This window comes from Rubneribacter sp. (assembly GCF_965361815.1).
In genome coordinates, this window is record NZ_CBDTNW010000064.1 from 1 (window position 1) to 57,319 (window position 57,319).

Consider the following 57,319-nt stretch of genomic DNA (forward strand, 5'->3'; position numbering starts at 1 on the left):
CGCGCACGCGTTGCCGAGGACGTAGAGGATCCAAAGGACGCTGTCCCACGCGGGGCGGGCGGCCATGGTGTAGCTGTGGGCCATGACGGCCACCAGGACGGCGCACACGGCGACCGACGCCCAGCACAGCCACTTCGGGACGGTGGCGCCGTCGTCGCTTCGGCGCATCACTATCAGGTACGCGACGGCCACCACGGCCAGGACCACGACGGCGATCAGCTCCTGCGTGATGCCGGAGGTCAGGTGCCCGAAGCCGTTGAAGATGCGCTCCCAGTGCTCCAGGTGGGAGAACACCGCGATGCCGCCCGCGGCCAGAAGCACAGCACTTGCCACCCACGCCGGCGTCTGCGACTTCTTGGCATGCCCGCCGGCAGCCAGCAGCGCCTGCGTCCCGAACAGCCCCGCGCTCCACGCAACCAGCGTGGTGAACAAGATCAAAGGCCATTGCAGCTCCATGTCACTCCCCTCCCTGCCAGGCGCTCTTGCGCAGGATGTAGCGGAACGCCGGGTTGTTGCCCACGTTCGGCAGCGCGTGCACCTGCGACTCGTCGAACTCCTCGCAGAACTCCCCGAGCGTGGCGCGCGTGGCGCACATCTCGTCGTAGGAAAGCCCCACGAACACGTTCGGGCTGGGCTCGTCGTAAGAAACGAACGATTCGATGCCTTGGTCGAGGTCGCCGAACCAGCGCGCATGCCCGCCGCAGTTGATGACGCACTGCGGCAGCTCGCCCTGTGCGACGCGCTGCTCGCACAGCGTGCATTTCTCCACCACGCGTTCGGTCTCGTTCAAATAGCGCACCCCGTAGGGGCAGGCCATGGCGCAGAACTGGCACCCTATGCACTTGGACTTGTCGATCTGCACGGTCCCGTCCTCCAGCTTGTGGGACGCGCCCGTGGGACACACGGCCACGCACTCGGGCTTCTCGCAGTGCTGGCAGCCCACCGGCAAAAAGTACATCTCCACGTCGGGAGACACGGCTCCTTCGTACTTGGGATTGGGTCCCACGCGCATGACCTTGTTCCAATAGTTGCCGATAGGCACGTCGTTGACCATCTTGCACGCGGTCATGCACGCCATGCAGCCCACGCAGCGCTCGAGGTCGGTGACAATCGCGTATTGCGTCATGATGCGAAAACCTCCCACTTCTTGGAATCGGCCTGGATGTCGGCGAACTCCTCCGCACGCGACGGATCGGCCTTGATCTTGTCGATGCCGGCCTTCCACGCCTTCAGGCGCGGGTCGGACGCGTCGTGGATGATCTCGGTGCCGTCGGTTCCGCACGGCACCGGGTTGCCGAACGGCGAGTTCTCCGGCGTGGCCTTGTACACCTTCACCGCGTAGGCGCGCAGCTGGGACGAGCCGTTGAGGTAGTCCTGCGCGTGCGGATCGCAGATGCAGTTGATGCTGCACAGGTCGAAACCCTTCGTGGCGGTGTTGAGCTCGGGAAACCACCAGGAGTGCTCGCAGTTGATCACGCCGGGCTTCACACCATGGAACAACTCGGCCACCTGGCGTATCTTGCCGTGCGGGCTCTCAATCCAGATCCAGTCGCCCTGCTTGATGCCCAGACGCTCGGCGTCGTGAGGGTTGATCTCGGTGCGGGGCGCGGGCCAGATCTCGCGGCACCACGGCAGCTGCCGATGCTCGTTGTGGAAGTACACGGGAATGCGCCGCCCGGTGGTCATGTTGAAGGGGTACTCCTCGAACCGCTCCGGCGTGCTCACCGGCGAGATCGGCGGCTCTTGGTACGCCGGCAACGCCGTGAACCCGTGCGTCTCCTCCGGCACGACGCTCTCCATGATGGTGGACCAGAACTCGGCCTTCATCGTGGGCAGCCCGAACCCGGGAACGCCCTCGGCCTTGCCAGCCGTCTGCGCGCTGCGCCCGTTGCGCAGATACCCCATGAGGAAGCGCCGGTAGGTGCCCCACTCCTCGGGATACACCTCCTTGGCGCACCACCAGCCGTGCTCCTGGAAGGCGTCGTAGAACTCGGCCCACGTCTCCACCTTCTTGCCGTTGTAGGTGAGGTTCGTCTTCTTCACGTTAGCGTCCAGCATCACGGTGGCGTCGCGGTCCCACGGATCTCCCGTCGCCGGATCGTAGGCGGGCACGCCCTTGGCCTTGTACACGCCGCACTGCACGTCGTTGTCGAACTTCACGTCGCCGATGGGCTCGATGCAGTTGCAGTTCGCCCCAAGCCCGCCGTGCGCGCCCTGCGCGCCGCGCAGCCAACCGGGAATCTCAAGCCAGTGCATGACCGGCATGAGGATGTCGGCCGGACGGCTGCCGGGCGTGTGCCACAGGTCGTAGACGAAGTAGAAGTCCAAGCCGCTGATGGCCTCGAACGCGTCGGTGGCGTTGCTCTGGTTCATGAAGTCGCCGGCCGCGCACCAACCCGCCTTGATGGGGTACGGCTTGCCCGTGCGCATGGCGTCGTTCGCACAGCGCGCGTCGGTCCACACGTCCCACCATTTGGTGAGCGGAAACTCGTCCACGCCCAAAAGCTTGGCGCGCGTGTCCAGCGTGGACGCCTCCATGGTGGTCATCGACGCCTTGTAGGGGTTCTTCGCGTTCTTGTCCGAGTACAGGGGAAACGACGAATTCCAGCTGTGACGCGTGTAGGCGCGGTTGCCGCCGGGGATGTCGTAGTTGCCCGTCATGAAGAACAGCAGGTAAATAGCGCGGAACGTCTGCGTGGAATTGCCTGTCTGCTCGGGCGCCAGCTGCGCGTTCAGGCCGCCGTTGCCCACGCGCGAGTCGATGCGCGTGGCCCACGCCAGGCACGCCTCCTCGATAAGCCCGGCGTCCACATCGCACACCTCGGCCGTCTTGTCCAAGGTCCATTCGGACACGCACGTGTCCCAGTAGGTCTGCCACACGGTCTTGCATTTCACCGTGCGCCCGTCTTTGAGCGTGACGTCGAAGCCTTCGTCGCACCACAGCGCCGGATCGGCGTAGGCCGAAAGGTCGGGGTAGTCGGGCACCCAGCCGCCGCGCTCGAACTCCCATCCGGTCTCGGGGATGTCGAAATGCTCCTGGCGCTCCCACATGCCGCCGTGCTCGGCGTTGTCCTCGTCGGCGTCGAAGTACGTGAGCGCGTTCGTAGCGTTGTCCCATACCATGAAGTGCCGCGGGTTGCCGCCCTCCACCAGATCGGACTCTTTGAGCAGGCACGTCTTCACGCGCAGGCCGTCGGTGACGTTGCCCTTGACGCCCGTCCAACCGCTCGGCTCCACGTCCTCGCACACCAAAAACGGCGCGTTGCTCCAGTACTTCACCAGGTAGTCGTCGTAAAGCTCCCGATCCATCACAATGTTCGTCCAGCCCAAGGCAAGCGCCTGGTCGGTGCCGGGACGCAGCGGAATGTGGTAGTCGGCCGAGTGGCCGCAGTTGCTCACGCGCGGGTCGATGCTGATGAAGCACTCGGCACGCTGCGCGGCCTCGTTCGCCGTACGGCAGCTGTCATCGTAGTTCGACTGCGTCTGATCGGTGCCCCACTGCACGTACACCTTCGGATAGTCGCCCACCGTCATCCAGTATGCGCCGTTCTCTATGGTGAGCGCGCCCACCATGCGGCGCGGGCCCTTGCAGATCTGCACGGCGGAATGGCCGTTGCAGCAGTGGTACAGGTCGCGGATGGCAAGGCCGCTCGCCCACATGCGGCTGGTGCCGCCGTAGTTCACCAGTCCCAGGTCGCTGTACTTGTCAACCGTCTCGTCAAGCTTCTGCACGATGGTCTGGAACGCCTCGTCCCAGCCGATACGCACCCAGCCCGGATCGTCCTCGCCCTTGGGGTTCGTGCGCTTCATGGGGTAGCGCAGGCGGTCGGGGTGGTACGCCGCTTGTATGGATGCCTGCGATTTCGTGCAGCAGTTGCCGTTGGAGTGCCAGGCGCTGTCGTCGCCTTCTATCTTCACGGCGCGGCCGTTCTCCACGGTCACCCACACGCCGCACTCCATCTTGCCGCAACCGCGGCACGCCGTGCGGATGCGCTTGACCTCGCCGCCTGCGGGCGGCGCGTCCGTTTCCGCCAGCGCCCGGGGCGCCACCTGCGCGGAAAGCGCGGCCGCCGCGCACGCCGCGCCCGTCAGCTTGACGAAGGCGCGCCGCGACATGTTGATGCGTGTGCCCATCCTGCTCCTCTCCTTCTCTCGTCAAAACGCTCCCGAAGCGGCTGCGCCATCGGGGCGCGATCCCCGCCGCAGCCGACTGCTCCGAGCCGACGTTTTGGAAGGTACGGACGAAGCGGGTGGAGAATCAACGACCGCTGCGGATGAAACCCGTCATACCGCGCATGGTGGTACGAATTTCATCCTCGGATGCGCCTGCGCCGACCCCGCACGTGCGTCGGCGAAGCGCGGCAGCCTCTATAATGGAAAACGTCAGCCGCAGGGGAAAGGGGTCCTGACCATGCTTTTCGCATCGACTGGAACGCAAGGGGAACGGAGCACGCCCGCGGTGGCCGAGCAGCTCAAGCTCATACCGGGCGCCGCGCCGGGAGCCGTGGGGCTGGCGCTGTGCTTGTGCTCGCTGGAAGCGCATCGGTTCCCCGTGGTGCAGCAGGTTTCAAGCGAGTCGTCCACCCTGTCGACCACCGTCGCCGTGCTCGCGCTTGTCGCCCTGGCGCTCTACTACCGGTTCGCACGCACGAAGGTGCTGCGCAAGCCCTCCGTGGTGACAGCCGTGGCCACGGCGGGAACGCTGTGCCTGTACGCCTACTACGCGCTCGGCGGGACGGAAGGCGACGCCCCCTTCGCGGCGAAAGCGACGCTCGGCCTGTTCTCGGCCATCAGCGCGACCATCGCCGCCGCTTGGGTGGAGAACCTGTACGGCAAAAGCCCCATCGCCGCCGCCTGCCTGTTCATCGCGGCGCTGCCGCTTGTGTTCTGCCTCCAGTCCCTTGTGGGGCTCCTCACCCCCTCGGTGGCGAAGGGAACCTCGGCGCTGTTCCCGTTCATGTCGGCCGTGTTCCTCATGCTGTTCCGCAAATCCGACCGGTTCTCGCTGCCCCTCTCCGGCCGGTCGGCAAGCGACCTCTTGGAGCGCTCGGGCAAAACGCCCGCCCAAACGCGCAAGGCCCTCATGATCGTGGGCGTGGCCGTGTTCTGCTTCGGCGTGTTCTTCTCCAAGATGCACGCCGGGTGGCTTCCATCCCAAACCAGCTGGGGGGCCACAAGCATCCAGATAGCCTCCGCATCGGGGGCGCTCGTTGCGGGAGGCATTCTGGCGCTGGTCGATCCGCTGCCGGGCAAGCGCAACGGCGTGCTTGTCTGCGAAAGCCTCATCCTCGTGTTCGTGCTCCTCTCCATCTACCTGTCCACGTTCACGACGGGATCGTTTGCCATCCTGTACCTCGTGCCACTCAACACGTCGCAGAAGGTCATGCTCTACCTGCTGTTCTACGCCTGCTTGGCCGCGCCTCGCGTGAGCGCCCGCATGACCGCCTTCTGCCTGTTGTTCGCAAGCTTCCGCGCCGGGTACCCGCTGTTCCACGCCGTAACCGACGCCGCCGAGCCCCTGTACGGAACGGTGGTGGAGGACCTGCTGTTCATTGTGGCGCTAGCTGTGGCCGTGGGGCTTCTGGTGCTGGTCATGGCCGTGCCGTCGCTCCTTCCCGTCCAGCATGCCGCCTCCCCCGAAGAGGAGCGCCCCGAAAACGCGCAGGACGACCCCGTCCCTTACAAGGAAATCGCCTTCTACTTCCTATTCGGGCAGAAGTACGGCCTCACGCAGCGCGAGGTGGAGGTGCTGCCGCTTCTGGCTGCCGGACGCAACGCCAAAGCAGTGGCCGACGAGCTGTACGTGACCCAGGCCACGGCGAAAACCCACTTGCGCAACATCTACGCCAAGCTGGACGTGCACACGCAGAAGGACCTGGTGGAGCTGGTGGACCGCGAACGACGCTCGCTGCTTGAGCAACTGCCCAGTTGGTACGTGAAGCGATGAGCCGCGCGGGCGGGGGCCGCATGGGGCGGAGCTGCACGGGATCCGGCCGGCGTAGGCCACGCCGATGGCGGTCCAGCGGAAGGCCCTATGCTGGACCGCCGTTGACACGGCCCTCGCCGGAGGCGGCTCGGCGGGAGCCGCACGCAGGTTGGTCACAAACCGCGCCCTGTGGCACGCGCGGGGCTGGTTTTCCGCCCTCCGCTCCCTCCGCGTCCGGAGAAACACCAGGTCGCGGAAATCGCGCGGCCCGCCGGCGCGCCGGATTGGCCCTCCGGAGTGCCACAGCGCGCCGTTTGTGACCAGCTTGCGGAAGCGCCCCTGTTAAACCGGGATCAACAGAGGCCGGGCCGGCCCGTCGGGCAAAGCCCCGGCCGATCGGGAGGGAGCAGCCCGGCCGGGCGGGAGGGGGCGCCCAATCGGACGGGAAAGGGCGACCCCCGGCTGAACGGGAGGAGCGGCCCCTTCGCCGCGCGAAACGGCATGCGGCGCTTGCCGGGCGAAAGAGCCTCCCGTCCGGCGAGCGCCGCACACGGAAGAGATGCGCAGCATGCGGACGAGCGGGCAGACGGCGCCGCAGGGCGCGCTATCATGGGAGGCGGCAGGAAGTAACGCGAGAGGGGGACCCGCCATGCAGCCGCAGCGTCCGCACCAACCAACCCGCATGCCCACGCGCCGCGTCGCGCCAGGCGGCAAGGCGAACCCCAAGGCCCTCCTCGCGCTCGCAGGCATCGTGGCCGTTGCGGTGGCGGTTGGAGCGGTCGCCTCCGCGCTCCGGGCGCCGGCCGAATCAGCATCGAACGCCGCCGACGGGGCGGCCCCCTCCCCCGCGTCCGACGCCGCCCCCAACACCCCGGCCGAAGGCGGCGAGCAGCGCGTCACCTTCGTTGCCGTGGGCGACAACCTGCCCGACGCCGTCCTGGGCGCCTACGCGGACGCCTGCGCCGGCGAAACGGGCGACGGCCAGTACGACTACCGCCCGCTCTACGCCCATGTGAAACCCTACATCGAGGCGGCCGATCTGGCCTACGTGAAGCAGGAGACGCATCTGGGAGGCGACGACATCGGCCCGCGCGGGTGGCCGTCGTTCAACACGACCGACGCCATGGCCGACGCGGTGGTGGACGCCGGGTTCGACCTGGTGGCATCCGCCTCGAACCACTCCTACGACTGGGGCACCTACGGCGCGGTGGAGCATTCGCGCTCCGTGTGGAACGCCCAGCCCGTCGCCTTCGTCGGCACGGCCTCAAGCCAGGAGGAGGCCGACGCCATCCCCGTGGTCGAGCGCAACGACATCACGTTCGCCCTGCTGGACTACACCTACGGCGTGAACGGATTCGACCGCTCGGACCTGCCGGCCTACGCCGTGAGCTTCATCGACGAGGAGCGCATCCGCGCAGACGTCGCCCGCGCGCAGGAGGCGGCCGATGTGGTGCTGGTGGCCATGCATTGGGGCACCGAGAACCAAACCGAACCCGACTCAGACCAGCTTGCCTACGCCCAGCTGCTTTCCGATTTGGGCGTGGATGTGGTGCTGGGGTCGCACCCGCACGTCATAGGGCCGCTCGCCTGGGTGGAGGGCGCGTCCGGCAACCGAACGCTCGTGGCCTACTCGCTGGGCAACTTCCTGAGCAACCACGACGCGCCCGCGCCCCTCAACGAGCTTGAGGGCATGCTGTCGTGCACGTTCGTGAAGGACGCAAACGGCGTGCGCGTGGAGGATGCGGCCTGGACGCCTTTGGTCAACCACTGCGAGGAGGGCGCCTGGGGCGTGTACGCGCTCGGCGATTACACGCCCGATCTGGCCGCGCGCCACGCATGGCTCGGCGGCCTGGACGATCCTATCGCCTGGCTCGACGACACCAGCCGCACGGTGGTCAACAGCCTGGGCGGCGACTTCCCCGTGGTCGGCACGCCAACATAGCGCGCGACGGCCCGCTGCGAAGGGACGCCGACGCTCCGACCACCCGACGGATGGCAAAGGTCGCTCCAGAGACGCGAAGCGCGCGGACGCCTTCGCAACGAAGCGCCCCGAAAGCGCAAAGCACGATCGAGAAGCTTCCGGACCTCGCCGTCCGGAGAATCGCCGAAGAACGCGCGCGTCAGCCGTCGCGCACGCGCGCGGTTTGCTAGACTGAACCGACACGCATTCCAGGGAATTCCGAGAGAAGGACGCACATCATGCAGATCACGCCGGCGGAGATTGCCGAAACGCTCGCGATGGTGAGCAAGCAGCACCTCGACATCCGCACCATCACGCTGGGCCTTAACCTGCGCGGCTGCACGGACGCCGACATCGACGCCATGGCGCGCAAGGTATACGACCGCATGACGAGCGCCGCCGAGCGCCTCGTGCCCACGGCCGAGCAGCTGGAGCGCGAGTTCGGCATTCCCATTGTGAACAAGCGCATCTCCATCACGCCCGTGGCCGAGCTGTGCGCCGCCACCGACGCGGCGGACCTCACGCCCGTGGCCCAGGCCATGGACCGCGCGGGCAAGGAGGTGGGCGTCGACTTCGTGGGCGGTTTCAGCGCGCTTGTGCACAAGGGGGCGTCCGCAGCCGACATCAAGCTCATGGACTCCATCCCGCACGCGCTTTCCGTCACCGACAACGTGTGCTCGTCGGTGAACGTGGGCTCCACGCGCGCCGGCATCAACATGGACGCCGTGCTCAAGATGGCCGGCATCGTGAAAGCGACCGCCGAGGCAACGGCCGACCGCCAGTGCATCGGCGCGGGCAAGCTGGTGGTGTTCTGCAACGCCGTGGAGGACAATCCCTTCATGGCCGGCGCGTTCCACGGTTCGGGCGAGGCCGACGCCGTCGTCAACGTAGGCGTGTCGGGTCCTGGCGTGGTGCGTGCCGTGCTGGCCGACCTGCCCAAAGACGCCGACCTCACAAGCGTGGCCGAGGCCATCAAAGCCACCGCGTTTAAGATCACGCGCGCAGGCGAGCTCATGGCGCGCGAGGCGTCGCGCCGCCTGGGCGCGCAGCAGGGCATCCTCGATTTGTCGCTGGCTCCAACGCCGGCCGAAGGCGACTCGGTGGCCGAGATCTTAGAGGCCATCGGCGTGGGCACGTGCGGCGGCCCCGGCACCACGGCGGCGCTCGCCCTGCTCAACGACGCGGTGAAGAAGGGCGGCGTCATGGCGTCGTCGTCGGTGGGCGGCCTGTCCGGCGCGTTCATCCCCGTGTCGGAGGACGCCGGCATGATCCGCGCGGCCGAGGCGGGCGCGCTTTCGCTTGAGAAGCTGGAGGCCATGACCTGCGTGTGTTCGGTGGGCCTGGACATGATCGCCATCCCCGGCGACACGAGCGTGGAGGCCATCTGCGGCATCATCGCCGACGAGTGCGCCATCGGCATGATCAACAACAAGACCACCGCCGTGCGCGTGATCCCCGCCATCGGCAAGACGGTGGGCGACCGGTTGGAGTTCGGCGGCCTTCTGGGCTACGCCCCGGTCATGCCCGTGAACCGCTTCGCCGGCACCACCTTCGCCCACCGCGGCGGCCGCATGCCAGCGCCCTTGAACGCGCTCAAAAACTAACACGCGTGGCTATCGATGCTGTTAGTTTTCCGATCATCAGCGCCATTCGAGGACAAATCGTCCATACGATTGGCGCTGATGAAATAACCGCAGAAACCAGACTGTTTCAACTTCCACCTTATATACAATCACGTAGTTCAGCACAAAGTGCTCGCGATACGCACGCCCCTTACGCCCCAAACGCTCTGATACCGCATCGAGAAATGGATTTTCCGCAAGCAAATCTTTGACTACGTCCACTGCACGCATGAGTCGCGCGGCGGCATCGGGAGCATACAAGCTACCAGAAAGATAGGACAGGGCATCGAGCAGATCGGCTTCAAATGCCTCTGTAACGCGAACCTCAAAAGCCATAGCGCTCACGTAGTCTGGCTCTCATATTCTCGTACGAATCAACCCGTCCTTCAACAATATCGCGTTCAGCTTCGTCCAGCTTGGTGCTGACGGGAATGATCTTGCGCTTCATTTCCTGATAGCGAACAATCAAATCTTCCCCCTCACATCCTTGCCCGATGAGATAGCGCAGGATATCAACGGTCACGTCCTCATTATCCACGTCGATAGGCTGGATGAGCAGCCCGTCATCGGTCCATGTAGCAAGCGCATACTCCTTAAACGATCCGCCTTCGTAGAACTTCGCTGGAATGGTGATCTGCCGCTTGCTGGAAATTTTTATGATCTGAGGTTCTGCTAGCGCCGTCGCTCCCATAATTCTCCTATCGCCAAGCGCTTGGTGCTTGGTCCCAAGCATAACATAACTTTACGCTTTTGATAAAGAATCACAATGGGATAAAGTCGTATACGAGGCCCTTCTCCTTCTCTAGGTAGGCGAACAGCTCATCACAATCGAACACCTTGATGGAGGATCGGGCGAAGTCTTTTTGATTGCGCGTGATGATGGCGTCGGCTTTTATTTTGCGAGCGCATTGGTACACGCACGCGTCCTCGAAGTCGTCCCATGCGGAATCGAGCGCCGCGTCAACGTCCGCCTCGGTGAGGGAATATACGCGCAAAGCCCCCCGGAGGGTTCTTAGTTTTTGCTTCGCCTCATCAGCCAAAGAAGAACGTCCGCCCGTCAGAAGATAGAAAGCGTCGGTAATTTGGGACGAACTCATCCCCAGTTCAAACTCATGCAGAAACCCCAGCGTGATCAACTTACTCGCCGACCGGGAAAACGGCTCTCGGTCCATCATGTGGTCAATGGCGATGTTGGTATCAACAAGAAACCGCATCATGCATCACCAGGCTCCATAAGGCCGCGCGCGATGAGACGCTCGCGCTTGACCTCTTTGAGGGTCATGTTCGCAAAACGGTTCGGATGGTCCATTCTCAAACTGTCCACCCAAGCCATTGCCCGTGCTATCTCCTCCTGCGTGTACTGCTTCTGCACGTGCTCCTCGGGAAACGGCAGCTGCCTCTTCTCTATCACGTAGTCATACAGCCTGTTCACCGCTTGAGAGGCGTTGATTCCCAACTGCTCGAGAATGCGGTTGCCCGCCTCCTTCTTCTCCGACGACATGCGCGCCGTCACCATCGCGTCCGCCATGTTGGCACCTCCTATGTTGTACGTACAACATAGTATAGCGCCCCAAGAGCCGGATTTCAAGGCGCCCCCCTGGACTCGTGCTCCGCAACGCACCTCACCTACTTTCGTAGGGAGCCTCCGCCATCCCCAGGTGCTATCCTTGCAGCATCGGCGCGCCGTGCTGCACGAGGCACGAGGAGGGGCAGAGCGCCGATCAAAGGGGAAAGGGTGTTGCGATGGGTCGGCTTCAAGGCGCGTTGGCGGTCGTCGCAGGAGCGTTGACGTACGGCGCCGTCGTGGGGTTCTCCATCATGCAGGGGCTTCTCATTGCGCCCGTGTGCGCCGAGTTCGGATGGTCGCTGCCCTCGTTCTCGCTGCACATCTCCCTCACCTCGACCGCCATCGCTTTCGTCCAGGCTCCGGCCGCGCGGCTGTTCCAAAGGTTCGAGTTGCGAAACGTGCTGGCTTTCTCGGTAACCCTCTCCTGCTGCGTGCAGCTCCTGGCCGTGCTCGCGGACAGCCTTGCGGCCTGGTACGCTTTGGCCCTGGTCCGCGGAGTCGCCATCGGCCTGGTCATCTACCTCCCCCTGCCCGTGATAGCGCGCAGCTGCTCTCCCCGAAGAAGCGGGCTGGCGCTCGGGCTCATGACGGCGGGGTCGTCGATAACGGGAATGCTCGTGTCCCCTTTGTTTCAAACGTGGACGGACCTTTTCGGATGGAGGGTCGCGCAGGCGGCCCTCGGGGCCATCTCCCTTTGCGTTGCCCCGCTTGTCCTCGCCTTCCTCAAAGGCATCCGCCCGAAGGACCCCGAGCAGCGGCTTCGCCGAAGTGCGGCATCTGCGGCCGCCTCGCTTCGACGAAGCCTCCCTGCGGCATGCCTTTGCTTCGCGGGCGCAAGCCTTGCCATCATGTCGGCCATCAACCAGCAGGCGTCCCTCATCGCGCGCTCGGCGGGATTCGACGCCATGCAGTCCGCCACCTGCCTGTCAGCGCTCATGGCCGGCGGCATTGCGGGGAAGATCCTCCTCGGCGCCGTGAACGATCGCTTCGGAACGCTTGCCTGCTCGGCGTTCTGCTTCGGATGCGGCGCCTCAGGCCTCGTCTCCCTCTTTTTGCTCCAAGCCTCTTTTCCGGGGTTTTTGGCCGCATGGGCGGCATGCGGCATCGGCTACGCTGGGCTGTCCGTCGTTCCCGCGCTCATGACGCAATGGTCGTTCGGACCGGAGCGCTTCGATGCCGTCATGCCAAGCGTCGGCGCTTTCTGCTCCGTCGGCGACACTGCGGCACCTCTGTTCTTCTCCCTTTTCCGCGAAGCGACCGGGACCTACTACGGCGCCACGTTCATCTTGGCGGGAATGCTGCTGGCATGCCTCCTGCTGGCCGCAGGACCGCTGAGAAGGAAGGCCGCACACCGCGCCCAAGAAGAAAGAGAGCAGCCATGACCAGCCCTTTCATCATCGAGAGAGTGTCGGACACCCAGCTTCTCGGCATGAGCGCCGTTTTGCAGGTGCAAGACATCCTGTCATGCCGCTCCTGGGAGACGGCCGCAGACGCCGCCGCCCGCGCCATCCAAAACGACTTCGACGCGGCGTCGTTTACGGTGGGCCGCCGCAACGAGCGCGGGCACTTCGTCATGTCGGCATGCTACGAGAACGGCATCTGGTGGGGCGACGAGGTGGGCAAGAGGATACCGCGGACCAGCCTGACCCATTCGGTGGCGTCCGCCCGCAAGCCCATGCTCCGGGAAGTGAAGAGGCCAACCGACTGGTTTCTCCATCGCTACTACATTGGAGTGCCCCTCATCTCGTCTTTTGGGGACGGGAAGATCGCAGGGTCGTTCATCGTGGGACTGCCGGACAAACGGCACTTCAACGACGCCGCCGTGCAGATGCCTGACCGGGTGAGGGCCCCGGCGCGCAACGCAGGAGGGCCCCGGCACGCCGGGGCCCTCCTGCAAACGGCCGTACGAGGCGAAGGCTACGCCGACGCTTCGTCCTTGGCGGCCATCTGACCGGCCAGACGCCCGTTCACCAGGCAGTCGGCCGTGGCGCACGAGCCCAGTCGGCACGCCCCGTGCACGCCGCCGGTGACCTCGCCCGCCGCGTAGAAGCCGGGGATGGGGTTCAGGTCGGCATCGAGCACCTGGGCGTCCATGTTCGTCTTGACGCCGCCCATGGTGTGGTGCACCTTGGGCCAGATGCGGGTGATGTAGTAGGGGCCCTCGCCAAGCGGCTTGGCATCCTCGGGGATCATCTTGCCGAACTCCTCGTCCACGCGCGACTCCACGTAGCCGTTGTAACGGGCGAACTGCGCGCGGAACTCCTCGGGAAGGTTGTACTCGGCGATGACGTCCTCTATGGTGTCGAACTTCTTCGTGATGCCGGCATCCATGGCCGCCTGCAGGTTGTCCTCGAAGTTCCACGTGGGGATGTTCTGCTCGTCCACCACCTGCAGAAGCGGCACGCCGTTGGCGACGATGGCGTCGGAGTACACGCGGCGGTCGGCAAGCTCGTTCACAATGCGCTTGCCCGTCTGCGGGTCGATGCTCATGCCGTAGGCCACGTTCGCATCGATGTAGCTGGGGCCCTTGCCATAGCCGACCTCGTCCGGGCTGCACCACGGGCCAAGCTGGATCCAATCGAGATGCACGGTCAGCGCGCCCGCCTTCATCGCGGCGGCCAGGGCTTCGGCGGTGGCGCCTTCCTGGTTCGTGCAGTCCACGTCCTCGCCAAGGCGCGGATCGTGCTGCATGCGCCAAGCGACATCGCGCCCGAAGCCGCCGCTTGCCAGCACCACGCCCTTGTTCGCCTTGATGAACAACGGGTCGCCGGTGGTGGGATCGTTGTTCTTGGCCTTCTCGTTCACCTGCACGCCCACCATGCGGCCGGAGTCGTCGCGGAAGAACCTCGTCACCATGCGGTTCGTCTTGATGGACACGCCCAGCTCCTCGGCCTTCTCGGCAAGGGGGACCGTGATGGCGGAGCCGTGGCCGAGAGCGGGATGGATGGTGCGCACCGTGTTATGGCCGCCGTAGGGGATGACGTTGATGTTGCCGTCCTCGTCGGTGTCCCACTCCACGCCCAGATCGGTCTGCGTCCACTCCCACGTTTCGTTGGACTTCTCGGCCAGCACGCGGCACTTCTCCTCGTCGTTGAGGCTCAGACCCGCGGCCATCATGTCGGCCACGTACTTGTCCACGGAGTCCTCAATGCCCTTGGCCTTCTGCGCCGAGGACATGCACACGGCGAAGTCACCGTCTGCGATGGCGGAGTTTCCGCCGGTCGTGGCCATTTTCTCCACGATCATCGTGTCGGCGCCGGCCTTGGCCGCCTCGTAAGCGGCGGCAAGCCCCGCGTAGCCCGAGCCGATGACCAGCACGTCGCACTCCTCGTCCCACGACGAGGGCAGGCCCGCCCCTAAGCCGACCGCGCCCGTCGAGCCGGCGGCGTCCTTCGACTGCGGCGCGCAACCTGCAAGTCCCGCGCCCGCGGCCACGGCCGCAGCGGAGCCGATCGCGAACGTCTTGAGGAATCCCCTTCTGTCAAGCGATGCGTCCATTGTCGTTTTTCTCCCTTCGGTTCGATCCCCTGATCGGTGTGTCGATGCGCCTCGTTCAAGGCCGTTCGCATCATAGGGAACCAACGCGGAGGGCGTGTACCACCAAAGGACGTATTTGCGTCGGTCGCACGCTTCGCGCCTGTAGCGCAAAAGGGAGTACGAGGGGTCACGCAGGGGGAAGCTGCCCTTTCCACACCAGGTCAAGCAGCTCTTGCCGCGAATGGATGCCAAGCTTGGCGTAGCAGCGGCGCAAGTGCGTCTTCACGGTGTAGTTGGAGAGGAACAGCTCTTCGGCAATGCGGACGGCGCTCCGGCCGCCCGCGTACATCGCAAGGATCTCCGTCTCGCGCTCAGTGAGGCCCGCGCCTTCCACCGCCTCGGCGAACCTGCGCTCGTAAAGCCCCGCCTCGTCTTCCCGCCCGCGCTCGGCCTGCGGGCCGGCATCTCCGCCCGATGCCGCCTCGCCCAGCTCGAACGGCGCCGTCTCGGCGTTCTGCCGCCTGACGATGACCGCCACCGCGGCAAGCACGCCGATGAACAGAACCCACAGGCCCACGATGGACACGAGATTTGCCGTGGAGTCCGAAATGCCCACAGTGCTCGACAGCGCCTCGATGGCACCGCGCCCCAGCAGCAGCCCCAGCCTCATCGAACCCAGACCGAGCGCGAACAGGCACAGCGAGTTCGCCTTGCTCTCGTAGCCTTTCCAGGCGAACACCACCCACACAAGCTGGCCGAAGAAATTGAACAGGGCAAGCGGCAAGCCGTTCGCAAGAAACGACTGGCCCGCCAGCACCGCGCGCACCATGAGAACCGTGGCCAGCGCAAGCGGCACCAGCGCGAGCACGCGGAAATGCACCCGCATGCCGTCGCGCAGCACGTACAGCAGCAGCGCCACCGAAACGGCGACGGTGGCGGCTTGCGCCTCGGGGGAGACGATGTAGCCCGAAGCGCCCTGCGCCACGTCCATCTGCATGATGCCGCCGAAGATGAACGAGAACGCCGCCGTGGCGAGCACCGGCTCCTTCACGCTGGCGATAAGGCTGGCAAAACCCTCCCGCGGCTCATCGGCCTCGTAACGCTTCTGCTGCAAGCCGAAGTCAAACCGCGCAAGGCAGAACCCGAGGATGACGAGCGAGGCAAGCGGGAACAGGGCGCGCAACCCCGACAATCCCGCCGAGTCGCCGCCGAACGAGAACAGCAGGGCGCAAGCGCTCCACACGATGTAGGACCCCACCACCAGCACCACCGACACCGACGGCTTGAACGACGCGAACGCCACGCCCCAGCACAGGTTGAGCAGCGCGAGCGCCGCGTACACCGCCATCTGCAGCGCCGAAACGGCACCGGGCGGCAGATCGGCCAAAAGCAGCGCTGCGGAAAGGACGACGACGAGCGCGAAGCAAATCGGGTACAGGACGCGAACGGAATAGGCCCGCAACCGCCACACCGCGTAGCCGCCCGCCAAATACGCAATCGTCTCCGCGATGAGCGGCGGAAACGGAGTCAACCCGAACCCGAAGAAGTTCGGGGACGGAACCTGCAGCACCACGAACAGCCCGTCTCCAAAGACAACCGCCCACAGAAGCCAACGCGGATACGTCGAATCCTTCAGCACGCACGTCCCCCTTCGAAACCCTTGTTTTGAAGGGATAGTATACCCCTTTGCTAGCCGTATCCGCCACATCGCACTCGCGTCGTTCGCTCCGTGCATCCGCACCCGCGACCGCACCCACGTCGCCCGCGCCCGCATTCGCCTCGCCATGGCGCGATCTGTGCGCCCACCGCGCCAACCCGGCGCGGCGGGCGCACGCCGGGGCATCCGGCGCGCTTGCCGAAAGCCCCAGCGGACGCAAAGCCGCGTTGCGCCTGCAGCCTACAAAGCCCGGGCGGCAAGGTTGCCGGCGGCTATGGCTTCGGCGATGTTCCAAGGCCTGGCGGCGTCGCCGACAACGTGCACTTCAACGCCGGACAACCCGTCGGCTATCTCGGGGCTGGGGAGCATGTCGATCGCCTCGATGACGGCATCGCACGGGATGGTGATGTCGGCGCCCGTCTCGCCGGTGAACGTCACCTCGCCGTCGCCGACCGTCGCGATGCTCGCCCCGGGCCACACGCGCACGCCGCGCGCGAACAGCATGGGCTCGACGAAGGTCCTCACCCAGCTCGACTGCCCCTTGTCGAACTGCTCCATCGCATCGGGCGTGATCATGGTCACGTGCTTTCCCTGGGCAACCAGGTACAGCGCCGCATCCACCGCCTGGGCGTTGGAACCCGCCACCACCACGGCGTCGCCCACCTCGGTGGTGAGGAAGTCCTCTATCGGGACGATCTTGGTCCCCTCCGTCCCCGAAAGCCCCAAGGTGTCGCGCGTGCCCCCCACGGCGACGATCACGGCGTCGGGTGCCTGCTGGGAGACGAAGGCCGCGTCAACCTCCTGGTCGGTGACCACCTCCACGCCGGCCAGTTCCAGCTGCCGCTCCAAATAGGCGCGCAGGTCGGCCAGGTTCTCGTGCGGCCCCTTGACCGCGTGGGCGAAGTCGAGCAGCCCGCCGAGCGAGGCGCTCTTCTCGTACAGCGTCACGCGGTGCCCGCGCAGCGCGGCGACGCGCGCAGCCTCCATGCCGGCAGGACCGCCGCCCACCACCATGACGTTTCTCTGAGAGGCCGCCGGCGAAAGCTCGAAACCCTCCGGCATGTCCGCGCGGTAGGCCCGCTGCGTGCAGGCGTTCACGCGGCAGTGCTCGTAGGTCTTGCCCTCTTCGTCGTAGTCGAAGTGGCAGTGCAGGCAGCGCGTGCACGGGGCAATCTCGTCGATCCGACCCTCCTTGAGCTTGTTCACGTACTCGGGATCCACGGTGAGCGGCCGGTTCATCAGCAGAAAGTCCGCCTTGCCTTCGGCCAGCGCCGACTCGAACAGGTCGGGCGCGTGGGCCGGGTCCATGTAGGTCACCGTGCCCACGGGGATGGAGACGGCGCCCTTGAACTCCTTGGCCACGTCCAGCATCATGCCGCACCCCGAGTACGCGCTGATCAGCTTGCCTTCCCAGTGGCGCGAGAAGTCGAACTGCGTCCCGTAGGCCGTCGTGCCCTCAATGCCGTAGCCGGTGAAGTACAAATCGGAAGCGAACTGGCACACGTGCATGCCCAGCGGCCCCAGGCGCACATGCAGGCTGTCGGCGCCGGCCTTCTCGAGCATCTTGGCTATCTCGAGGTTCTCTTCCACGGTGGTCATAAGCGAGCTGTCGCCGAGCGTCTGGTCGTTCTCCTCAATGCCGTTGATCAGCACCTGCACCGTGAAGTCCGAGCCGCACGCCTCCTTGATGGCCTGGATCATCTCGCACACGAAGCGCGCGCGGTTCTCGAAGGACTGCGGGCCGTACTCATCGTCGCGATGGTTCCTCATGCGCGAGAAGAACGACTGTCCAATGTTGTTGCCCGCGGCGTTGATCTCCACGGCGTCGAACCCGCAGTCCTGAAGCGTCTTGGCCGCAGCGGCCGCATCGGCGATGAGCAGCCGTATCTCGTCGAGCGTCATGTCGCCGGCAACGGCCGAGGCGAACTGCCCCGACGAGTCTTTCTGAGTGCCGCTGAACACGATGCCCATGCACGAGATCTGGTACCCCACGTAGGCCCCTTCCTCGTGCACGGCGTCCGCGATGCGCTTGAAGGGCATCTCGCCCATGGCGCGCGAGCGGGAGTTGGGGAAGTGCTCGTACTTGTCGGCGCAGTCCTCCACCCAGACAAGCTCGACGCCCCCCTTCGCGAAGCTGCGGTAGTACTCCACTATCTCGTCGTCGTTGTTCTGCGTGTCGGAACCCGCCGCCGATTTGACGATGCGATTCGACAGCTCAAGGGAGCCTATCTTCACGCTGGAGAACACGGTGGCCAGATCGGTCGTGTTCGCCCGGTAATCGGGATCCTGCGGGTTGAGGCGGGCCGGCGCCTGGCGGACGGAAACCGCGTCGTCAACGGTCGCCTCGGCAGCCTGTCCTTCCTTGCCGGACGGAGCGCTCGCCTGCGGCGCGCAGCCGGAAAGCGCGCCTCCGGCAAGCATCCCGCCGGCCGCCGTGAGCGCAGCCCCTTTCAGAAACCCCCTTCGCGTCAGCTCCGCGCGTGTCGTTGCCATGCAGCCTCTCCTTTCCTCATACGCCTGGCGAAAGCGCGAACCACGCCCCGCCGAAGGGGCGCCTTGCAAACCCCTGCGTCCCTTCGGGCGAACACGGTACGGAAAGGAGGGCGGGCACGTAATTGCCCATTGGTACGAAATTGCGAAAGACGGGATCGCCCAAAGGGTTGATGCCGGCGTTTTAGCTGTTCAGATGGATGGACTTCCGTCGCGTTGCGAATCTTTGCCGCATTGCGAGCCCACGTGGGGCCACGCCGGGTCCTCGCCGCGCTGCGCCTTCGGGTCCAGCAGGTCTATGAGCTCGTCGCGCGACCCCACCCCCAGCTTGGCATAGATGTGGTTGGCGTGGGTCTTCACCGTGGATTTGGAGATGAACAGCCTGTGTCCGATGTTCGTGTAGCTGCGTCCCTGCAAAAGCGCCAGCAGCACCTCCCCTTCGCGCGGAGTGAGCTGGTGGCGTGCGCCGATGGAGGCGCAGAGCGCTTCGGGGATGGAGGCGGGCTCGTCGCGCTCGTGCGAGCGTTTGAGCGTTTGCAGCAGGTACACCGCTATCTCGGCCACCACCGCCGCCAGCAACACGACAACGCAGATGAAGCAGCCCGTGGGAACGTCCACTGCGGCGCGCAGCATCCTCCCCAACGAAAACAGCAGGTCCTTGGCGCAAAACGCCAAACACGCCAGCGAGGAGAACGACGAGCCGAGCACGCCGCGCATCGACGCGAGCATGCCGAAGAACGCCACGTCCATCTGGGCGTACACCGCGAACAGCAGCACCCACAGAAAGCTGATGGAGCTGTCGGAGACAGCCGCTGCCACCAGCAGCACCACAAGCAGGCACGTGGTCAGCGACCAGTAGAACGGCGAGATGAACCCCGTGCGCTGCCCAAACCGCCCGACCAGCGCGATGATCCCTGCGGAGATGAGGGGCGACACGACAAGCAGGACCTGCGCGCCGTAATCGCGGTAGCCATCCTCGTTCAAGATGAGCAGCCCCTGCACGAACCTCGAGGCGAACACGGCAACCACCACAAGGCCGACCATCCCCCACGCCTCCCCAAGCGATGCGCCGCCCTCGGAACGTCGCTTTTGATCGGGCACGTTGGCAACGGGTAGCAACTCGGCGCGCAAGCACCAAAACGACAGGAAGAGCGAGCCCAGCCGCACCCCGAACGACGCGAGGCTCCCCTCTTCGCCAAGCCCGAAGATAAGCGGCGGCAAGCAAGCGAGCGCAGCCGAAAGCGCCGAAGATCCCGAAAGGCAGATCACGATGTCCTGAAGCGATTTCTCCTCGTACGCGACAAGCCACAGACGGCAGTACCCCGCGAACCCCATTGAGAACAGCGTGGTGGAACCCAGCAGCAAAGCATCCGATGCCGCCGCGGCCCCAAACCGGAGAAGGTAGACCTCCTGCATGACGAACGAGGCCGCAAGCAACGCAAGCGACAGGATGGCGCACCCCTTGGCCCTGCGCACGCATCGCTCGCCAAGGACGAGAAGCGCGATCCACGACAAAGCGGAGGCCAAGCCAAGCACAACCTGGTAATCCATGGAAAGCGTCGTGTAAAAGCTGTAAGCACGCTGGTAGACCAGTACGAGCACGACGAACCCGAACGACGTCCATGCGCGCCTGCAAGCCCCCGTCTCTCCCACGGCAACCGCCCCCTTCCAACGGATCGGCACCATGATACCCCATAGGGCAGCCTCCGGAACCCGCCGCAGCGCCGCGTGCGCCCGCCGCGCTTGCTGCACGCCGCAGCGCACCGACCTCCCGCGCAGCGCGGCACGCATCACGCCTAGGCGTCCCGCGACGTCAAGACCTCCTCGGCCACGAACGCGCGAATGAGGGCGCTCACCTCGTCGGGCGCATCCGTGTTCGCGTTGTGGCCGGCGCCCGCCACCCAATACAGCGGCAGGTCCTCGCCCGCCGCCCATCGTTTGTTGTAGCGCTTGGTGGAACCGGCCGCATCCTCATCTCCGCACATAAGCAGCGCGGGACAGTCAACACGGTACGCGCGATCGGCGGCGATGGCATCCGCAATGGCCGAAAAGCCGTGCCCCGCAAGCCGGCAGTATTCGTCCCTTCCGTACTCATCCATCATCGAGCGCATGAGCGAGCGCCCGTAGGCGCTCGTCGCGCACCCGGCGCTGCCCGCAGCAAGCAGCAGCTTCCAAGGAAACAGGCGGTACAGAGGCTCGGTGCGGCGCAGCGCCCACAGGTCGAACCCCGTGGAATAACGGCGCTTGAGCGGCACCGAGTCGATGGAGACGAAGCCGCCCGCGCAACCGGGATGCAGCTCCATGAGCATCTGCGCCACGTAGCCTCCCATGGACTGCCCCACCAAAACGGGCCGTGTCACCCCTTCTGTCTGCAAGATGCCGAACAGGAACTCCGCCATGTCCTCCAAGCGCCAAGACAGCGCGAAGGGACGCGAGGCCCCGTGCGACGGCGGGTCCCACGCCAGGCAGTCGAACTCGTCGGCAAGGGCGTCCAACTGCCGCTCGAACAGCCGATGCGTGGCCGTCAGCCCCGGAAGGAACACGAGCGTCGCCCGGTTGGCCAAAGCGGCCCCCGCCCAGCTCGTCCAATAGCAGACGGAGCCGAGCGGGGTGGCGAAGCGTTTCTCGTACAGCGCGGGCACAGGCCGCCTCCTTCGTCGGTTGCGCCGCCCGCGCTAGTCGCGGGTCAGCTTGCGATGGATGCGGTGCGGCTTGGCGGCTTCCTCGCCCAAGCGCTCCACGCGGTTTTTCTGGTAGCTTTCGAAGTTGCCCTCGAACCAGTGCCAGTTCCCCGGGTTCTCGTCGGTGCCCTCCCAGGCCAGGATGTGCGTGGCCACGCGGTCGAGAAACATGCGGTCGTGGCTGGTGACCACCACGCAGCCGGGAAACTCCAGCAGCGCCTCCTCCAGGCTGGAAAGCGTCTCCACGTCCAGGTCGTTGGTGGGCTCGTCCAGAAGCAGCAGGTTGCCGCCCTGCTTGAGCGTGAGCGCCAGGTTCAGGCGGTTGCGCTCGCCGCCCGAGAGCACGCCGGCGGGCTTTTGCTGGTCAGAGCCCTTGAAGCCGAACGCCGACACGTATGCGCGGCTGGGAACCTCCGTCTCGCCCACCATCATGTAGTCCAGGCCGTCGGACACCACCTCCCACAGCGTCTTTTTCGGGTCGATGCCCTCGCGCCCCTGGTCAACGTAGGAAAGCTTCACCGTCTCGCCCACTTCCAGCGTGCCGCCGGAAAGCGGCTCAAGCCCCATGATCATTTTGAACAGCGTGGACTTGCCCACGCCGTTGGGGCCGATCACGCCCACAATGCCGTTGCGCGGCAGGTCGAACGACAAATCGTCGATGAGCACGCGGTCGCCGAACGCCTTGCGCAGGTGGTCGGCGACGAGCACCTTCGACCCCAGGCGCGGGCCGGCGGGAATCTGGATGTCGGTGAAGTCCGTCTTCTTGGACGAGGCCGCCGCTTCGGCCGCCATCTGCTCGTAGCGCTCAAGACGCGCCTTGTTCTTGGCCTGGCGCGCCTTGGGGCTGGAACGCACCCACTCCAGCTCGCGCGCCATGCGCTTGGCCAGCTTCGCGTCGCGCTGGCCCTGGGCCTCCAGACGGGCGGCCTTCGTTTCCAGGTACGTGGAGTAGTTGCCCTTGTAAGGGTAGAGGTGCCCGCGGTCCACCTCGCAAATCCACTCGGCCACGTTGTCCAGGAAGTAGCGGTCGTGCGTGACGGCCAGCACCGCGCCGGGATAGCGATGCAGGAACTGCTCGAGCCACAGCACGCTTTCGGCGTCCAGATGGTTGGTCGGCTCGTCCAAAAGCAGCAGGTCGGGGGCTTCCAGCAGCAGGCGGCACAGCGCCACGCGGCGCCGCTCGCCGCCGGAGAGCACGTTGACCGGCATGTCGGGGTCGGGGCACTGCAGCGCGTCCATGGCCTGCGAAAGCTGGCTGTCCAAATCCCACCCGTTCGCCGCGTCGATGGCGTCTTGCAGCTCGCCCATCTCGGCCATGAGCGCGTCGTAGTCGGCGTCCGGGTCGGCCATCTCCGCGCCGATGGCGTTGAAGCGCTCCACCTTGGCCAGCACGTCGGCGAAGGCGACCTGGATGTTCTCCAGCACGGTCTTGTCCTCGTCAAGCGGCGGCTCCTGCTGGAGGATGCCCACGGTGTAGCCGGGCGTCAGTCGCGCCTCGCCGTTGGACACCTCCTCCAGCCCCGCCATAAGCTTGAGCAGCGTGGACTTGCCCATGCCGTTGGGCCCCACCACGCCGATCTTGGCGCCGGGGAAAAACGACAGCGTCACGTCGTCTAAGATGACCTTGTCGCCGTGCGCCTTGCGCGCCTTGTACATTTGGTAGATGAATTCCGCCATCGGGATGCTCCTTTTCGTTACGCCGGTTCGTCTGCCGACGGGCACACTGCACTGCGCCACAGCGCGCCGCCAGCCCGCGTGCCAACACACACCGCAGCGTGCCGCCAGCCCGCACCGGTTCGTCTTTCGCCCGCCCATTCTACCAAGGAGTATTCAAAGGCGCAGCAAGAACTCACGCTCTCCGCAAAGCTGTCGCGCACATGCTCCTCTGAGCTAGCCGAGCTTCGCGGCGCGTATGCCCCTTCCTCCTTCTTGGGCACGAGCGCCCTTTTCAGGAGCCGGACGCCCCGCCCCGCGCCAATCAACACGGCCCCATTGCAAACCAAAAGCACCCAAAGCGGCCAATCGGCACGGCAAACGATGTCCGAGTTCCAGAGTCTCCCTCCGCACCCTAAAAGGAAGGAACGCCTTAAGGGAAAGAGGTGCTACCGGTTCTCGAACAGACCAGCGAAGTAGATGGGGAGGTGCACCACCTTTTCCGTCGCCTCCACATTGCAGGGGTCCAAAACATACCCGCGTTCTAGTCCGTAATTTGCAACGTTCATTGAGGCGCTTGAGAACAAAGCGCTTGTTCGGGTTGTTGAGCTCGCTTGGAACAAGGTCGTAGATTTCTTTGATCGCAAGCTTATCCCGGTCGGCGTACTTGCTGATGTCCTGACGGTACAAACGCTTGATGTCGTCTCGCACCATGCGTGTTTGCGCGAGGTCGTTGGTAGCTATGAACGTTGCCACCGCATTGGACATTCCGTTCGCCCAGCAGAATTCCTCAAAGCTGCACCTCATCGAGGAAGATAAGCGTGATAATCTGCCGCCTGGTAGCGGATCATCACCTTTTCCAATAAAAATCAGGGATAGTTTTGCACCTTTTCCAATGGCTTCTTGTCGTTGTTTTACACGTTTTCCAATTGGTATGCGCCAGTCTTACCCCCTCGTTTTGCGGGGGCTCTCCCCCATTCGACAAAACACCGCACTTGTGGTGTGCCGCCCGCTCGGCCCATCCCGTAGCATCCTTCCCGGCGAAAGCGCGAATCAAGCTCGCGTCGCCACGATCCAAGCAATGCACGTTCAGACAAGGAGGATCATCTATGGAACAGAGCACCTTGCCAGATCAGAGCCGTCGCACGTTTCTCAAAACGGCCGGCGCGGCGCTCGCGGGAGCGGCGGCGCTCAGCATCGTTGGCTGCTCGCCGAAGGGAGGCGCCGCAGGCAGCAGCTCACATGCAACAGCAGGCGCAGACACGAAATGGGACGAGGAGTTCGACGTCGTGGTTGTGGGCGCGGGGTGCGCAGGCCAGGCAGCCGCCATCACAGTGGCGCTGGAAGGCAATGGTGCAACGTGCCTTTTGGCCGAAAAGGGCACCATGCCCGGCGGCAACAGCCCCTACTGCAAGGGCACCATCGTCTACGCCGAAGACGAGGAGGCGTTCAACCAATACATGCTGGAAATGCGCGGCGAAGAGGGCACCACGCCCGACGACGTGATAGCCGCCTACGCCAAAGGCGCAACCGAGAACTTCGACTGGGTGTTCAACACCTTGGGCGGCGTGTTGGAGGAGGCCTCCATCGTGGCTCCGTCCACCAAAGACGATCCGCTGGCCACCTCGCCCGAATGGCCCGAGTTCGAGCATTGCTACGCGCTGGGCAAGCTCACGGTTGCCGGCAACAAGGACGTGGAGATCAAGGGCGACAAGCACATCACAAAGCTGCTTGACCGCGTGATAGCCGACCACGCCGATGCCATCGAATACCGCACGGATGCGCCCCTGACCGAGCTGGTGCAAGATCCGTCCACCAAGCGCATCCTAGGCGCGGTCATCGGCGGCAAGAACGTGCGCGCCAAGCGCGGCATCATCATGTGCACAGGCGGTTTCGAGGCCAACCCCACCATGCGCCAGGACTTTATCGGACAAGGCGGCGCCGAGCCGGCCATCAACGAACTTAACACCGGCGACGGGCACAAGGCATGCATGAAGGTGGGCGCGAACTTCTGGCACATGGAGCACGTGGCCGGCTTCTGGATGGCCGGGCGCGACCTCGCAAATACGAAGTTCACGAACAACCAGATCATCTCGCCATGCCCCAAGCAGTTCGGCATCACGGTGGGCGTCAACGGACGACGCTACTACATGGACTGGGATGGCTATTCCAACAAGTCCGAGATTGCCTACCAAGACGATGTGTCGCTGGCTGTGGGCAGCCGCCATGGGCACATGCAGATCGGTGGCGAATGGCCTCATCTTGCGCAACCGCGTAAGGCATGGTTCGTGTTCGACCAGGCGGGCCTTGAAGCCGGCGCCATTCCCGCCAGCACCACAAGCGACCCCGTGGCCGACAAGCTGGCCTATTCTGCAAACACCATAGAAGAGCTGGCTGTCCAGATGGACGTGCCCGCCGACGAACTCAAAGCCACTGTTGACCAGTGGAATGAATGCTGCGCCAACGGTAAAGACGTGTACTTCCACCGTCCGGCAAAAACGCTCACGCCCGTTGCCACGCCGCCGTTCTACGCGCAGCTGTGCATTCCATCGTTCCTCAATACCGACGGCGGACCGGTGCGCAGCGCCAAAGGCGAGATTCTCGATCCCGACGGCAACCCCATTCCCGGCCTCTATTCAGCCGGTGAGTTTGGCTCTATTTGGAGTGGCGTGTACCAAGGCGGTGGCAACGTGGCCGAATGTCTCATCTTCGGCCGCATCTCGGCTCGCAACGCCCTCGCAAGCGAGTAATCCATCCCGCGCGCTTCGCCTGCGGGATGCGGGAACGCAGCCTCTCTCCGCATTCCCGCAGGCGGCGGCGCAGCCTCTCTTCCACGCTGCGCGGACGGCGATTCTAGATCAACTCCCCCGGGTGCACCACAACCGCAGCGGCGCTACAGCGCTTTCATGAAATCGATGAGGTCCTGTTTGGAATGCACGTCAAGCTTCTGGTAGATATTTTTCACGTAGCTGCGCACGGTATGTTCGGACAGCACCAATTCACCAGCGATGTAGGATGAACTGCGGCCCTCAGCCAAAAGCTCCAACACCTCGGACTCTCGCTTGGTCAGCCCGTAGTTCTCGCGCACGTATGCCAACCGGTCGTGTTTGGCAGACTGCTGGGACTGAAATTCAGAGGATTCGCCACCTGCATTCGCAAACGCGCCCGCGCAGTCCTCATTCCCTCTCGAAGACACAACCTCGCCACCGGTGCTTCCCTCCAGCCCGCGCGCCCCCGCAACGCTCCCGCCATCCGCTCGCTTCGCCAATTCAGCTATTTCTGCGGCGCGCATGCTACATACACACACTTCGGCAAACAAGGGACGCACACGTGGGATGGCGTCGGTCAGAAGAAGTCCCACGCTAGCCGCTAAAAGGCAGATCATACCCGCAATAACAAGCATCTGCTCGATACCGCCCGTACCGCCAATCCACCACATGACCAAACGCCCGCTCTCGCGGAAGAACAGATGAAGAAACCAGAAGAACCCCACTATCAGATACGGTGGCACCGCACGGTGTCGCGCCACATCATAGGATACAAACCAGAGAAATCCCACCTGAAACAAATTGGTGATTGCAATGAGCGTGGCGCCAACCTCACCCAGCACGGGATCGAGCGTTGAAAGCAAGATCACGCCCACAGACAGCGCCGCCAACTGCAACTGCCAGAGTGTCGAGAATTTGAGTCGTCGCCCCTTCACCAGCGTCCACCAGATCACACCAATGCCCGCACACGTCACGCTCACGTGCTGGATCAGCTGGAACAGCGGCGAGAGCTTGATGGAATCGCCGAAAGGAAATCCGCGCGACACGCCCAGCACGAAGCTGAACAGCGCAATGCCCGCCATCAGACGCACTGTAGTGGATAGCGGTTCGAGCGCATACACATTATCAGGTGCCGGCGCGCGCCACCCTTCGGCTTCGCGCGTATCGAGCGTTTTCTGCGCTTGGCCGTACATGGCCAGAATAACCGCAGGCAGCAGCATGCTGATGAAAAACGCGGTGTTCTCTGCCGCAAACCCAATGAACACCCCGAACACCGTAGACAAGGACAGCGACCCGAACGCCACGAACAGCGCCTCGCGCAACCCCAACCGAATGTAGAAGTTGATCCACATGCCGCCGCCCCACGCCAGCCCAACCCCCGAGCACACGGCCGCAACCAGGGTAAAAGGCAAATCCGGCATAAGAGATTGCACGAAGAACAGCAAGCTTCCCGCCGTCATGAGCAACGCAGACACCCAACCAAGCACCTTCTGCGCATGATCGGGAAACGCCTGACGCACGGCAAAGAACCCCAGCACCACGATGCACGCGCAGCGAGCGAAATTGATGGCGACCGTCGTGAGCCCCGAGTCAACCCAAATGTAGCGCGCGTACAGGATGCACTGTATCCACACGAGCACCAGGCTCGTTCCGAAAAACGACGGCGCAAGCCACGAGCCGTACGCCTCAAAAAGCCCTCGAAAACCCGATGCTTTCTGCGCCCCGGCCTCGTTCCCCACGCGCAACGCACCCCCCGTCCGTCCGCTCGGAACGCGGTCTCGCCCTACCGAAGTATCCGATCGCCTCGTATTCATGGAGGCATTATACCGAAAGCGCCGCGGCGACCCGGCAAGAAGCGGATGGCGCAGAAGAGTCGCCCCCATCACCGCCCGACAGAAACCGCGCAGCGCAGAAGGGCCGCGCATCATCGCCATCTGGCAGGAAACTCGCAGCACGAAATCCCCGGCACACGCGGCCGCGGCCCAGCCTTATTGGCAGCCTAACGGCTCGGCACGCCCTCACATCCCACGCACGATAGCGCCGAAGGGCAGCAGCGCGAGCTTCGCCTGCTTGAAGCACTGCAAACCGAAGGGGATGCCGATGACGGTGACGCACAGCAGCACGCCGTTGAACAGGGCCTCAAGCGCCAAGAACACGCCGCCGAACACGAACCACAGCACGTTCATAAAAGCCGACGGCGCGCCCCCGCCGTAGACCACCTCTTTGCCGAACGGGAAGAACGCAAGCCCCGCCATCTTGAAGCACTGCCTGCCCACCGGGATGCCCACGATGGTGACGCACCACACCAGCCCGACAAGAACCCAGCTCATGCCCTGCCAGAACCCGGCGAACACGAACCACAGCACGTTGCCCAGAACGCTCACGATGCGGCCTCCTTCCCAGCTTCGCTCCCCGCTTCGCAACCGAACACCGCGCGCACCAGGTACTCCACGTTGCCTTCGGGGCCGGTGATGGGAGATTCGACCACGCCCGTCGGCTCGAAGCCCGCTTGGGCAAGGGCGGTGCGCACCTCCTCCACCGTGCGCCGCCGCACCGCCTCGTCGCGCACCACGCCGCGCTCCGTCTCGCCCGGACGCGACTCGAACTGCGGCTTCACCAGCCCGATGAACACACTGCCCGGCCGTGAAAGCCGCGCGAACACAGGCGCGAGCGACGCCAGGCCGATGAAGCTCAAATCGGCCACCAGCACGTCAAAGGGCGCGCCGAGCGCCGCAGGGTCGGCCAGTTTGATGTTCGTGCGCTCGAACACGCTCACGCGCGCGTCTTGCCGCAGCTTCCAGGCCAGCTGCCCGTAGTTAACATCCACGCAGGCCACGTGCGCCGCGCCCGCCTGCAGCAAACAGTCGGCAAATCCGCCGGTGGACGAGCCGATGTCCACGCAGCGCAGCCCGCGCACGTCCTGCCCGAACGCATCGAGCGCCCCTTGCAGCTTATGCCCCCCGCGCGAGACGAAGCGCTTGCGGCCCTTCACCGCCACCTGCGCATCGGGCGCCACCAGCGCAGCCGCGCTTGCGGCGTACGCGTCGCCCACCTTCACCTCGTGAGCGAGCACCGCGCGCAAAGCCGCGTCCGCATCAGGGAAGTACCCCCGTTCCACCAGCAGTTTGTCGAGCCTCATCTTCTTCATGGGCCCATTATAAACGCATCGCATGCAAAGCCCTCGCGCGCGGTGTAGAATGGTGCCCGCCAAGCGGCGGCGCAGCGCGAAGAAGCCCGCACACAAGGGCAACCGCGCGCAAGGGGCGAGCAGGCGGCCTTCGGGCGCGCCAATCGGAGGCCGCAGGGAAGCGCGCACGGTTCGGAAAGGGGAAAGCGGTGTCACAGCGCAGAAAGCCCATGCGCAGGGGCGTGGTGCTGGCGGCGGCCGGAGTGTGCAACGCACTCGTAGGCGCCATCTACATGTGGAGCATCTTCAACATCCCGCTTGCGGAAACCTACGGATGGTCGTTCCAGGCCACATCGGCGGCATGCTCGCTCTACATCGTCTGCGAGTGCATTGCGGGGTTCGCGGTCGGCTGGCTGCAAACCCGCGTGCGGTCGAACCTGATCGTGCTCGCAGGCGGCTGCTGCTTCGCCCTCGGGTGGTTTTGCGCGGGGCTGGCGCATTCCCTGCCCGCCCTCTACCTTTTGTACAGCGTTGTGGGCGGCATGGGAAGCGGATGCTTGTACAACGTGTCGGTGAGCACCGCCACCGCGTGGTTTCCCGACAAGCGGGGATTCGCCAACGGCGTGTGCATCGGATGCACGGGGCTTTCCCCGCTCGTGTTCGCCCCGATGGGAAACACGCTCATCGAAGCGTTCAACGTCGGCGCGGCCTTCAACGCTTGCGGGGCCCTGTTCGGCATCTGCGTGCTTGCGGCATGGTGGTTCGTCCAGGCCCCGCCCGTCGTGCTGACGCCGCCCGCTTCCGACAACCCCAAGGCGGCGGCCGACCGTGCGGACGGGAACGCGTTGCAAGCCAACGGCGAACAGGGCGCAGCGCCGCTCGCCGCCGGGCGAGCTGCCGCCGGGCGAGCCGCCAACGACGCGCGCGCTGAGTCCGGGCAGATCGCCGCCGACGCGTGCCCGTCCGAGGACCTCGCACTTCCGCAAATGCTCCGGCAGCCCGTCGCCTGGACGATGTGGATCATGCTGGCCGTGTCCGTGAGCGCCGGCATGATGGTCACCGGGCACGCCTCGGGCATCGGCCAGGAGCTTGCGGGCCTCACCGCAGGCCAGGCGGCGGCCCAGGTGGGCATTTTCGCCGTGGCGAACTTCACGGGAAGGCTCTCGTTCGGCTTGCTGTCGGACCGGTTCGGGCGCTTCCCCATGCTGGCCGTCGCCATGGCCGTCACCGCCTTCGACATGTTGGTCTTATTCGGCATGGTGCACGACTTCGCCCTGCTCACCGTTGCGCTGTGCCTGGCGGGCATGTGCTTCGGCGGCGTCATGTCCATCGTCCCGCCGCTGACCGCGGACCTGTTCGGGCCGCGGTACTTCGGCCAGAACTACGCCTTCATGTTCTCCGGCTACACGTGCGCCTCCATCGTCGGACCCATGTTGGGCGCCACGGTGCTCGAAGCCACCGGCAGCTACGCCGCCGCCTTCCCCATCGCAGGCGCGCTCTCCTGCGTTGGCCTGGCCGTCATGGCCGTGGCCGCCTTCATGGCCCGCGGCAGGGCCGCCCGCTGACGCCGGCACGACCGCAAAGGTCGCCCTCTTGTATAATGGCGGCATCTGGCGTGACTGCCGTATTGGAAAGCATGCGAAGGGAGGCACCTGTGCCGGTTGCGCGTTACACGCTTATGAACAAAAACACGCCGGTGCTCTCCTTTGACTACGACCTCGGCGCTCACCAGGCTGTACGCATCCGCGAGATGTTCAGCCTCAAAGCCGCTCCTTTTGGACTGGTCAACCATCGCGGCAACGTCTCGGCACGCGAACTGAACTACTGGTGGCGTCACCGCGCTATCCCCACCTCGCGTGCCCAGGTGAAACGGCTGCTTGAGAACTTGCGTCTCGAAAGCACGTTGGAATTGGCCGAAAAAAGTTTCGGGTTGTCGTTGTCTGACTGCTACTGGCTCAACGATGAGGACAATCCCCAGGCGTGGGATACCATCAACTTCTTCGACAACAATTTCACCGACGATCTGGGTTTTCTTACTTTGGGACAAGATTCCGCTGGCTCTTCTCCCCATGCGCCCGATTACGCTCGCGTAAGCCTTTCATCGCCCAACAGCACTCTTGGCGGCGACCTTTTAAAGAAGTGGAAGATTATCGACGGCCGGCGCGTACTGCTAAAGGCCGGCGTGGGCGCTTTCAACCAGGAACCTTATAACGAGGCGATAGCTACGGAGTTGCACCGACGCCTCATGGAACCTGGTGAGTTCACACCCTATTGGCTGCACGAGGACAGCCGACGTGTGTACTCCGCTTGCGCGAACATGCTCGGACCCGATGAGGAGCTGGTAGCTGCATGGGATGTGGTACGCAACGTAAAGCAACCGAATAATCTCTCCGATCTGCAATTTTACGTACATCGTTGCGAGGAACTTGGACTTGACGGCAACGAAGTGATGACCGCGCTCGCTAAGATGTTCGTCGGCGATTTCATATTGGCAAACCGCGACCGTCATTACCGCAATTTCGGTCTCATCCGCAACGTGGAAACGCTGGAAGTAACACGCTTGGCGCCGGTGTTCGACACAGGGTCGTGCCTGTGGTCGGATGTCGAACTGCTGGAAGTGCCAGGCGACTTTCTTTATCAGGCCAAACCTTTCAAGGCCCGCGGCATGAAACCGGCTGATCAAGTACGCCTATTTGAAGGGTATCTCACCTGGCTGAACATGGATGCCCTCACGGACTTTCCCGAGAAGGCGCAGACCATCCTGTCGAAAAATCCCAACATCCCCGAACGCCGCATCGCCACCGTCGTAGGCGCCGTGCGCGAGAAGCTGGACGTCCTTGACCGCATTGCGCGATAGGGCTCATCTGAAATCACGTACGAACTATTGCGCATGCATTTACGAGAAATTAACCTACATTCGAAGTAACAGATTATCGAACTCGCAGACAAAGAGACACACCGCACGCCACATCAAAAGACGGCACAGCGGAAGCCAACTTTGAGGAGATCTTCAAAACGTTCAGCCCCAATACCATCAGGAGAGTGATGTAAATGAGCGAACTTATGGAATATACCGATGCGATCCAGACCATCAAGCAAGCTATTCTTGATGCACAAGCCGCTGCGATAAAAAGTGTAAACGAAAAACAGTTGGCACTTTATTACGCCATCGGCGGATATGTTTCTGAAAATACGCGCAATGGTGCCTGGGGATCCGATGCCCTTGGCGCTATCAGTGAAAGTTTGAAACGAGAGATGCCAGGATTGCGTGGGTTTTCGGAGACCAACTTAAAATATATGAGGCTGTTCTACGAAGCGTGGCAACCTGCATTGAGCAAGAGATCGAGCAAGGAAAGTTCGTCACTCACGAGTGACGAATTGCTTTGAAGGGGTACCAGCAGGTTTTACGGAGGTCAGTTTCACGCACCATAGATACATCATCGAGAAGGTGGAAGACCTCGATATGCGTCTCTTCTACATTCGCGAAGCCGCCGAGAACCGCTATTCCGTACAAGCACTCAAAAGGGCTATCTTAGAGGACGACTTCCACCATAAAGGTGCTCTGACCAACAACTTCGTTGAGAAGCTGCCAGCATCCGAGCAAGCATTCAAAGCCATCAATATGTTCAAGGACGAATATCTGCTCGACTTCATCAATACCGAAGAACTGGGAGCTCGCGACAAAGACGACGTCGACGAGCGCGTGCTTGAAAACGCAATCGTATACCATATCCGCGATTTCATCCTGAAGTTCGGCAACGGTTTTGCGTTTATGGGAAACCAGTATCGTATTGAAGCCTTCGGAGAAGAACAGTTTATAGATCTCCTCTTCTTTAATCGCGAGTTGAATTGCCTTGTTGCCATAGAACTTAAAACGGGTCCTTTCAAAACAGCATATTTAGGGCAGCTCAATGGCTATTTGAGTCTGCTCGATGGATTCGTGCGCAAGCCGCATGAGAACCCCTCTATAGGTATCCTCGCATGTAAGAGCAGACAAGAAGCGCGTTTAAGCCAAACATCATCAGCCTAGACGCGCTTCTTAAAAATGCAACGAGGTCTGCAACTGAGCTGGTTTACTCCCACTCTATCGTTGTTCCCGTGCACGTCATGGCACCCCACGCTATATCGTCCACGTCGTGTTATCTGGTGTTAAACCGTCCAAAAAATCCCCGCAGCTCTCACTGCGGGGATGATCTAAGCGTTTGCCGGCGATAGATGCCATCCGCTTAAGTTAATGACATTGGGAAAACGTCCCCGGCACTTGGAAGCCCTCCTATCGGAGAACCGTCTGCTTTATACCATCGGATGCGGTTTTTTGCAACGCGCTGTCCTGCGTCACGCCATCAAACTCGAATAGAGCGATGCCTGCATGACCAAGTGGGCGACCATCGAGATTCCGAGGCATGTCATCAGGAAAACAAAGCCCACCGCGAGCCACTTCGACGCCAAATCGCTCCGCCCTGGTCGGCGAATGACCTTTATCGGACGGCTCGGTGAATAGGTGTCGGCGTACTCGTCGGTGCCGTCGGCTTCCTTCTGCAGGACAGCGATGAAAGCGTCGAAGTCCGCGAGCAGCTTCTCCCCGTCGACCCCCACCTCGAAGATGCCCGAATCGTCGTGCTGCGCCAGCCTCGAGGCGTCATTGCGGAGGAAGAACCGCTCCCCGTGCGCCCCGTTCGCCAGGGTCGTCCTCTCCACCGTGAACTCGTGCACGCGCCTTCTCAGGGACGCCAGCCTCCCGTCGTCGGCGATTCCGAACTTGTCCGAGAGGGCTTCGAGCTCCCAGAGCAGGTCGTGCATCTCCGCCGCCGGCCGCAGCGCCGGCCCGTAGGCCCTGCCGAGAAGGCGGTCTTCCAGGTTGTCGTAGGCGGCGGTGGCATCGCAGTAGGTCAGCTTCGTTCCCGGTTTGGGGAATTGCAGGATGGCGTCGGTCATAGGAGTCTCCTTCCGGTCGTTTCGGTTACGGAATAGCCGTTTCTAGATGCTGAGCGCAGGGATGGTTATCTGGACGGGGAACGACTTCCCGAGTCCTGTCACCTGCTCGGGCGTCCACCCGACCTTGATGGCCGAGCGGCCCATCGAGCCGAAGACGCAGAGGGCCGCAGCGATGACAGGAACCGCAGGATGGGCCTCCACGAAATCCATCGCGCGTCCTCCCAGCTCGACGAGCTTGTCTCCAATGCTCCGCTCGGTAATGACGGTCGCCTCTGCACACTTGCCTTCGTTTGCCATGGTCTCTCCAATCTCGATCGGATACATGTCCCCAATATCGGGCAAGCGCGAAAATCGTGCTCGCGAGAAATCCTCCCATGACCTAAAATTGTTGAGGTCATGAAGATCGGAGGGTGAAATGTCGAGAACCATTCCCGACGACGAGATTGAATCGAGGCTGGCGCCGGGCGTCGGGAAGGACCCGTCGTCTCGCGCGAGATTGCTCGCAGTCCTCGAGATCCTGCGCGTCTTCTCCGACGAGCAGGACGGCCTCACCGCCGGCGAGATCGCAAGGATCATCGGAAGGCGCAGCGGGAAGGCGCCTTCGGAGAACACGGTGCTCGAAGACCTGAAGGCCCTCGCCGAGAACCCGCCTTTCGGCATCGAGATAAAGGCGGCGTCCAAGGGAGACAAGAAGGGCTTCCGCTGCGTGCAGCGGCTAGTCACCCCCGACGAAGCCGCCGTGCTGGTGAACCTGGTGAAGACCTGCAAGTACCTGAGCCCCGCGCAGCGCAATTCGCTGAGCGGCAAGCTTATCGAGGCCATGCCGCCTGAGAAGCAGGACGACGTTGTCGAGACCGTCTACGTCGACGAGCGGCAGACGAGCAGCTTCACGGACGTCTTCCAAACCGCGAACACCGCGTCGCGGGCCATCCGCGAAGGCCACATGGTCAGCTTCAGGACCTGCAGCCACCTGATGAACGGGACCGTTTCGAAAGGCGGCGTCCTGACCGAGGCGCCGGTGGCCCTGATCTACAGCTTCGGGCACTACTACCTGAAAACCTGGGCTCCGTCGGTTGGGGACGAGAGCGAGCGGGTCAACCTCAGGCGACTCGACCGCATGGTCGACGTTTCCTTGGGCGGGAAAGTGAAGGACAAGGGCCGAATCAGCCAACTGTCGCGAGAGGTCGTGAGGGAGACCTCGGAGAAATTCGACATGTACGGCGACGGCACCTGCCGCACCCTGTTCCTGCGGGTCGAGGGCTCCCACGCGAAGTACGTTTACGACGCCTTCGGCCACGACATCCGATTCGAGCACATCGACGAGGAAGCCGCCGTCGGGTACGTCTGCGTGAGGGCGCAGCTCTCCCCGACGTTTTTCAGATGGCTGTTCGGGATGTCGCCGAAGATCACGCTCCATCGCCCTGAGGGCCTTACCTGGGTGAGGCGGTTTGGAGGATTGAATGAGTGTAGCGAGCCTTTGCTTAATATCCTCAAAAAAGATTACCTTGAAGCAGAGAAGCAGTTTATCGAGCAACTTGAAATAACTCGTATTACTATTTCGAATGATGCCCGCATGGGTAACGTGCTCTAGGAGGATCCCATGATTAAGCCAGTCCCAAAAGAAATATCGCTGAATAAAAGCGCAATTGATGACCTCATGAAACGCGTACTGCAGGACTTTATCGGAATGGCAATCCGATGGTCGTTTCCCGAAAAGAGCTGGCGGGACATTGTCTCTCCCGTTGTTCGCGCCGAATTGGGGGCGCCAAATCCGAAGCAAGTCTATAGAAACATAAATCGCGATTTGAGGCTCATGGACATATCGGAATACACGGAAAAGAACCTAGACGTAACCGCAGCCGTTGAATTGCTTCTTTACCACAGCGAAGACCTAGGTTTGCCGCGCAAGGAGCTAGCTTCCATTCGACATCTATGGTACTCGTTTCGAGATAGCAGAAACGCAATGCCTGGCCACTCACACGGCAACGAGACGGCTTACGAGATATTTGAATGGGGCGTTATCGCTCTTGGCCATATGGGAAAATTTATTGAAAAGGTGTACAACAGCGAGCTCTTCGACGAAAAAACCAGAGACGGTTATAAACGAACGTACCGCAACAGGATACGGCAAGCGAAATCTGTCTTGGAACTTGACTACAAGGCGCATCTCCAACAGGAAAACACCAGGCGAGAACTCGAAGATTTGCTAAGGAAGGTTCTAGACTGCGACGACCCGCTGGCGTTCGACGCGGTGGAAATCGAATACATTAGCCGAACCTCGCCGAGATACGACCCTGAGAAGTATTTCGATTGGGTGAAACTCGCTGCGTCCGCAGGAGTAGATTCCGCCCAGCAGCTACTTGGAGACTGGTACTACGAAGGAAACACGCTTGCTGGCGTTGAAAAGGATTGGAGCAAGGCTCTCGAGTTATACGAAGCAGTAGATTCGCTCAATCCGTCTGTTGCCATTCGCCTGGCGTCCCTTTACGCCAACGGTATTAGCTCCGTGCATTCTGCGAAAGAAGGCGTGCGGTTGATTTCCGAATACAAACAAAAATGGAACATTAGATCCGCGACCTGTGAAGATGGATCAACAGAATACTATTGGATTCCGAGCAACAGAGCCGGTAATGCGCACCGCAATCCCTAACGAAACAAACCCACCTCCGTTGAAACACCCTTCGTCCGAGTGGGACAAATTGCCTACTCGGACGATATCGTTGCCAGCGAACCCGCATCAACGCCAGGCGGCTCGATCACTCTTCCCCAGCACCCTCTTCTTCGACATCTTGCGCATACTCGCGATTCCATGCGACACCGAACAATTCACGCCCACGCGACAACTTCAGCGCAGTGTTTCGGGAATAGTTGTGAATCAAAATCAACGGCCTACGGGCCGTTTTCCGTGTTTTGACGGGTTTGAATAAAGGCCGAAAACGACCTTTCGGGCGATTCGTCACTCCCTATTTCTGGCCTGGGGTTTCTTTGTTCCGAGCCACCGAAAACAAGGCTGATTCAGAATTGATTCGAATCACTCGATTTCTGGCCACGATTGCCGAAAGGAGTAAACGCAGGTGGTTTTGCCAGGTTGCCCTGCGTTGTATGCTCTCGCATGGTGGTGCAGCCTGCTGCAAATCGCTCAGGGCACGTCACCTTTTCGGAATTAATCCGAACCAAAACCGCAGGTGAAACGGCATAAAAATGCTCCGAAATCTCATGGATTCCGAAGCATTTCGCGAGTTGTCATTCCCGTTTGTTCCCAGTGGCTTGCAACGTTCTGAAACGCTCTGCACCGTTATGCAACATGGTGAGTCGTATCAGGTGGCTTCACCACTTGGATCAGGGGTTATTCCCACTCGATAGTCGGAAGGGTGCGAGCTGTCTGCTCTGTTGCCATCTCTTACCACCTCGTCCATATCGTGCGGCTAAATCCGAATCACTTTATGATCACTTGGGGTGATTACAAATCGGCCAATCTACGCCGAAACCTCCCAATCTCGCGACTACTCCCCAGCGATTATTCCCCGACCCACGAGCGGAGATGGCAGCAGGCGGTTTGCATAATCCACACCATCTCGGGGATTCGTGATCTTCGCTATGCGAATCCGCAAATTGCTGGGTGTTGGTTCTCTCGGAAGGGCTGATTGTATTCTCTCGCGCCTAGCACCTACGGGCAATGCGCGGCAGCGGGAAAGACCTCAATGCGAACAACTTGGGCTCGCAGGGCAAGTGCTGCCGTTTTGTCTTACCGATGGCTGCGAGCGGTTTGCGCGTGATGTCGTTTTCGGAATTGGCCACCGTCGGGCTATTCCGGCCTCCGCGCCATCTCGCAAAGCGATCGGGCCGCGGAAAGCGCGTCGTCCCATTGCAAATCGGACGCGAAATCGTTCCGATCCCGGTACCTCTCCCAGTTCGCGCGCATCGTCTCGCTTGCCGCCAGGGCATCCAAGACGTCCCCGAAGGCATCCAGGCTCACGCCGTTGTCCCTGTTGTCGATGGTCGCAGCGACCGCATCGGCCAGGATCTCGTGGTCTATCCCCGATCCGGTGTTCGTGAGGACCCACATGTCGTAGAAGTCCCTCATGCGCGTGTTGAGAGTCGAGCGGGCGAGCATGGTCTCGATCTTCTCCGCGAGCACGGTCTCGACGTTGTAGGCGAGGATGTCGATGGTGCGGTCTTCCAACAGGAGCCGGTAGGCGTAGCTCACGGCGGAGGGGGTCAGGGCGTCTCCCGTCGAGATGTCGACCTTCATGGGGATCTCGGTCTTGCCGAGATGCGCCTTCATTTCGATGCGCACGCCGCCGTATTCGGAGTCCTCCATGATCTCGTAAGCGTCCCCAACGGAAAAGGACATCCCGTCCTCCAGGGGAATCGCCGCGATTTCCCTCGCCATCGAGACGGCGCTCTCGACGTCAAGGCGCTTGTCTTGCATGGTCACGTCGGTGTCCCGGGTCATGCGCTCCCCGACGCCGAGCATCGAGGTGACAAGCATGCCGCCCTTGAGGACGAGGTTTTCTCTGTAGATCGACTCGGTGATCCTCTCGAGGAAGCGCTCCATCGCGTAGCGGCGCTGCAGGAGCTGCGCCCTGCCGCTGTCGCCCTTGGCGAGATTCTTGATGAGATCTTTCACTCTTCTTGGGTTGTCGATCATAGGAGAACTCCAATCGCGTCCCATACTCTGGATTCCATGTTCATCTTCCTGGCGTACTCGGACAGCCGCGCGAGGTTTCTGTCTCTCGATTTGGCCCAGGCTCGCATCGCCTGGTTGAACTCCGTCACGTCCGCGCTCGCTCTTTTACGGATGAGATCGCAGACGGTACGCTCCTTGTCGTACGCTCCGACGGCGTTGCCGTCCGGGGTTTTGACCTCGCATACGCCGAGCCCGTGCCATTCGGGCCTCACGTAGTAGATCCGCACACCCCGGTTCCTGAGGGATGGCGAGTTGTACCCCGACTCGACGCTTACCGACAGCGGGATGGGCTCGCGCTCGCTCATCCCGTGCAGGAAGAGCGCGGTGTCGTGGGAGAAGACGGCCTTCGGGTAGCGCGCCTGCAGGATGGCAAACTCGTCGGGGAGGGCGTCCGCCGACAGGTAGATGCCTTGGGACTGCCGCTTAAGCCCCCTGCTGCGCACGTAGCGGTAGAAGGAGTCCTTCGGGACCCCCTCCCTGAGCGCGTCTGACGCCGTAATGACGCCGTTCCCCTCGTCGAGGAGGCGCTCCAGGGTTTCTGTATGTCTTGCGATTTTCATACTGAAATGTTATCACAATGTCAGTGCAAAAGTATGGTAATGAATCATCTGGATTGCGGAGACGAAGCTCGCTTCGAATCGTCATGCCCTGTACGGAAGATGAGACATGTTCGTCTGGGCATTTTGAGATAATGATCGTGCAGGAAGTGTGTCGACTACTCGCTATTCGCGGATGCGGCATCGTCTTCATGGATGGGTTGCCGGCGTTCATGTCGGTTCACCCTGCTCCCTTTTCGGGTGAAGGGATGCCGACTACATCAACGAAGGCCTTGCAACCGCGATTAAGGGCAGCAAGGCAACCAGGCAGACAGTCATCGTCACCCACAACGCCACGATTCCCATGTTGGCTGACGCACAAACGGTTGTGCTCTGCCGAAATATCGACGGCAAGCTCGTCATTCGCTCCGCTCCCTTGGAAAGAGTCATTGACGGCAAACGCGCACTCGACTGGATTGTCGAGATAACCGATGGCGGCGAGCCGTCAGGCCTCTATACACACAGCTCGCCACTTTGTGACGCGCTGAGAAGATACCTGTACCGGTAAAGGTGCTGGCATCGTTCGTTTCCGCCCGTCTGACTATGTGTTCTGGGATAGCTTGGGAGAGAAGGCCTTCGCGCAAGATTTGGACGCGGCCGAGGAGGTCTGCGTGTACGCAAAGTTACCCCGCTCGTTCCAGATTCCAACACCCGTAGGAAACTACGCACCCGACTGGGCCATTGCCTTCAATAAGGGTGCCGTACGGCACGTATTCTTTATTGCGGAAACAAAAGGTTCCATGGGTAGCATGCACCTTGATACCGTAGAGAATGCGAAAGTCGCTTGCGCCAAGAAGGTGTTCAACGAGTTATCAACTTCTGATGTCAGGTATCACGAGGTCAGCAATTACGATGACCTTCTAATGGTAATTCAGGGAATTGAATAGAGATTGACTGATGGCGCAGAGATGACGTTATCCCCGTCCTGCGTCACCCAAGCCGTTGCCTCCGCCGCACATCTCCCACTCGTCCACCGGCTGCGCGCCCAAATCGTCGATGAGCCAGTCAATCAACGCAGCCGAATTCGACGTCATGTCGCGAACAATCCCCCCGTCCGCCAGATTGTCACAAGCGGCCATCCAGAACTTGAAGAGGTCCTCGGCGTTGTCCTCCACGCCAAGCTTTTTTGGATCTTGGCGCCCGCCCGCGCTCTCCGCCACCGCAAGGCCGCTGTCCCGGCACGGGATTCTTCGACTGCGCTCCCTGCGGCCGCTCCGCCCGGAATGACAGACGGAGGGCCGCGCGCGGCGGCGGGCGAGGACTCCGACGCTGGCCGCGCTACGCGTTGCGGCTCACAAACGCCCGCAGGCCCTCGGCATGCCACGGAAGCGACTGCTCGTCCGCGAATGCGATGAGCGGGTGCTTTTTCTTATCGACCGTCTTGATGGTCATGAGGACCTTGCCCTTGTCGAAAAGCTTGCCCTCCTTGACGTTCATCTCCACGATATCCTCGTTGGGGATAAAGCGGAACGGCGCGTCCACGTCGCGGATCTTCGCCACTTCGGTGAGGTTGTTGTTGAGGGTAAGCGTCTTGGTCCAGTTGAGGTAGATCATACCCAGGCCGTTTTCCGTCTGGTTGATGATCATCGCGTCGTAGGGGTACTCCATGCCGCCCACCACGCCCGACTTGGCGCGCCGCTGGTCTTTCCGCGCGACGAAGTAGCAGTTGCTCTGCCCTTCGCAGCCGGCGTCGCGAAACAGCTTCGCAACCTGTTCCAAAGTGTCGAACTCGCTCATGGGTTCCTTCCTTTCCACCGGGTCGCCCCGGCTCTTGTCTGCTCGTCTGCTCGCGCGGCGCAGGATTATTGAACGATCTGCGCGAGAAGGTCGCCAAGAAGCGCTAGGTCGCGCTTCTTTTTGAAGTAGAGGTGCAGGCCGCTCAGCTGGCCGGTTTCGCCGTTGTCGAAGGGGAAGGTCTCGGTGCGGACAAGCTCAACATCGACCCAGCCCTTGGAAAACAGCCCGCCGCGCTGGCAGGTGATGCTCGCCACGTCGCCCGCCAGATCGAAGGACCAGATGGCGTAGGGTGTTCGGATGAACAGGCTCTCGGTGGTGAGCGCGCAGACGAGGCGCCCCTGCGCGCTCGAACCGAGGAACTTGTCCTGCTCGTCGCCGTACATGGAGAGATCGGCCAGGAAGAGCACGCGCTCGTCCGGTTGGATGGGAAGGCTCTCAGGCGCCGGCAGCGCGGGAAGGTTGCGCGCGGCGCTGTGGTTAATGCGCATGGGGAAGTCCTTTCTACTTGAATAGCCCAAGGCGGCCAGGGCCTACAGCCCCACCTCGTTGGCGGGCCGCCCTCTACGGCAGCAGCAGCTGGGCGATTTGAACGGCATTGAGGGCCGCGCCCTTGCGGATCTGGTCGGCCACCACCCACATGGCCAGGCCGTGCTCCACCGTGTCGTCGCGGCGCAGGCGGCCGACGTAAGTGTCATCGGTGCCCGCGAGCAGGCCGGGCATGGGATAGACGTTGTTCGCAACATCGTCCATGAGCGTCACGCCGGGCGCTGCCGCCAGCGCGGCGCGCGCATCGGCCACGCTCACCTCGCGGGCGAACTCCACGTTCATCGCCTCGCCATGACAGCGCAGCACGGGCACGCGCACGCAGGTGGCGGCCACGCGAATGCCCTCGTCGCCCATGATCTTCTTCGTCTCCACGACCATCTTCCACTCCTCTTTGGTGGAATCGTCGTCAAGGAACTTGTCGATGTGCGGGATGCAGTTGAACGCGATGCGGTGCTGGAACGCCTCCACGGTCAGCTCGTCATCGGAGGCGCCGCCCAGGTACTCGCGCGTCTGGTCGTAGAGCTCGGCCATGGCCGGCGCGCCCGCGCCGCTGGCGGCCTGGTAGGTGGACACCACCACGCGCGTGATGGGCGCCAGGTCGTAGAGAGGCTTCAAGGCCACCACCATCTGGATGGTGGAGCAGTTCGGGTTCGCGATCACGCCGGAGTGCCACGCGATGTCGCCGGGATTCACCTCGGGCACCACCAGCGGCACGTCCTCGTCCATGCGAAACGCGCTCGAGTTGTCGATCATCACCGCGCCCGCACGCACCACGGCCTCGCGCATCTGCTTGGACACGCCCGCGCCGCAACTGAACAGCGCGATGTCCACGCCCTCGAAGCTCTCCAGCGTCATCTCCTGCACCGTCAGCTCGCCCGCCGGCACTTGACCGCAACCGTCAAACGGCAGCTTCATGCCCGCCGAACGCGCCGAAGCCAGCGCCCGCACCTCGCTCGCAGGAAAGTCCACATCGTGCAGCACCTGCAGAAACTCCCTGCCCACCGCGCCGGTGGCCCCCGCAACCGCCATCACCGGATTCGCCGGCATCTCCTTCGTCCAAGCCATGGTCGCTCCTCTTCCTCTGGCAGCCAACGCCCCGCACGTCCGCTTGCGCAGCCAATCACCACCGATATATACTACAGAAGCTAACGGAATGCCTGAGGTGGAAAGCAGGCGGCACCGTCAAGGTTTAAGAGCGCTGGTTACCGCTAGCGCTCATTTTTCCGGGACGCCTGAAGCGCCTTGGGTGTTCGCCACCGTCTCCCGCAGCAAACCGACGGCCGCAGCCGCCAGCCCGACAGCCGAAGCTGCAAGCTTGAGGAGCAACGCGGCAGCATCCAAGCGGATCGCCCCCCTTTCGCAAAAGCAGGCGCCGCCTGGCGCTCAGGACTTACCCCCGTTGGCTCGTTGTCATTCTAGCATGCAGAACAACTTCACCCTCCACGCGTCTGCATGCCTAAAAAAGTTTTTTACTACCAAGTTCCCCTAAGTTACAGGTTGGCGCAGTAAGTCAGCGAGAGGCGCTGGGATGCGCCGAATTCGTGGGATCACGAAGGCGACGCGTACTTACGGTACGCGAGCCTCTGAGATCCCGCGAAGGCGGCGTGCGCCAGCCCCTCGCAGCGTCGGCCCGTTCCGCCGGCCGGCAGGCCAGCGGAACGTCAACGTCCCTTGTTCATCTTCGCGGCTATCTCCTCGGCGGAAAGCTGCGTCTCCTCGAACACGCTGTCGCTGTCCAGGCCGAACGCCGTGTGCAGGCAGCGCACGGCCGCTGCGGTCTGCGCGCTGTCCACCACCACCGACAGCCGGATGGGTGACGTGGAGATGGCAAGAATGTTGATCTGGTTCTCCCCCAGCGTCTGAAACGCCCGCGCCGCCACGCCCGGCGACGACTTCATGCCCGTGCCCACCAGGCTCACCTTGGCAATGTCCTCGTCCACGTCGTAGTCGCGCGCGTTGATGTCGGGCAGCACGCGCTCCACCGTTTCGCAGGCGCGCCTCATGTCGGCGCCGGGGCAGGTGAAGCTGATGTCGGTGATGCCGTCTTGCGAGATGTTCTGGATGATCATGTCCACGCTCACCGCGTTGCCCGCCAGCGCGGAGAACACCTTCGCGGCCACGCCCGTCATGTCGGGCACGCTGCGGATGGTGAACTTCACCTCGGACGTGTCGTGGGCGATGCCGGTGATGACGGCTTCCTCCATCTTGTCAGCCTCCTCCTTGACGTAGGTGCCCTCGGCGTCGGAGAACGCCGAGCGGGAATGGATGACCACCTGGTACTTGCGCGCGAACTCCACGGCGCGCATCTGCAGCACGCCCGCGCCGGAGCTGGACAGCTCCAGCATGTCGTCGTAGTTGATGACGTCGAGCTTCTTCGCACGCGGGCATACGCGCGGATCGGCCGTGTACACGCCGTCCACGTCCGAGTAGATCTCGCACACGTCGGCGCCCAGGCCGTGCGCCACCGCCACCGCCGTGGTGTCGGAGCCGCCGCGGCCGAGCGTGGTGATGTCGCCGTTGGCGTCAATGCCCTGGAATCCCGCCACCACGGCTATCATGCCCCTGTTCAGGGCCTCCATGATGCGCTCGTTGTGCACTTTCACGATTTTGGCCTTGGCGTGCGCGCCGTCCGTCTCGATGCCGGCCTGGCGGCCCGTGAAGCTCATGGCCTTGTAGCCGCGCGCCTCTATGGCCATGGCCAGAAGCGTCATGGACACCTGCTCGCCCGTGGACAGCAGCCGGTCCATCTCGCGAGCAGGCGGATTGTCGTTGATCTGGTTCGCCAACCCCACCAGCTCGTCGGTGGTCTTGCCCATGGCGGACACCACGGCCACCACGTCATGGCCCTGCTGCTTTTTCGCGATGAGCCTCTTCGCGACCATCTGAATGCGCTCGGGCGAAGCGACCGACGTGCCTCCGAATTTGCATACGATTAGCGACATGGCGTTCTTTCTGATCCCACGGGTTCCCAATCGGTCCCTCACTATACCAAACAACCGGCACGGGTCCGAGCGAAAGCCCGCCATCAGGCGCGTTCTTCACGGGGAATGCAGGGGGCGGGTAGAGGCCCAGGGCGGGTGGAGGCCCGAATGTCCGAGAGGATCAAAGCGGCAGCACGCCATCGCGGCTCGCTGCGCTTCTACAAAGCGGCAGCACGCCGTCGCGGCTCGCCGCGCTTCTACAAAGCTATGCTTTCAAGCATCATGCTACGAAGCACGGCCTTTGCCGAACGCTTGGGATCGGCAGCTAGAAACGAGCTTGGAAGCAAGCTCCGTCCCTCCGGCAAAGACGCGCGGAGATTCACCAGATGGCATCTGCGACAGCGGCGAAGGCACGTCGGTTGAGCTCCACCTTGTCCGAAAAATCGAACGCCGCAGGCTCCTCTGCGTCTGCAGAAGCCGCAACGCTCTTGGCGGGCGCCGCAGCGGCCCGGAAAGCCCCCGAGGACGCAGGAGCCGCCAACGCCGAAGGCGCAGCCGCTTGCCCGATTTCCGTCGGCAGCGGAAGGGACAGCCGACGGGCGTCGAACCCGACCAGCGCAAGCGCCGCCAGCATGAGCACGGCCCCCACCGCGCAGCACGCCCCCGCCACTTTGAACCAGCGTTTCGTGCTACCCTTCACAGGCCGCCTCCTTTGCAAACGCCCCCGTCTTCGGGGTCCTCACGAACAGCGATTTGACCATGGCCGCGTACCGATGCGACGCCCGGACAAGCCAGGCACTTGCCCGCATCGCCCCGAACAGGCAGAACACGCCCAGGCCGAAGCAGAGCAGACCGCCGCCGAGCTGCCAGAGCCCCACCACCGGCATTCCGATGATCCAGCAGTACGCCAGCGTGCCCAGCCCAAGCGGCCCTCCGAGCAAAAGGCCGATCGCCAGCAGCCACACCGACAGCGCAAGCGCCCAGATGGTCAGGTAGACGCTCGCCGCCGTAAGCGCCGCCGCAGCAGCGAGCGGCACCCACAAAGGCGAAAGCACCACGGCCAGCACCCAGTTCGCTGCCCGGCTGCCGGTTTTGAGCTTGGCGACGGCCCCCGGGATGGGCGGCAGCTCGGCCGCGATGGACCGCGCGACCTCCGCAGGGCTGCCAAGCGCAGCCACGGCCTCGGCCTCGGTCGCCCCGTCCTCCATGCGATCGTCTATCATTTCCTCGATGAAGGCGACGGACTTGTCCGCCTCCGCCGCCGGAAGGCTTGCCAGCTCGCGGCGCAGCGCTTCCAAATAGGCTTGCTTGCTCGTTTCGCTCATGCGTCGCTCCTCGCTTCCCCGCCCCTGATGAACCGGTAGATGGCCTGCACGTCGTCCCATTCGGCAACGAACTCGTCCAGGCGGGCGCGGCCCTCGGGCGTTATCCGGTAGTACTTTCGCAAACGGCCGTTGTGCTCCACGGAGCGCACCGTCAGAAGCCCCGCCGCCTCCAGCCGTTTGAGCAGCGGGTAGAGCGTCGATTCGGTAAGCCCCAGCACGTCGGGCACATCCTTGAGGATGCGATAGCCGTACGAGTCCTCGTTGCGGATCGACGCGAGCACGCATGCCTCGAGAAACCCTCGTTTCATCTGCGCATCCACGTGTGCATACCTCCGTCCGCGTTATACTATGCATCACATAGTACTATACGATGAAGGGGCTTGCAAGAGGCGATTGCTCGGACAAAGCCCATCCGACGGCCTGCCGGCCCGGCGATTTGGGGACCTGACGGCGCGGCGGCGCGGCGGCACAACGCTTCGGCCCCGCCTCCGCCGCTGCGGACGCAGGCGGTCTCACACCTCAAGCACGAACGGCTTGCCGTCCACGTCCACCACGCGCAGAGAGATGCCGTACACCTGCTCGAGCAGCTCCGACGTCACAATGCGCTCAGGCGCACCCTGCGCCACAATGCGCCCGTCGGCCAGCGCCACCACCTCGTCGCTGTAGTGCAGCGCCTGGTTGACGTCGTGCAGCACCATGACCACGGTCATGCCGAACTCCTCGTTCAGCCGCCGAACAAGCCGCAGGATGTCCAGCTGATAGCGCACGTCCAAATACGTGGTTGGTTCGTCGAGCAGAAGCACCTTCGACCCCTGCGCCAGCGCCATGGCAATCCACATGCGCTGCGCCTGGCCGCCCGACAGCGACGACACCGGCTGGCGAGCGAACTCCAAAAGCCCCGTCGTCTCAAGCGCCCACCTCACCATGCGCTCGTCCTCGGCCGCATCCGCGCGCCGCCCGAGCGCCCGGTACGGGAAGCGCCCGTACTCCACCAGCTTCTCCACCGACAGATCGGCCGGGACGGTGTTGCGCTGGTGCACGATGGCCACGAGCTTCGCGAAGTCGCGCAATCGCAAAAGCCCCACGTCGCCGCCGCGCAGAAACACGCTGCCCGCGCTGGGCTTGAGGTTTTTCGTCATGAGGTTAAAGAGCGTTGATTTGCCGGAGCCGTTCGCCCCGATGAGCGTGGTCACCACGCCCTCGCGCAAAGAAAGGTCAAGCCCCTCGAAGATGCGCTTCTGGCCGTATGCGAACGACAGGCCGGAGATCGTGAACACGTTATTCGCCATAGCTGCTCCGCGCCTTTCTCAACAGCAGGATGAACACCGGGCCGCCCACGATGGACATGACGACCGCCGCGCTGATCTCGTAGGGCGCGGCGATGGTGCGCCCCACGGTGTCGGCCAGAAGCAGGCAGAACGCGCCGAGCACAACCGAATACGACACGAGCGCCTTGTGCGAGGAGCCCACCACAAGCCGCGCGATGTGCGGCACAATGAGGCCGAGGAAGCTGATGGGGCCGATGATGGCCGTGGACACCGACGCCAAAAGCACGGCGACGGCCGAAATGAGCATGCGGTTCTTGCTCACGTCCACGCCCAGCGAGCGCGCCGTCTTGTCCTCGAGCGCCAGAAGGTCGCAGCGTTTCGCCACCAGCAGGGCAAGCACCAGGCCGATGGCCCCGTAAAGGGCGATCGTCTGGAAGTCGTCCCAGGTCTTCATCGTGATATTGGCGTCCACCAGGCTGGTCACGCTGTTGGAGGTGGCCCCGCCGCTGGAACTGAACGCCGACATGATGCCCGTGAACATGGCGCTTGCCGCCACGCCCACGAGGATGATGCGCAGAGGCGACAGCCCGCCGCGCCACGACAGGCTGTACACCAGCAGAAACGCGACAAGCCCGCCGGCGAACGCGAACACGGGCGTGAAGAACAGAAGCGCCGGGAAGAACCCGGTGACCAGCACGGCGGCCAGCGACGCGCCAGAGCTGATGCCGATGATGCCCGGATCGGCCAGCGGGTTGCGGATGGCGGCCTGCAGAAGCACGCCCGACACCGCCGTGGCCGCGCCGCCCGCCATCGCGATGAAGATGCGGGGGAAGCGCAGGTCGTAGATGGTGGACACAGCGTCGTCGTACGCCACGAACAGGCCGCTTGCCAGCTGCTCGGGCGTCACCTGCAGGCTTCCCGCGTTCACGGCGACCAGAAACAGCGCGACAAGCGCCGCCGCCGTGACGACGAACGCCGCCGCTTTGCGCAAGGGGCTTACCATGCGATACCTTCCTTATTCCTGTTTGTCCACGATGCTGGCCACCCCGGAGCCTGAGCCGCCCGCACTGCCTGCCATGCCGGCGACCGCATCGGCGACGGCTTCGGCATTGCCCGCGGCCAGGGCCTCGGCCGCCGCCGCAGCCGCCTGCTCGCCCACCGCGGCGCCGTCGCCGCCCTCTTGCCCTCCGTAGAGGATGGGTTGCAAGGCCTCAAGCGCCTCGGGGTAGTTGAACTCGGCGCTCATGCCGAACTTGTCGGAGGGGAGGTCGTGCACCTGCCCCTCCTGCACGGCGCGGAAGTGCTTCCAAATGTCGTTCGTGGCGAACTCGTTGGCGAACATGGCCATCACCTGGGTGGGCAGGGCATGCGACGTGCGCAGGATGATGTCGGGGTCGCGCGCTTGCATGTCCTCGGTGTTCACGTTGATGAACTCCTCTGCGGCATCGGCGTAGACGTTGCGCCCGCCGGCCAGCTCCACGAGGCTGCCCACGTAGCTGTTCGGCGTGGCCACCACGTACGAGCCGGGAACGCCCATCAAGATGAGCACCGTCGGCGCCTCCTTGCCTTCGTTTCGCGCGCGATACTCCTCGATGAACTGGGTGTACTCGCTAACGAGCGCCTGGGCTTGCTCCTCGCGGCCGAACTTCTCGCCCAAGTAGGAGATGGAGTCGTACATGCCCTGCACGCTGCGCAGGTTGAGGAACACCGAGGCCATCATGGCCGAGGCGTACTTCGGCTGCAGATCGCTTTGCAGCGAGTTGGGAGAGAGCACGTAGTCGGGACGCAGCGATTTCAAGATCTCCAGGTCGGGAGCCATGGCCGTGCCCACTTGGTCGAGGTCGGCGTAGCGTTCGGGCAGGCCGCGCGACGTGGTGGGCACGCCCACGAGGTTAAGCTCCAGCTTGTCGCAGATCTCGGCGACGGCGGGCGAGGTGGCCACGATGCGCGGCTCGTAGGCACCGTCTTCGCGTTCGGCGCGCTCGGGGTGCTGGTCGACGCATCCCGCCAGCGCGAGCGCGCACGAAAGGCACGCCGCGAGGGCGACGGCAGCCATGCGGCGCGCCGCCCTCGCAATCCCACGCGATGCCGATGCGCGCTTAGGCACGGGCCGCGTCCTCTCCGTCACTTTCGCCGCTGGACGCGTCAGCCCCGCCAGAAACCTGGGCGCCCTTGCCGGAACCGACTGCCAAAACCTTCGCCGCGCCGCCCTCCTCGGCCGCTGTGGCATCGGCGCCTTTGCCCGCGCCGGTCATGCCGGGTGCGCCGGGTGCGCCAACCGCTCCAACCATGTCGGTCGCGGACGCGCCCGCAGACGCTCCCGACACGCCGCCGCCCTGGCCCGTCGGCGCCGCCGCAGCCGCTGCCGCGGCAGCCGCCGCGCTCGCCTGCCGCGCGCGCTTCGGACGCAGGTACGCCGCGTACGCTGCGACACCGACCGCCACGGCCACCGCCGCCGCAACGCCCATCACCATGAGGACGGTGCCGCCATCAAGCGTAGCCTGCGCCTGCTTGTCGCCCGTGACCTCGCGGCCCTCCTCGTCGAACTCCTGCACGCCCTCGTTCTTGGCGGCGTTCGTCAAATCGTCGGCATCCTGCGCAGGCTCCTCGGTCGTCGCGCCGTCGCCCGAGGCCGTCGCGCCGTCGCCATCGGCGGTCGGGGCCGTCGCAGCGGCAGCCGCCGCATCGTCGGCGCCCTGCCCAGGGGTCACCGACACCACGAACGTGCCGTCAGCGTCGCCCTCCTGCAGCTCGCCGAACCGGATGAAGTAGACGACCGCCCGACCCATGGGGATGACGTCCATGGAGCAGCGGATAGTGGCCGTTTCGCTGGGGATGGGCAGGCGATAATCAGCCGTGGCCGTCCCCGTGGCGGCATCGGTGCCCGTCTGCATCTGCGCGCCTGCGGCCGGCGCATACGTCGAGCCGTCAGCTGACGTCTCGAAGGAGATGGCGCTTATCTGGTCGGCCAGTTTGAAGCGCAAGCTGGCGTACAGCGTGCCGTCGGTGTCGCGCTCGATGAGCGCGCTTTGGTGGACGATGCTCTCCACCATAGACTCGCCCAACGCCACGTTGCTCTGGCCTGCGGAGTCCTCGATGACGCCGGTCGCAGGGTTTTCGTAGGTGGGAATCGCGGAGGCCGTGTGCACGGCCGAGACGGCAGCGAACGCGCTCCCCGGGAAAACGGCGCTCGCCGCAAGGACGAGCGCCGTTGCCAGGGCGCATGCCGCCGCAGTCGCGACGTGAATGCGTCTGGTCATGCTGTGCCTTTCAGTTGGTTCCTACTTGCCGCTGCGCGAAGCGCGCCGACGGCTTGTCGCCAAGACGGCTCCGGCCGCCCCCAGGGCGCCCAAAGCGCCCGCCAACGTGGCAAGCCCCGCGGAGGAGTCGCCGGTCTTGGCCAGGCTGGACGACGAGGACGCCGCCACGCCGTTTGCGCCGGTGCCCAGATCCTTCGCCTGGGAGAGGCGCAGATGCATGTCGGCGGTCTGCGCCTGGCCGATGCCCAGCTGCTCCATCATGGTGACGGACATCTCAATGGGGATGACCACGTCGCGTTCGGCAGACGGAATGGACAGCGTGAACTGGTCGCCGCTTCGGGGGATGGCGCTGCCGTTGTGCGAGAGCGACTTGATGTAGTTGAGTCCCTCGCTCGTGGCCGCGAACGACACCTGGAACGTGCCGTTTGCCTGCGGACGCACCAGCGCCGTGTCGCCGAAGTACTTCGCCGCCATGGACGCTTCGGAGCTGTTGTGCTTCATGAACGCGATGGGCACCTGGTAGGTGTGGCCCACCTGGAACTTCGCCGTCGCCTCGTTGCCGGTGGCGTTATTGTTGGGGCCGTCGTTTCCGCCCGAGGGAACGGTCGGACTCTCCGGCTTGATCTGCTCGCCGGACTTCGTGGGCAGGACCGTCGTGTCGATCTGCAGGTAGCCGGTTTGGGTCATGGCCCCCATCCCGGGCACGGTCAGGCCGAACTTCAACGCCACGGCCTTCACGATGGAATCGACCGTTGCCCGGTAGGCTCCGCCGCCCAAATCCTCCACTCCGTCGATGGAGGTGATGAACCGCTGCCCGTCAGGCGTGACCTTGAACGTCACATGATACGCGGACCCCGTCCACGCAATCGCGCCCTCAGGCTCGAAGTAGGCGGCCGCCATGGAGTCGGTGCCGTCGTCTTTGACCAGCTTCACGGGCACGGCGTACTCCTTGCCCTGCACCAGCAAAAAGCCGCCGGGCGTCTCAACGGCATCGCCGTTTTCCTCGCCGGGCTGCTCGCCGGGGGTTTCGCCGGGCTGCTCGCCACCTTGGTTGTTGTAGCTTGCGATAGCTCCGTTCAGCGCAGCTGCCGCAGCGTCGAGGTCGGCTTTGGAGGCGGCGGGGTTTCTCACCACAGCCTGGGCGGCGGCAAGGGCATCGGCCACGGCCTTGTAGGCGTCGGTGCCGTCGTCCTTGATGTCCTTGGCGGCGGCCAAAGCGCCGTTGATGGCGGCGCAATCGAAGAAGCGCATGATCATGTTATGGGTGTTGGACACCTGATGGCCGCCCATGGACACCGTGTAGCCGAAGCTGAACTCGGCGGCGCCTGACACATCGGCAACATGCAGCTTGTACTCCCAGGTTCCATCTGCGTCCTTGTCGGGGTCCACGCTCGCGCCCGAAGCGTCCTTCATCCAGAACGTGCCGCCCACCATGTTCACTGTGCTCGCCGGAACGGGAACGGACACCTCGTAGCCGCCCGCCTGGGACTTCACGGCTTGCACCTCGGCGGGAAGCATGCCGGAGAACGCGTTTCCGGAATCTTTCACGAAGTAGGAGACGGGCAGTATCTGAGCTTGGGGAGCAGACTCGCTCGCCTCGAATTTGCCGACAGCGTTTTCCAAAGCTGCGACAGCGGCATTCACGGCGTCTTGGTCATCGGCGCCAAGCGCTCTCTTGGCTTCGTCGATCGCCGCCCGCAGAGCCGCGTTCGCCTCCTCGGTCTTGTCGCTTTGCGCCAAGAGGCCCTCGGCGTTGGCGATGGCCTTCTCGAGGGCGTCCGTGTTCACCTGGTCCTCGTCGGGCGCGGGCGCGGGTGCGGTGGTGGACAGGGAGCTGGCGTCGATAGCGATGGTGATTGCGACAGTGGATCCCATCCCGCTGATGTGCGCGCTGCCGCTCGCAACGTCGGAAAGCTTGTCGGCAGAAAACGTGAACGTGTAGGTTCCGTTGCCGGCATCAACGGCGTTCTGCTGAACGCCTCCGACGTTCACCCAGGAAACCATGGACGCCATGCCGCCTCCGGCCGTCAGCGTCACGTTCCATTTGCTGCCATCGTACGCAGCCGTGACGGAGTTTCCGAACACGCCTTTCACCATGCTCGTGCCCATCGCACTACCGCTTGCGGCCGCAAACGCGGTGGGGAGCGAATAGGCTTTGTCCCTCTCGACGTAGAAGCCGTCGGGGGTCTGCACGGTGCCAGCCGCCGCCGTTGCGACCGCCCCGCCCTGCGCGCCCGATCCTGCTTCGGCAAGAGCCGTCGCGGGCGCCATGCTCAGCGACAACGTTGCCGCCAGCATGACCGCCATCCCTCCCTTGGCAAACGCGAAAACCTGCCGTGATCTTGCCATGCTTCAACTCCTTTCCCATCGTGCGCGCAGCGCCCCAAGCGCAAGCCCCACCCGACGGCATACCGCCCGCCAGGCAAAACCAACCGCGCGAATCTCGCCGCATCTTGCCTTTCGCGCTCCAGGAATGCTTCGCTCGCACAAATGTTAACCTAAAGAAACTTTTTGATTTATAGCATGAACGCAAGGGGGACGCTCGCGACTTTCCGTTTCCAAGTGTTAATTATGGTTAACTTCACGGTATCTTCACGATTCGGGAGGAACGCGAAGCCCTTGCAGCCACGTTCGACAAGACTCGCCTCCCTTCCCCTCCTCCGCCGCCTTGGCTGCAAACGACGCCCTATGGCGCGAGAAAAGCCATTTCGCATGGCAACACCAGACCGCGATGCTCGCGACCTGGGATTTTCCAACAACAGCGACCGGAAGGGACAGCGAAAAGGGGTCCAAGCGCGCCACAGGGCGCGGCTTGCGGCCAGAACGCAGCCGCCCTCTGTTAAATCAGGATTGACGCGAACCCGCTTTGGCCAATCCTCGGACCGGGCTTCCCCTGATCGGACGCTTCGGAAAGTCCCGCCCGCTCGTCAGGGAGGGCCTTCCGAAGCGCCGGCGGAACTTTGCCCGGCGGGCCGGCCCGGCCATGTCGGTTCCGGTTCAACGAGGGGCGTTTTCGGCCCTGCCTCCGCCGCTGCGGACGCAGGCGGCCTCGCGCCTCAAGCACGAACGGCTTGCCGTCCACCCCCAAGAACCCCCTTGTTACGAACTCGTAAGCATTCTGTAAGCAGCTGCCAAGGCTTTCGCAAAGACCAAGCATCATACTGGGACGAAACGACAGACAGCACACAAGCACTGGGGAGAACCATGGGAAAACCTCTGGGCACAACTTGCAAAACGCTCGCAGCCGTCATGGCAATTGGTGCAATTGCCCTGGTCGTCTGCTTGTTCAACGAAAGCAGCCGGGTCAGCTACCCCTCCCGCAAGCGGTAAAGCCCGCAAAGCGCCCACGCACCGCCGCGTTTCGGCGGCGCACAGCATCCGCGTGCTCTGCCAGCGTGCCCGCCGAACGCCCGCCAACGTCCCAACGCGCAGGCAAGCCCCCTCCCCGCGTTGCCGAGGCCGCTTGCCTACGCGCCAGCAAGCCGCACCCCTTCAACAGGCCGCCGTGCGCCCCGCACGACGCGCCTGCGAATCCGGCACACCGGCGCGCCCCGCACGACGCGCCTGCGGATCCGGCGTCGCCCGCAGTCGTCGGCCGCGCACCCGCAGCGCCGGCGCGCGCCTTGCGGCCCTACTCCTCCTTCGGCATCCGCGCCAGCAGCACGAACCCCACCACGAACAGCGCGGATATGGACAGCACGCCCACCGAGGCGTTGCCGGTCAGCTGCGTGAACACGCTCACCAGCAGCGTGCCCATAACGGCGGCGTACTTGCCGAACACGTCGAAGAACCCAAAGTGCTCGTTGGCGCGGTCCTTGGGCACCAGCTTGCCGAACTCGGAGCGCGACAGCGCCTGGATGCCCCCTTGGAACAAGCCCACGCACACAGCCAGAATCCAAAATTGCAGCGCCTCGCGCAAAAAGAACGCGGCGAACAACGTGATGCAGAAGTACGCGAACACCGCCGTCATGAGCATGCGTCGCGCCCCGAACCGCGTGGCCAAGCGTCCGTAGGCGATGGCCGACGGAAACGCCACGAACTGCGTCAGCAAGAGCGCCAGCACCAACTGCGTGGAGTCTATGCCCAGGTCGGTGCCGTAGCTGGTGGACATCCTGATGATGGTGTGCACGCCGTCGATGTAGAAGAAGTACGCCAGCATGAACAGGCGCAGGCGCTTATCGCGCGCGATGCCCTTCATCGTGGCCCACAGGCCGCAAAACGTCTCGCGCAGCAGATGCCGCTTGCGCTCCTTGTAGTGCGTCTGATGCACGTCGCGGATAAGCGGCACGCTGAACGCCACCCACCATGCCGCCGTGATGAGGAAAGCCGCCTTCATGCCCGTCGCCGCGTCGATGCCCACCGACGGCCCTCCCAGCACCACGGCCAGGCACGCGATAAACGGGATGCACGAGCCCACATAGCCCCAGGCGTAACCCTGCGACGACACCTCGTCGTAGCGGTCCTCGGCGGCCGCGTCCACCAAAAACGCGTCGTAGAACACCATGGACCCGTTCAGCATGATCGACGACACCACGTACACCACCAAAAACGGCAGCGCCTCGGCGGGAATGCCCAAAGCCGCGCACGCCACCGCGCCCGTGCCCATGAAGCCCACGAAAAACTTCTTCTTGTTGCCCTTGAGGTCGGCCAAGCTCCCCAGCACGGGCATGAGCAGCGCCAAAATGAGCGCCGCCGCCGTCTCGGCATAGCCCCACGCCACCACCACCGACGAGCCGGGTTCGGCCAGCGAGGCGAAGTAGACGGGTATGAGCGCGGTGGAGAGCATGACGAACGCCGAGTTGCCCACATCGTAGAGCACCCAGCTCCTCTCCTGCCTGGTCAGTTTGCCGAGCACGGTTTCCCTTTCTGTAAGGTTTTTCGCAAGCGGAAAAACGACGGTTAACAAGCGCTCGCACATTGTATACTGACAGCGTTGGAAGCCATAGGTAAAATCGAGGTCAGAAACGGAGTTCGCGCCATGCCGGCAATCATCGCGCACGATACGTTCGGACGGGAGGTCTACGACCGCCACTATCCCCTCATCGGGGGCTCGCGCGACGAAGCCGATGCGTTCCTTTTGGGAAACCAAGGTCCTGACCCGCTGTTCTTCGCGGTGCTCAGCCCCAGCCTGCATGCGCACAGCCGCCTGGGCAGCACCATGCACAGCCAAAAGCCCGCGGATCTGCTCGCGGCGCTCAAGCAGTCGCTGACCGTTTTGGAGGACGGCGAGCGGGCCGTGGGCCGCGCGTATGCCCTGGGGTTCCTCTGCCATCACGTGCTGGACTCCACGCTGCACCCGTTCGTGTACTTCCACGAGCACAGCCTGTGCGACGCGGGCGAGCCGGGCCTTTCGCGCGCGGACGGCCACGAGGTGCACGGCATCATCGAAAGCGAGCTGGACGAGCTGGTGCTGTTCACCAAGCGCGGGACCACGGTGGCCGCGTTCAACCCCGCAACCGACATCCTCAAAGCCAACGATCGCGTCCTGGACGCCATCTCCAAGATGCACGCCTTCGTAGCATTGACCGTGTACGGGCGGTTCGTCCCCGCGGACCTGTTCGCGCGCTCCGTGCGCAACTACCGCCTGGCCCAAGCCGCGTTCCACTCGCCCACCGGCGCGAAGCGGGCCCTTGCGGGCAGGATCGAGCGCTTGGTGCGGCCGCACTCGTTCTTCCAGGCCATGAGCCATCGTCCCGTGGAGCTCACGGAGAGCGTCTTCGACAATCGCGACCGCCGCGCGTGGGAGAACCCTTTCACGGGCGAGGTGCGCACCGAGAGTTTCTGGGACCTCTACGACAAGGCGCGCTCCTGCGCCTGCGCCGCCATCCCGACGTTCGATCGGCCCGGATTCAACGTGGAGGCCGCCCGCGCGATCACCCACGACCTGGACTTTTCCGGAAGGCCGACGACCGCCGTGGTGCTGTCCGTGGAGGACGGCCCGAACGCAGGCGATCCGAACGCAGGCGATCCGAACGCAGACGGCCCGCACGCAGGCGGTCCGAACGAGGCCGGCCCGCATGCGGACGACGCGCAAACCCCGGCCGAAAGCGCGTAGCCGGCCGTGCTCGACGTCGCGCTCACCATACCCTACTGGCTCGAGCTTGCCGCCACCGTCTCCGGCGCGCTGTTCGGCGCGCTCAGCGCGGTGCGGGCGCGCTACGACATCTTCGGCGTGTCGTGCATCGCCATCGTAACGGGGCTGGCCGGCGGCATCATGCGCGACATCCTCATGCAGGACTACGGCATTTACGCGTTCCAAAAGCCCACCCTCATCGTGTCGTGCGTGGCTGCGGGCATCACCGTGTTCTACCTGGGCAAGCTGGCGACCTACCTGGATCCGGCCATGGACCTTCTGGACAACCTGTCGGTGGCGCTGTGGTCCATCATCGGCACGGGCAAGGCGCTGTCGGCCGGGCTCGATCCGGTGCCGGCCGTCATCCTGGGCACCATCACGGCCAACGGCGGCGGCATCGTGCGCGACATCTGCATGAACCGCGAACCCGAGGCGTTCCAGGCGGGCTCGCTGTACGTGAGCGCGGCGCTTCTGGGCTGCATCGCCTACGCCGCCATGCGCACGAACCACATCCTGGACCAGTACGCGGCCCTCACCTGCGTCGTGTTGGTGCTGGGAGTCCGCTACGCCTCGCTGTTCTTCGGCTGGCGCACCAGAGAGCCCAAGGACTACTCCGACGTGGTGGCAAACGCGGTGTCACGCCCGGTGAAGTCGGTGGCGCGCCGCGTCCGCCCACCGAAGGGGAAGGTCGAGCGTGAACGCGAGCGCAGCAGCGCCTACGCCAAGCTGCGCCGGCTGTGGCGCACGCCGGGAAAGACCTCGCCCCTGCCGACCATCGACGCTGACGAGGGCGCTGCCGTGAAGAGCGCGCCGCCGCCCGCAGCCAAGGAAGCGAAGGCGAGCGACCCCAGCGACCGCATCGTCGTGGACCGGGAAGAGCTCCATCGCTTCATGGAGGGCGCCGGAGGGCACGAGGAACCCGAGCAGCTGCGCGACCCCTTCGAACCGCGCAGCTGAGAAGGCCCGCCGAGCCGCAGGTCGGCGGGTGGGCTTTCGAGCGGACGCACCAGAAGCGGCGGGCGGGCGCCCTGCACGTTGCA

At 63.7% G+C, this 57,319-nt stretch carries 49 protein-coding genes; 15 read left to right on the plus strand and 34 right to left on the minus strand.

Features of this window, described 5'->3' with window-relative positions; all coding sequences use genetic code 11:
• The 3 genes from ACWKY3_RS04530 to ACWKY3_RS04540 all read right to left on the minus strand — a co-directional run.
• On the minus strand, positions 1-456 hold a 456-nt coding region (locus ACWKY3_RS04530), incomplete at its 3' end, for a DmsC/YnfH family molybdoenzyme membrane anchor subunit (RefSeq protein WP_449315231.1).
• 1 nt (position 457) lies between these two features.
• Complete coding sequence (locus ACWKY3_RS04535) at positions 458-1,126, minus strand: 4Fe-4S dicluster domain-containing protein (RefSeq protein WP_449315232.1); 669 nt, start codon at positions 1,124-1,126, stop codon at positions 458-460.
• Positions 1,123-4,134, minus strand: a complete 3,012-nt coding sequence (locus ACWKY3_RS04540) for a molybdopterin-containing oxidoreductase family protein (RefSeq protein WP_449315233.1) — start codon at positions 4,132-4,134, stop codon at positions 1,123-1,125. Before ACWKY3_RS04540 ends, ACWKY3_RS04535 begins: the two co-directional genes overlap by 4 nt.
• Positions 4,135-4,411: 277 nt before the next feature.
• On the opposite strand from ACWKY3_RS04540, the gene ACWKY3_RS04545 reads away from it, so the two are divergent.
• From ACWKY3_RS04545 to ACWKY3_RS04555, 3 genes are all read left to right on the plus strand, one after another.
• Entirely contained in the window at positions 4,412-5,947 is a 1,536-nt protein-coding gene (locus ACWKY3_RS04545) for a helix-turn-helix transcriptional regulator (RefSeq protein WP_449315234.1), read from the plus strand.
• A gap of 628 nt (positions 5,948-6,575) precedes the next feature.
• The gene (locus ACWKY3_RS04550) at positions 6,576-7,868 is read left to right on the plus strand and encodes a CapA family protein (RefSeq protein ID WP_449315235.1); all 1,293 of its coding nucleotides are present in this window, start codon (positions 6,576-6,578) and stop codon (positions 7,866-7,868) included.
• A gap of 257 nt (positions 7,869-8,125) precedes the next feature.
• Positions 8,126-9,490: a DUF711 family protein gene (locus ACWKY3_RS04555; RefSeq protein WP_449315236.1), complete on the plus strand. Its 1,365-nt coding sequence runs from the start codon at positions 8,126-8,128 to the stop codon at positions 9,488-9,490.
• Between the two features lie 36 nt (positions 9,491-9,526).
• On the opposite strand, the gene ACWKY3_RS04560 is transcribed toward ACWKY3_RS04555, so the two are convergent.
• The 4 genes from ACWKY3_RS04560 to ACWKY3_RS04575 form a co-directional block, all read right to left on the minus strand.
• The gene (locus tag ACWKY3_RS04560; protein WP_449315237.1) at positions 9,527-9,844 is read right to left on the minus strand and encodes a type II toxin-antitoxin system RelE/ParE family toxin; all 318 of its coding nucleotides are present in this window, start codon (positions 9,842-9,844) and stop codon (positions 9,527-9,529) included.
• Complete coding sequence (locus tag ACWKY3_RS04565; protein ID WP_449315238.1) at positions 9,834-10,199, minus strand: delta-aminolevulinic acid dehydratase; 366 nt, start codon at positions 10,197-10,199, stop codon at positions 9,834-9,836. Before ACWKY3_RS04565 ends, ACWKY3_RS04560 begins: the two co-directional genes overlap by 11 nt.
• A gap of 70 nt (positions 10,200-10,269) precedes the next feature.
• Positions 10,270-10,725, minus strand: a complete 456-nt coding sequence (locus ACWKY3_RS04570; RefSeq protein ID WP_449315239.1) for a type II toxin-antitoxin system VapC family toxin — start codon at positions 10,723-10,725, stop codon at positions 10,270-10,272.
• Positions 10,722-11,036, minus strand: coding sequence for a type II toxin-antitoxin system RelB/DinJ family antitoxin (locus ACWKY3_RS04575; RefSeq protein WP_449315240.1), 315 nt, complete (start codon positions 11,034-11,036; stop codon positions 10,722-10,724). The genes ACWKY3_RS04570 and ACWKY3_RS04575 overlap by 4 nt, the downstream gene beginning before the upstream one ends.
• A gap of 215 nt (positions 11,037-11,251) precedes the next feature.
• Between ACWKY3_RS04575 and ACWKY3_RS04580 the strand changes: the two genes are divergently transcribed.
• The gene (locus ACWKY3_RS04580) at positions 11,252-12,457 is read left to right on the plus strand and encodes an MFS transporter (protein WP_449315241.1); all 1,206 of its coding nucleotides are present in this window, start codon (positions 11,252-11,254) and stop codon (positions 12,455-12,457) included.
• Positions 12,454-13,026, plus strand: coding sequence for a hypothetical protein (locus tag ACWKY3_RS04585; RefSeq protein WP_449315242.1), 573 nt, complete (start codon positions 12,454-12,456; stop codon positions 13,024-13,026). Before ACWKY3_RS04580 ends, ACWKY3_RS04585 begins: the two co-directional genes overlap by 4 nt.
• On the opposite strand, the gene ACWKY3_RS04590 is transcribed toward ACWKY3_RS04585, so the two are convergent.
• The 6 genes from ACWKY3_RS04590 to ettA form a co-directional block, all read right to left on the minus strand.
• Entirely contained in the window at positions 12,993-14,573 is a 1,581-nt protein-coding gene (locus ACWKY3_RS04590; protein WP_449315243.1) for a flavocytochrome c, read from the minus strand. The genes ACWKY3_RS04585 and ACWKY3_RS04590 overlap by 34 nt on opposite strands.
• A 166-nt stretch (positions 14,574-14,739) precedes the next feature.
• Entirely contained in the window at positions 14,740-16,191 is a 1,452-nt protein-coding gene (locus tag ACWKY3_RS04595; protein ID WP_449315244.1) for a response regulator transcription factor, read from the minus strand.
• Between the two features lie 258 nt (positions 16,192-16,449).
• The gene (locus tag ACWKY3_RS04600) at positions 16,450-18,702 is read right to left on the minus strand and encodes an oxidoreductase (RefSeq protein WP_449315245.1); all 2,253 of its coding nucleotides are present in this window, start codon (positions 18,700-18,702) and stop codon (positions 16,450-16,452) included.
• A gap of 189 nt (positions 18,703-18,891) precedes the next feature.
• The gene (locus tag ACWKY3_RS04605; RefSeq protein ID WP_449315246.1) at positions 18,892-20,352 is read right to left on the minus strand and encodes a response regulator transcription factor; all 1,461 of its coding nucleotides are present in this window, start codon (positions 20,350-20,352) and stop codon (positions 18,892-18,894) included.
• Between the two features lie 143 nt (positions 20,353-20,495).
• The gene (locus ACWKY3_RS04610; RefSeq protein WP_449315247.1) at positions 20,496-21,341 is read right to left on the minus strand and encodes an alpha/beta fold hydrolase; all 846 of its coding nucleotides are present in this window, start codon (positions 21,339-21,341) and stop codon (positions 20,496-20,498) included.
• 33 nt (positions 21,342-21,374) lie between these two features.
• Entirely contained in the window at positions 21,375-23,057 is a 1,683-nt protein-coding gene (gene ettA / locus ACWKY3_RS04615; RefSeq protein WP_449315248.1) for an energy-dependent translational throttle protein EttA, read from the minus strand.
• A gap of 1,085 nt (positions 23,058-24,142) precedes the next feature.
• Between ettA and ACWKY3_RS04620 the strand changes: the two genes are divergently transcribed.
• Entirely contained in the window at positions 24,143-25,783 is a 1,641-nt protein-coding gene (locus tag ACWKY3_RS04620) for an FAD-dependent oxidoreductase (RefSeq protein WP_449315249.1), read from the plus strand.
• A 143-nt stretch (positions 25,784-25,926) separates the two neighbouring features.
• Here the strand turns inward: ACWKY3_RS04620 and ACWKY3_RS04625 are convergent, their stop codons facing one another.
• From ACWKY3_RS04625 to ACWKY3_RS04635, 3 genes are all read right to left on the minus strand, one after another.
• Positions 25,927-27,540: a response regulator transcription factor gene (locus ACWKY3_RS04625; RefSeq protein WP_449315250.1), complete on the minus strand. Its 1,614-nt coding sequence runs from the start codon at positions 27,538-27,540 to the stop codon at positions 25,927-25,929.
• Positions 27,541-27,819: 279 nt separating this feature from the next.
• A complete protein-coding gene (locus ACWKY3_RS04630) occupies positions 27,820-28,185 on the minus strand; it encodes a YccF domain-containing protein (protein ID WP_449315251.1) in 366 nt (121 codons plus the stop codon).
• Entirely contained in the window at positions 28,182-28,949 is a 768-nt protein-coding gene (locus ACWKY3_RS04635; protein WP_449315252.1) for a TlyA family RNA methyltransferase, read from the minus strand. The genes ACWKY3_RS04630 and ACWKY3_RS04635 overlap by 4 nt, the downstream gene beginning before the upstream one ends.
• Before the next feature lie 188 nt (positions 28,950-29,137).
• Here ACWKY3_RS04635 and ACWKY3_RS04640 point away from each other — a divergent pair, with 188 nt between their 5' ends.
• From ACWKY3_RS04640 to ACWKY3_RS04655, 4 genes are all read left to right on the plus strand, one after another.
• Positions 29,138-30,493, plus strand: coding sequence for an OFA family MFS transporter (locus ACWKY3_RS04640; protein WP_449315253.1), 1,356 nt, complete (start codon positions 29,138-29,140; stop codon positions 30,491-30,493).
• A 35-nt stretch (positions 30,494-30,528) separates the two neighbouring features.
• Positions 30,529-31,785, plus strand: coding sequence for a hypothetical protein (locus ACWKY3_RS04645; protein WP_449315254.1), 1,257 nt, complete (start codon positions 30,529-30,531; stop codon positions 31,783-31,785).
• Positions 31,786-31,979: 194 nt separating this feature from the next.
• Complete coding sequence (locus ACWKY3_RS04650) at positions 31,980-32,315, plus strand: DUF1016 N-terminal domain-containing protein (RefSeq protein ID WP_449315255.1); 336 nt, start codon at positions 31,980-31,982, stop codon at positions 32,313-32,315.
• A gap of 76 nt (positions 32,316-32,391) precedes the next feature.
• Positions 32,392-32,958: a PDDEXK nuclease domain-containing protein gene (locus ACWKY3_RS04655; protein ID WP_449315256.1), complete on the plus strand. Its 567-nt coding sequence runs from the start codon at positions 32,392-32,394 to the stop codon at positions 32,956-32,958.
• A gap of 305 nt (positions 32,959-33,263) precedes the next feature.
• Here ACWKY3_RS04655 and ACWKY3_RS04660 read toward each other — a convergent pair whose 3' ends face one another.
• Both ACWKY3_RS04660 and ACWKY3_RS04665 read right to left on the minus strand, forming a co-directional pair.
• Positions 33,264-33,863 carry a hypothetical protein gene (locus ACWKY3_RS04660; RefSeq protein WP_449315257.1) on the minus strand — a complete coding sequence of 200 codons (600 nt, stop codon included), beginning with the start codon at positions 33,861-33,863 and terminating at the stop codon, positions 33,264-33,266.
• 42 nt (positions 33,864-33,905) lie between these two features.
• Positions 33,906-34,160 (minus strand): hypothetical protein, encoded by a 255-nt coding sequence (locus tag ACWKY3_RS04665; RefSeq protein WP_449315258.1) that lies wholly within the window; start codon positions 34,158-34,160, stop codon positions 33,906-33,908.
• A gap of 118 nt (positions 34,161-34,278) precedes the next feature.
• Between ACWKY3_RS04665 and ACWKY3_RS04670 the strand changes: the two genes are divergently transcribed.
• Both ACWKY3_RS04670 and ACWKY3_RS04675 read left to right on the plus strand, forming a co-directional pair.
• The gene (locus tag ACWKY3_RS04670) at positions 34,279-35,454 is read left to right on the plus strand and encodes a helix-turn-helix transcriptional regulator (RefSeq protein ID WP_449315259.1); all 1,176 of its coding nucleotides are present in this window, start codon (positions 34,279-34,281) and stop codon (positions 35,452-35,454) included.
• 9 nt (positions 35,455-35,463) lie between these two features.
• On the plus strand, positions 35,464-36,513 hold the full coding sequence (locus tag ACWKY3_RS04675; RefSeq protein WP_449315260.1) for a tetratricopeptide repeat protein: 1,050 nt from the start codon (positions 35,464-35,466) through the stop codon (positions 36,511-36,513).
• Between the two features lie 1,155 nt (positions 36,514-37,668).
• Here the strand turns inward: ACWKY3_RS04675 and ACWKY3_RS04680 are convergent.
• Both ACWKY3_RS04680 and ACWKY3_RS04685 read right to left on the minus strand, forming a co-directional pair.
• On the minus strand, positions 37,669-38,514 hold the full coding sequence (locus ACWKY3_RS04680) for a nucleotidyl transferase AbiEii/AbiGii toxin family protein (protein WP_449315261.1): 846 nt from the start codon (positions 38,512-38,514) through the stop codon (positions 37,669-37,671).
• Positions 38,511-39,113, minus strand: coding sequence for a type IV toxin-antitoxin system AbiEi family antitoxin domain-containing protein (locus ACWKY3_RS04685; protein ID WP_449315262.1), 603 nt, complete (start codon positions 39,111-39,113; stop codon positions 38,511-38,513). The genes ACWKY3_RS04680 and ACWKY3_RS04685 overlap by 4 nt, the downstream gene beginning before the upstream one ends.
• Positions 39,114-39,694: 581 nt before the next feature.
• Between ACWKY3_RS04685 and ACWKY3_RS04690 the strand changes: the two genes are divergently transcribed.
• Positions 39,695-40,036, plus strand: coding sequence for a restriction endonuclease (locus tag ACWKY3_RS04690; RefSeq protein WP_449315263.1), 342 nt, complete (start codon positions 39,695-39,697; stop codon positions 40,034-40,036).
• 27 nt (positions 40,037-40,063) lie between these two features.
• Here ACWKY3_RS04690 and ACWKY3_RS04695 read toward each other — a convergent pair whose 3' ends face one another.
• The 14 genes from ACWKY3_RS04695 to ACWKY3_RS04760 all read right to left on the minus strand — a co-directional run bounded on the left by ACWKY3_RS04695 (position 40,064) and on the right by ACWKY3_RS04760 (position 55,061).
• Positions 40,064-40,309, minus strand: coding sequence for a hypothetical protein (locus tag ACWKY3_RS04695; RefSeq protein ID WP_449315264.1), 246 nt, complete (start codon positions 40,307-40,309; stop codon positions 40,064-40,066).
• A 118-nt stretch (positions 40,310-40,427) separates the two neighbouring features.
• The gene (locus ACWKY3_RS04700; RefSeq protein ID WP_449315265.1) at positions 40,428-40,886 is read right to left on the minus strand and encodes a hypothetical protein; all 459 of its coding nucleotides are present in this window, start codon (positions 40,884-40,886) and stop codon (positions 40,428-40,430) included.
• A gap of 65 nt (positions 40,887-40,951) precedes the next feature.
• The gene (locus ACWKY3_RS04705) at positions 40,952-41,374 is read right to left on the minus strand and encodes a hypothetical protein (RefSeq protein ID WP_449315266.1); all 423 of its coding nucleotides are present in this window, start codon (positions 41,372-41,374) and stop codon (positions 40,952-40,954) included.
• Between the two features lie 73 nt (positions 41,375-41,447).
• Positions 41,448-42,497 (minus strand): aspartate-semialdehyde dehydrogenase, encoded by a 1,050-nt coding sequence (locus tag ACWKY3_RS04710; RefSeq protein ID WP_449315267.1) that lies wholly within the window; start codon positions 42,495-42,497, stop codon positions 41,448-41,450.
• A 596-nt stretch (positions 42,498-43,093) separates the two neighbouring features.
• On the minus strand, positions 43,094-44,374 hold the full coding sequence (locus ACWKY3_RS04715; RefSeq protein ID WP_449315268.1) for an aspartate kinase: 1,281 nt from the start codon (positions 44,372-44,374) through the stop codon (positions 43,094-43,096).
• Between the two features lie 358 nt (positions 44,375-44,732).
• The gene (locus tag ACWKY3_RS04720; RefSeq protein ID WP_449315269.1) at positions 44,733-45,053 is read right to left on the minus strand and encodes a hypothetical protein; all 321 of its coding nucleotides are present in this window, start codon (positions 45,051-45,053) and stop codon (positions 44,733-44,735) included.
• Positions 45,043-45,678 carry a DUF1700 domain-containing protein gene (locus tag ACWKY3_RS04725; RefSeq protein ID WP_449315270.1) on the minus strand — a complete coding sequence of 212 codons (636 nt, stop codon included), beginning with the start codon at positions 45,676-45,678 and terminating at the stop codon, positions 45,043-45,045. Before ACWKY3_RS04725 ends, ACWKY3_RS04720 begins: the two co-directional genes overlap by 11 nt.
• A complete protein-coding gene (locus tag ACWKY3_RS04730; RefSeq protein ID WP_449315271.1) occupies positions 45,675-45,986 on the minus strand; it encodes a PadR family transcriptional regulator in 312 nt (103 codons plus the stop codon). The genes ACWKY3_RS04725 and ACWKY3_RS04730 overlap by 4 nt, the downstream gene beginning before the upstream one ends.
• A 204-nt stretch (positions 45,987-46,190) precedes the next feature.
• On the minus strand, positions 46,191-46,967 hold the full coding sequence (locus ACWKY3_RS04735; protein ID WP_449315272.1) for an ABC transporter ATP-binding protein: 777 nt from the start codon (positions 46,965-46,967) through the stop codon (positions 46,191-46,193).
• Positions 46,957-47,949, minus strand: coding sequence for a FecCD family ABC transporter permease (locus ACWKY3_RS04740; protein WP_449315273.1), 993 nt, complete (start codon positions 47,947-47,949; stop codon positions 46,957-46,959). The genes ACWKY3_RS04735 and ACWKY3_RS04740 overlap by 11 nt, the downstream gene beginning before the upstream one ends.
• Before the next feature lie 12 nt (positions 47,950-47,961).
• Positions 47,962-49,002: a heme ABC transporter substrate-binding protein IsdE gene (gene isdE, locus ACWKY3_RS04745; protein ID WP_449315274.1), complete on the minus strand. Its 1,041-nt coding sequence runs from the start codon at positions 49,000-49,002 to the stop codon at positions 47,962-47,964.
• Positions 49,003-49,045: 43 nt separating this feature from the next.
• Positions 49,046-50,206, minus strand: coding sequence for a heme-binding Shp domain-containing protein (locus ACWKY3_RS04750; protein WP_449315275.1), 1,161 nt, complete (start codon positions 50,204-50,206; stop codon positions 49,046-49,048).
• Positions 50,207-50,227: 21 nt separating this feature from the next.
• Positions 50,228-52,555, minus strand: a complete 2,328-nt coding sequence (locus ACWKY3_RS04755; protein ID WP_449315276.1) for an LPXTG cell wall anchor domain-containing protein — start codon at positions 52,553-52,555, stop codon at positions 50,228-50,230.
• A gap of 1,282 nt (positions 52,556-53,837) precedes the next feature.
• The gene (locus tag ACWKY3_RS04760) at positions 53,838-55,061 is read right to left on the minus strand and encodes an MFS transporter (RefSeq protein WP_449315277.1); all 1,224 of its coding nucleotides are present in this window, start codon (positions 55,059-55,061) and stop codon (positions 53,838-53,840) included.
• 123 nt (positions 55,062-55,184) lie between these two features.
• Between ACWKY3_RS04760 and ACWKY3_RS04765 the strand changes: the two genes are divergently transcribed.
• Together ACWKY3_RS04765 and ACWKY3_RS04770 are read left to right on the plus strand one after the other, a co-directional pair.
• A complete protein-coding gene (locus tag ACWKY3_RS04765; protein WP_449315278.1) occupies positions 55,185-56,261 on the plus strand; it encodes a zinc dependent phospholipase C family protein in 1,077 nt (358 codons plus the stop codon).
• Positions 56,262-56,267: 6 nt separating this feature from the next.
• Positions 56,268-57,236 carry a trimeric intracellular cation channel family protein gene (locus ACWKY3_RS04770; protein ID WP_449315279.1) on the plus strand — a complete coding sequence of 323 codons (969 nt, stop codon included), beginning with the start codon at positions 56,268-56,270 and terminating at the stop codon, positions 57,234-57,236.
• Positions 57,237-57,319: the final 83 nt, after the last annotated feature.

Excerpts from the sequence above, each read along its gene's own strand:
- ACWKY3_RS04680 (WP_449315261.1), bottom strand. The coding sequence starts at position 38,514 with ATGATCGACAACCCAAGAAGAGTGAAAGATCTCATCAAGAATCTCGCC.
- isdE (WP_449315274.1), bottom strand. The coding sequence starts at position 49,002 with ATGGCTGCCGTCGCCCTCGCGGCGTGCCTTTCGTGCGCGCTCGCGCTG.
- ACWKY3_RS04570 (WP_449315239.1), bottom strand. The coding sequence starts at position 10,725 with ATGATGCGGTTTCTTGTTGATACCAACATCGCCATTGACCACATGATG.
- ACWKY3_RS04590 (WP_449315243.1), bottom strand. The coding sequence starts at position 14,573 with ATGGACGCATCGCTTGACAGAAGGGGATTCCTCAAGACGTTCGCGATC.
- ACWKY3_RS04650 (WP_449315255.1), top strand. The coding sequence starts at position 31,980 with ATGAGCGAACTTATGGAATATACCGATGCGATCCAGACCATCAAGCAA.
- ACWKY3_RS04715 (WP_449315268.1), bottom strand. The coding sequence starts at position 44,374 with ATGTCGCTAATCGTATGCAAATTCGGAGGCACGTCGGTCGCTTCGCCC.
- ACWKY3_RS04665 (WP_449315258.1), bottom strand. The coding sequence starts at position 34,160 with ATGGCAAACGAAGGCAAGTGTGCAGAGGCGACCGTCATTACCGAGCGG.
- ACWKY3_RS04585 (WP_449315242.1), top strand. The coding sequence starts at position 12,454 with ATGACCAGCCCTTTCATCATCGAGAGAGTGTCGGACACCCAGCTTCTC.
- ACWKY3_RS04710 (WP_449315267.1), bottom strand. The coding sequence starts at position 42,497 with ATGGCTTGGACGAAGGAGATGCCGGCGAATCCGGTGATGGCGGTTGCG.
- ACWKY3_RS04550 (WP_449315235.1), top strand. The coding sequence starts at position 6,576 with ATGCAGCCGCAGCGTCCGCACCAACCAACCCGCATGCCCACGCGCCGC.
- ACWKY3_RS04670 (WP_449315259.1), top strand. The coding sequence starts at position 34,279 with ATGTCGAGAACCATTCCCGACGACGAGATTGAATCGAGGCTGGCGCCG.
- ACWKY3_RS04765 (WP_449315278.1), top strand. The coding sequence starts at position 55,185 with ATGCCGGCAATCATCGCGCACGATACGTTCGGACGGGAGGTCTACGAC.
- ACWKY3_RS04675 (WP_449315260.1), top strand. The coding sequence starts at position 35,464 with ATGATTAAGCCAGTCCCAAAAGAAATATCGCTGAATAAAAGCGCAATT.
- ACWKY3_RS04755 (WP_449315276.1), bottom strand. The coding sequence starts at position 52,555 with ATGGCAAGATCACGGCAGGTTTTCGCGTTTGCCAAGGGAGGGATGGCG.
- ACWKY3_RS04620 (WP_449315249.1), top strand. The coding sequence starts at position 24,143 with ATGGAACAGAGCACCTTGCCAGATCAGAGCCGTCGCACGTTTCTCAAA.
- ACWKY3_RS04700 (WP_449315265.1), bottom strand. The coding sequence starts at position 40,886 with ATGAGCGAGTTCGACACTTTGGAACAGGTTGCGAAGCTGTTTCGCGAC.
- ACWKY3_RS04560 (WP_449315237.1), bottom strand. The coding sequence starts at position 9,844 with ATGGCTTTTGAGGTTCGCGTTACAGAGGCATTTGAAGCCGATCTGCTC.
- ACWKY3_RS04565 (WP_449315238.1), bottom strand. The coding sequence starts at position 10,199 with ATGGGAGCGACGGCGCTAGCAGAACCTCAGATCATAAAAATTTCCAGC.
- ACWKY3_RS04555 (WP_449315236.1), top strand. The coding sequence starts at position 8,126 with ATGCAGATCACGCCGGCGGAGATTGCCGAAACGCTCGCGATGGTGAGC.
- ACWKY3_RS04735 (WP_449315272.1), bottom strand. The coding sequence starts at position 46,967 with ATGGCGAATAACGTGTTCACGATCTCCGGCCTGTCGTTCGCATACGGC.
- ACWKY3_RS04730 (WP_449315271.1), bottom strand. The coding sequence starts at position 45,986 with ATGAAACGAGGGTTTCTCGAGGCATGCGTGCTCGCGTCGATCCGCAAC.
- ACWKY3_RS04725 (WP_449315270.1), bottom strand. The coding sequence starts at position 45,678 with ATGAGCGAAACGAGCAAGCAAGCCTATTTGGAAGCGCTGCGCCGCGAG.
- ACWKY3_RS04535 (WP_449315232.1), bottom strand. The coding sequence starts at position 1,126 with ATGACGCAATACGCGATTGTCACCGACCTCGAGCGCTGCGTGGGCTGC.
- ACWKY3_RS04635 (WP_449315252.1), bottom strand. The coding sequence starts at position 28,949 with ATGAAGAAGATGAGGCTCGACAAACTGCTGGTGGAACGGGGGTACTTC.
- ACWKY3_RS04655 (WP_449315256.1), top strand. The coding sequence starts at position 32,392 with ATGCGTCTCTTCTACATTCGCGAAGCCGCCGAGAACCGCTATTCCGTA.
- ACWKY3_RS04580 (WP_449315241.1), top strand. The coding sequence starts at position 11,252 with ATGGGTCGGCTTCAAGGCGCGTTGGCGGTCGTCGCAGGAGCGTTGACG.
- ACWKY3_RS04645 (WP_449315254.1), top strand. The coding sequence starts at position 30,529 with ATGGCGGCATCTGGCGTGACTGCCGTATTGGAAAGCATGCGAAGGGAG.
- ACWKY3_RS04600 (WP_449315245.1), bottom strand. The coding sequence starts at position 18,702 with ATGGCAACGACACGCGCGGAGCTGACGCGAAGGGGGTTTCTGAAAGGG.
- ACWKY3_RS04545 (WP_449315234.1), top strand. The coding sequence starts at position 4,412 with ATGCTTTTCGCATCGACTGGAACGCAAGGGGAACGGAGCACGCCCGCG.
- ettA (WP_449315248.1), bottom strand. The coding sequence starts at position 23,057 with ATGGCGGAATTCATCTACCAAATGTACAAGGCGCGCAAGGCGCACGGC.
- ACWKY3_RS04575 (WP_449315240.1), bottom strand. The coding sequence starts at position 11,036 with ATGGCGGACGCGATGGTGACGGCGCGCATGTCGTCGGAGAAGAAGGAG.
- ACWKY3_RS04740 (WP_449315273.1), bottom strand. The coding sequence starts at position 47,949 with ATGGTAAGCCCCTTGCGCAAAGCGGCGGCGTTCGTCGTCACGGCGGCG.
- ACWKY3_RS04540 (WP_449315233.1), bottom strand. The coding sequence starts at position 4,134 with ATGGGCACACGCATCAACATGTCGCGGCGCGCCTTCGTCAAGCTGACG.
- ACWKY3_RS04750 (WP_449315275.1), bottom strand. The coding sequence starts at position 50,206 with ATGACCAGACGCATTCACGTCGCGACTGCGGCGGCATGCGCCCTGGCA.
- ACWKY3_RS04685 (WP_449315262.1), bottom strand. The coding sequence starts at position 39,113 with ATGAAAATCGCAAGACATACAGAAACCCTGGAGCGCCTCCTCGACGAG.
- ACWKY3_RS04705 (WP_449315266.1), bottom strand. The coding sequence starts at position 41,374 with ATGCGCATTAACCACAGCGCCGCGCGCAACCTTCCCGCGCTGCCGGCG.
- ACWKY3_RS04660 (WP_449315257.1), bottom strand. The coding sequence starts at position 33,863 with ATGACCGACGCCATCCTGCAATTCCCCAAACCGGGAACGAAGCTGACC.